At 66.5% G+C, this 54,986-nt stretch carries 57 protein-coding genes (2 of these 57 running past the window's edge); 26 read left to right on the top strand and 31 right to left on the bottom strand.

What is annotated here, in order from left to right; translation table 11 throughout:
* The 3 genes from DCM80_RS25910 to DCM80_RS25920 form a co-directional block, all read left to right on the top strand.
* Window positions 1–316 carry the 3' end of a hypothetical protein gene (locus tag DCM80_RS25910; RefSeq protein ID WP_257194313.1) on the top strand. It extends 614 nt beyond the left edge of the window, so only the last 316 of its 930 coding nucleotides appear in the window; the start codon falls outside the window, past its left edge; the stop codon is at window positions 314–316.
* Window positions 317–426: 110 nt separating this feature from the next.
* Window positions 427–1,023 carry a TetR/AcrR family transcriptional regulator gene (locus tag DCM80_RS25915; RefSeq protein ID WP_257194314.1) on the top strand — a complete coding sequence of 199 codons (597 nt, stop codon included), beginning with the start codon at window positions 427–429 and terminating at the stop codon, window positions 1,021–1,023.
* A gap of 11 nt (window positions 1,024–1,034) precedes the next feature.
* Complete coding sequence (locus DCM80_RS25920; RefSeq protein WP_257194315.1) at window positions 1,035–1,502, top strand: PaaI family thioesterase; 468 nt, start codon at window positions 1,035–1,037, stop codon at window positions 1,500–1,502.
* Window positions 1,503–1,539: 37 nt separating this feature from the next.
* Here the strand turns inward: DCM80_RS25920 and rplI are convergent, their stop codons facing one another.
* The 4 genes from rplI to rpsF form a co-directional block, all read right to left on the bottom strand.
* Complete coding sequence (gene rplI / locus DCM80_RS25925; RefSeq protein WP_028136849.1) at window positions 1,540–2,139, bottom strand: 50S ribosomal protein L9; 600 nt, start codon at window positions 2,137–2,139, stop codon at window positions 1,540–1,542.
* Window positions 2,140–2,191: 52 nt separating this feature from the next.
* Complete coding sequence (locus DCM80_RS25930; protein ID WP_257194316.1) at window positions 2,192–3,172, bottom strand: DUF2232 domain-containing protein; 981 nt, start codon at window positions 3,170–3,172, stop codon at window positions 2,192–2,194.
* A gap of 132 nt (window positions 3,173–3,304) precedes the next feature.
* Window positions 3,305–3,544 carry a 30S ribosomal protein S18 gene (rpsR, locus tag DCM80_RS25935; RefSeq protein ID WP_007592020.1) on the bottom strand — a complete coding sequence of 80 codons (240 nt, stop codon included), beginning with the start codon at window positions 3,542–3,544 and terminating at the stop codon, window positions 3,305–3,307.
* Between the two features lie 5 nt (window positions 3,545–3,549).
* Entirely contained in the window at window positions 3,550–4,053 is a 504-nt protein-coding gene (gene rpsF, locus DCM80_RS25940) for a 30S ribosomal protein S6 (protein WP_257194317.1), read from the bottom strand.
* A gap of 336 nt (window positions 4,054–4,389) precedes the next feature.
* Here rpsF and DCM80_RS25945 point away from each other — a divergent pair, with 336 nt between their 5' ends.
* The 9 genes from DCM80_RS25945 to gmk all read left to right on the top strand — a co-directional run bounded on the left by DCM80_RS25945 (window position 4,390) and on the right by gmk (window position 13,006).
* The gene (locus DCM80_RS25945) at window positions 4,390–5,094 is read left to right on the top strand and encodes a TetR/AcrR family transcriptional regulator C-terminal domain-containing protein (protein ID WP_257194318.1); all 705 of its coding nucleotides are present in this window, start codon (window positions 4,390–4,392) and stop codon (window positions 5,092–5,094) included.
* 3 nt (window positions 5,095–5,097) lie between these two features.
* Window positions 5,098–6,123 (top strand): fatty acid desaturase family protein, encoded by a 1,026-nt coding sequence (locus DCM80_RS25950; RefSeq protein ID WP_257194319.1) that lies wholly within the window; start codon window positions 5,098–5,100, stop codon window positions 6,121–6,123.
* 187 nt (window positions 6,124–6,310) lie between these two features.
* Entirely contained in the window at window positions 6,311–7,270 is a 960-nt protein-coding gene (gene fabD, locus DCM80_RS25955; protein WP_257194320.1) for an ACP S-malonyltransferase, read from the top strand.
* Window positions 7,271–7,284: 14 nt separating this feature from the next.
* Window positions 7,285–8,022, top strand: coding sequence for a 3-oxoacyl-[acyl-carrier-protein] reductase (gene fabG / locus DCM80_RS25960; protein WP_028136843.1), 738 nt, complete (start codon window positions 7,285–7,287; stop codon window positions 8,020–8,022).
* 314 nt (window positions 8,023–8,336) lie between these two features.
* Window positions 8,337–8,576 (top strand): acyl carrier protein, encoded by a 240-nt coding sequence (locus DCM80_RS25965; RefSeq protein ID WP_008551805.1) that lies wholly within the window; start codon window positions 8,337–8,339, stop codon window positions 8,574–8,576.
* A gap of 107 nt (window positions 8,577–8,683) precedes the next feature.
* On the top strand, window positions 8,684–9,949 hold the full coding sequence (fabF, locus tag DCM80_RS25970; RefSeq protein ID WP_257194321.1) for a beta-ketoacyl-ACP synthase II: 1,266 nt from the start codon (window positions 8,684–8,686) through the stop codon (window positions 9,947–9,949).
* Between the two features lie 123 nt (window positions 9,950–10,072).
* Window positions 10,073–11,341 (top strand): endolytic transglycosylase MltG, encoded by a 1,269-nt coding sequence (gene mltG, locus DCM80_RS25975; RefSeq protein WP_257194322.1) that lies wholly within the window; start codon window positions 10,073–10,075, stop codon window positions 11,339–11,341.
* A gap of 114 nt (window positions 11,342–11,455) precedes the next feature.
* On the top strand, window positions 11,456–12,343 hold the full coding sequence (locus tag DCM80_RS25980; RefSeq protein WP_257194323.1) for a YicC/YloC family endoribonuclease: 888 nt from the start codon (window positions 11,456–11,458) through the stop codon (window positions 12,341–12,343).
* A 3-nt stretch (window positions 12,344–12,346) separates the two neighbouring features.
* Window positions 12,347–13,006 (top strand): guanylate kinase, encoded by a 660-nt coding sequence (gmk, locus tag DCM80_RS25985; protein WP_257180386.1) that lies wholly within the window; start codon window positions 12,347–12,349, stop codon window positions 13,004–13,006.
* Here gmk and DCM80_RS25990 read toward each other — a convergent pair.
* The 3 genes from DCM80_RS25990 to DCM80_RS26000 form a co-directional block, all read right to left on the bottom strand.
* A complete protein-coding gene (locus tag DCM80_RS25990) occupies window positions 12,939–14,195 on the bottom strand; it encodes a hypothetical protein (protein WP_257194324.1) in 1,257 nt (418 codons plus the stop codon). The two genes, gmk and DCM80_RS25990, sit on opposite strands and share 68 nt — an antisense overlap.
* A gap of 129 nt (window positions 14,196–14,324) precedes the next feature.
* Window positions 14,325–14,822, bottom strand: coding sequence for a hypothetical protein (locus DCM80_RS25995; protein WP_257194325.1), 498 nt, complete (start codon window positions 14,820–14,822; stop codon window positions 14,325–14,327).
* A gap of 27 nt (window positions 14,823–14,849) precedes the next feature.
* Window positions 14,850–16,190: a caspase family protein gene (locus tag DCM80_RS26000; RefSeq protein ID WP_257194326.1), complete on the bottom strand. Its 1,341-nt coding sequence runs from the start codon at window positions 16,188–16,190 to the stop codon at window positions 14,850–14,852.
* Between the two features lie 1,281 nt (window positions 16,191–17,471).
* Here DCM80_RS26000 and DCM80_RS26005 point away from each other — a divergent pair.
* A complete protein-coding gene (locus DCM80_RS26005) occupies window positions 17,472–18,098 on the top strand; it encodes a cupin (RefSeq protein WP_257194327.1) in 627 nt (208 codons plus the stop codon).
* Between the two features lie 16 nt (window positions 18,099–18,114).
* Here the strand turns inward: DCM80_RS26005 and DCM80_RS26010 are convergent, their stop codons facing one another.
* Together DCM80_RS26010 and DCM80_RS26015 are read right to left on the bottom strand one after the other, a co-directional pair.
* The gene (locus tag DCM80_RS26010) at window positions 18,115–18,816 is read right to left on the bottom strand and encodes a Crp/Fnr family transcriptional regulator (protein WP_257194328.1); all 702 of its coding nucleotides are present in this window, start codon (window positions 18,814–18,816) and stop codon (window positions 18,115–18,117) included.
* Between the two features lie 17 nt (window positions 18,817–18,833).
* The gene (locus tag DCM80_RS26015; protein WP_257194329.1) at window positions 18,834–19,073 is read right to left on the bottom strand and encodes a hypothetical protein; all 240 of its coding nucleotides are present in this window, start codon (window positions 19,071–19,073) and stop codon (window positions 18,834–18,836) included.
* Window positions 19,074–19,224: 151 nt separating this feature from the next.
* Here DCM80_RS26015 and DCM80_RS26020 point away from each other — a divergent pair, with 151 nt between their 5' ends.
* On the top strand, window positions 19,225–19,962 hold the full coding sequence (locus DCM80_RS26020; protein WP_257194330.1) for a Crp/Fnr family transcriptional regulator: 738 nt from the start codon (window positions 19,225–19,227) through the stop codon (window positions 19,960–19,962).
* Between the two features lie 8 nt (window positions 19,963–19,970).
* Here the strand turns inward: DCM80_RS26020 and DCM80_RS26025 are convergent, their stop codons facing one another.
* The 9 genes from DCM80_RS26025 to lptF form a co-directional block, all read right to left on the bottom strand.
* Complete coding sequence (locus DCM80_RS26025) at window positions 19,971–20,687, bottom strand: Crp/Fnr family transcriptional regulator (RefSeq protein WP_257194331.1); 717 nt, start codon at window positions 20,685–20,687, stop codon at window positions 19,971–19,973.
* Window positions 20,688–20,844: 157 nt separating this feature from the next.
* Entirely contained in the window at window positions 20,845–21,081 is a 237-nt protein-coding gene (locus DCM80_RS26030; protein WP_257180376.1) for a hypothetical protein, read from the bottom strand.
* A gap of 77 nt (window positions 21,082–21,158) precedes the next feature.
* On the bottom strand, window positions 21,159–22,217 hold the full coding sequence (locus DCM80_RS26035) for an alcohol dehydrogenase (RefSeq protein ID WP_028136830.1): 1,059 nt from the start codon (window positions 22,215–22,217) through the stop codon (window positions 21,159–21,161).
* Between the two features lie 23 nt (window positions 22,218–22,240).
* Window positions 22,241–23,098, bottom strand: a complete 858-nt coding sequence (rsmA, locus tag DCM80_RS26040) for a 16S rRNA (adenine(1518)-N(6)/adenine(1519)-N(6))-dimethyltransferase RsmA (protein ID WP_257194332.1) — start codon at window positions 23,096–23,098, stop codon at window positions 22,241–22,243.
* Window positions 23,098–24,144, bottom strand: coding sequence for a 4-hydroxythreonine-4-phosphate dehydrogenase PdxA (gene pdxA, locus DCM80_RS26045; protein WP_257194333.1), 1,047 nt, complete (start codon window positions 24,142–24,144; stop codon window positions 23,098–23,100). The genes rsmA and pdxA overlap by 1 nt, the downstream gene beginning before the upstream one ends.
* A complete protein-coding gene (locus tag DCM80_RS26050; protein ID WP_257194334.1) occupies window positions 24,144–25,079 on the bottom strand; it encodes a SurA N-terminal domain-containing protein in 936 nt (311 codons plus the stop codon). The genes pdxA and DCM80_RS26050 overlap by 1 nt, the downstream gene beginning before the upstream one ends.
* Before the next feature lie 69 nt (window positions 25,080–25,148).
* Window positions 25,149–27,629 (bottom strand): LPS-assembly protein LptD, encoded by a 2,481-nt coding sequence (locus DCM80_RS26055; protein WP_028136826.1) that lies wholly within the window; start codon window positions 27,627–27,629, stop codon window positions 25,149–25,151.
* Window positions 27,629–28,726, bottom strand: coding sequence for an LPS export ABC transporter permease LptG (gene lptG, locus DCM80_RS26060; protein ID WP_257194335.1), 1,098 nt, complete (start codon window positions 28,724–28,726; stop codon window positions 27,629–27,631). Before lptG ends, DCM80_RS26055 begins: the two co-directional genes overlap by 1 nt.
* Window positions 28,723–29,892 carry an LPS export ABC transporter permease LptF gene (gene lptF, locus DCM80_RS26065; protein WP_257194336.1) on the bottom strand — a complete coding sequence of 390 codons (1,170 nt, stop codon included), beginning with the start codon at window positions 29,890–29,892 and terminating at the stop codon, window positions 28,723–28,725. The genes lptG and lptF overlap by 4 nt, the downstream gene beginning before the upstream one ends.
* A 340-nt stretch (window positions 29,893–30,232) precedes the next feature.
* Between lptF and DCM80_RS26070 the strand changes: the two genes are divergently transcribed.
* The 4 genes from DCM80_RS26070 (at window position 30,233) to DCM80_RS26085 (ending at window position 34,084) form a co-directional block, all read left to right on the top strand.
* A complete protein-coding gene (locus DCM80_RS26070) occupies window positions 30,233–31,732 on the top strand; it encodes a leucyl aminopeptidase (protein WP_257194337.1) in 1,500 nt (499 codons plus the stop codon).
* Window positions 31,733–31,738: 6 nt separating this feature from the next.
* Window positions 31,739–32,191 (top strand): DNA polymerase III subunit chi, encoded by a 453-nt coding sequence (locus tag DCM80_RS26075; protein WP_257194338.1) that lies wholly within the window; start codon window positions 31,739–31,741, stop codon window positions 32,189–32,191.
* Between the two features lie 166 nt (window positions 32,192–32,357).
* Complete coding sequence (locus tag DCM80_RS26080) at window positions 32,358–32,837, top strand: hypothetical protein (RefSeq protein WP_257198050.1); 480 nt, start codon at window positions 32,358–32,360, stop codon at window positions 32,835–32,837.
* A 278-nt stretch (window positions 32,838–33,115) separates the two neighbouring features.
* Complete coding sequence (locus tag DCM80_RS26085; RefSeq protein ID WP_257194339.1) at window positions 33,116–34,084, top strand: tripartite tricarboxylate transporter substrate binding protein BugD; 969 nt, start codon at window positions 33,116–33,118, stop codon at window positions 34,082–34,084.
* A gap of 97 nt (window positions 34,085–34,181) precedes the next feature.
* On the opposite strand, the gene DCM80_RS26090 is transcribed toward DCM80_RS26085, so the two are convergent.
* The 3 genes from DCM80_RS26090 to DCM80_RS26100 form a co-directional block, all read right to left on the bottom strand.
* Window positions 34,182–36,044 (bottom strand): ABC-F family ATP-binding cassette domain-containing protein, encoded by a 1,863-nt coding sequence (locus tag DCM80_RS26090; protein ID WP_257194340.1) that lies wholly within the window; start codon window positions 36,042–36,044, stop codon window positions 34,182–34,184.
* Between the two features lie 64 nt (window positions 36,045–36,108).
* Complete coding sequence (locus tag DCM80_RS26095; RefSeq protein ID WP_257194341.1) at window positions 36,109–36,282, bottom strand: hypothetical protein; 174 nt, start codon at window positions 36,280–36,282, stop codon at window positions 36,109–36,111.
* 225 nt (window positions 36,283–36,507) lie between these two features.
* A complete protein-coding gene (locus DCM80_RS26100; RefSeq protein ID WP_257180360.1) occupies window positions 36,508–36,762 on the bottom strand; it encodes a sulfur globule protein precursor in 255 nt (84 codons plus the stop codon).
* A 311-nt stretch (window positions 36,763–37,073) separates the two neighbouring features.
* On the opposite strand from DCM80_RS26100, the gene ndk reads away from it, so the two are divergent.
* Window positions 37,074–37,496: a nucleoside-diphosphate kinase gene (gene ndk / locus DCM80_RS26105; protein WP_257194342.1), complete on the top strand. Its 423-nt coding sequence runs from the start codon at window positions 37,074–37,076 to the stop codon at window positions 37,494–37,496.
* 57 nt (window positions 37,497–37,553) lie between these two features.
* Window positions 37,554–38,414 carry a TerC family protein gene (locus DCM80_RS26110; RefSeq protein ID WP_257194343.1) on the top strand — a complete coding sequence of 287 codons (861 nt, stop codon included), beginning with the start codon at window positions 37,554–37,556 and terminating at the stop codon, window positions 38,412–38,414.
* 9 nt (window positions 38,415–38,423) lie between these two features.
* Here the strand turns inward: DCM80_RS26110 and DCM80_RS26115 are convergent, their stop codons facing one another.
* The 5 genes from DCM80_RS26115 to DCM80_RS26135 all read right to left on the bottom strand — a co-directional run bounded on the left by DCM80_RS26115 (window position 38,424) and on the right by DCM80_RS26135 (window position 44,021).
* Complete coding sequence (locus DCM80_RS26115; RefSeq protein ID WP_257194345.1) at window positions 38,424–38,735, bottom strand: DUF3240 family protein; 312 nt, start codon at window positions 38,733–38,735, stop codon at window positions 38,424–38,426.
* Window positions 38,732–41,806, bottom strand: coding sequence for an efflux RND transporter permease subunit (locus DCM80_RS26120; RefSeq protein WP_257194346.1), 3,075 nt, complete (start codon window positions 41,804–41,806; stop codon window positions 38,732–38,734). The genes DCM80_RS26115 and DCM80_RS26120 overlap by 4 nt, the downstream gene beginning before the upstream one ends.
* Entirely contained in the window at window positions 41,807–42,841 is a 1,035-nt protein-coding gene (locus DCM80_RS26125; RefSeq protein WP_257198057.1) for an efflux RND transporter periplasmic adaptor subunit, read from the bottom strand.
* A gap of 329 nt (window positions 42,842–43,170) precedes the next feature.
* On the bottom strand, window positions 43,171–43,734 hold the full coding sequence (locus DCM80_RS26130) for a cytochrome b/b6 domain-containing protein (RefSeq protein ID WP_257194347.1): 564 nt from the start codon (window positions 43,732–43,734) through the stop codon (window positions 43,171–43,173).
* An 11-nt stretch (window positions 43,735–43,745) separates the two neighbouring features.
* Window positions 43,746–44,021, bottom strand: coding sequence for a PepSY domain-containing protein (locus DCM80_RS26135; RefSeq protein WP_257194348.1), 276 nt, complete (start codon window positions 44,019–44,021; stop codon window positions 43,746–43,748).
* Window positions 44,022–44,154: 133 nt separating this feature from the next.
* Between DCM80_RS26135 and DCM80_RS26140 the strand changes: the two genes are divergently transcribed.
* The 3 genes from DCM80_RS26140 to DCM80_RS26150 are packed head-to-tail and all read left to right on the top strand — an operon-like array spanning window position 44,155 to window position 46,531.
* Entirely contained in the window at window positions 44,155–44,481 is a 327-nt protein-coding gene (locus DCM80_RS26140; protein WP_257180353.1) for a PepSY domain-containing protein, read from the top strand.
* A complete protein-coding gene (locus tag DCM80_RS26145) occupies window positions 44,481–45,146 on the top strand; it encodes a response regulator transcription factor (RefSeq protein WP_257194349.1) in 666 nt (221 codons plus the stop codon). The genes DCM80_RS26140 and DCM80_RS26145 overlap by 1 nt, the downstream gene beginning before the upstream one ends.
* On the top strand, window positions 45,143–46,531 hold the full coding sequence (locus DCM80_RS26150) for a sensor histidine kinase (protein WP_257194350.1): 1,389 nt from the start codon (window positions 45,143–45,145) through the stop codon (window positions 46,529–46,531). The genes DCM80_RS26145 and DCM80_RS26150 overlap by 4 nt, the downstream gene beginning before the upstream one ends.
* 16 nt (window positions 46,532–46,547) lie before the next feature.
* Here DCM80_RS26150 and ppx read toward each other — a convergent pair whose 3' ends face one another.
* The 4 genes from ppx to DCM80_RS26170 form a co-directional block, all read right to left on the bottom strand.
* Window positions 46,548–48,050: an exopolyphosphatase gene (gene ppx / locus DCM80_RS26155; RefSeq protein WP_257194351.1), complete on the bottom strand. Its 1,503-nt coding sequence runs from the start codon at window positions 48,048–48,050 to the stop codon at window positions 46,548–46,550.
* Between the two features lie 15 nt (window positions 48,051–48,065).
* A complete protein-coding gene (locus DCM80_RS26160) occupies window positions 48,066–50,258 on the bottom strand; it encodes an RNA degradosome polyphosphate kinase (protein ID WP_257198059.1) in 2,193 nt (730 codons plus the stop codon).
* A gap of 150 nt (window positions 50,259–50,408) precedes the next feature.
* Entirely contained in the window at window positions 50,409–51,086 is a 678-nt protein-coding gene (locus DCM80_RS26165; RefSeq protein WP_257194352.1) for a DnaA ATPase domain-containing protein, read from the bottom strand.
* A gap of 123 nt (window positions 51,087–51,209) precedes the next feature.
* Window positions 51,210–51,752, bottom strand: a complete 543-nt coding sequence (locus DCM80_RS26170; protein ID WP_028136806.1) for a CDP-alcohol phosphatidyltransferase family protein — start codon at window positions 51,750–51,752, stop codon at window positions 51,210–51,212.
* Window positions 51,753–51,909: 157 nt separating this feature from the next.
* Between DCM80_RS26170 and purM the strand changes: the two genes are divergently transcribed.
* Together purM and purN are read left to right on the top strand one after the other, a co-directional pair.
* A complete protein-coding gene (gene purM, locus DCM80_RS26175) occupies window positions 51,910–52,983 on the top strand; it encodes a phosphoribosylformylglycinamidine cyclo-ligase (RefSeq protein WP_257194354.1) in 1,074 nt (357 codons plus the stop codon).
* Window positions 52,983–53,636 carry a phosphoribosylglycinamide formyltransferase gene (gene purN / locus DCM80_RS26180; RefSeq protein ID WP_257194356.1) on the top strand — a complete coding sequence of 218 codons (654 nt, stop codon included), beginning with the start codon at window positions 52,983–52,985 and terminating at the stop codon, window positions 53,634–53,636. The genes purM and purN overlap by 1 nt, the downstream gene beginning before the upstream one ends.
* Before the next feature lie 228 nt (window positions 53,637–53,864).
* Here the strand turns inward: purN and DCM80_RS26185 are convergent, their stop codons facing one another.
* Entirely contained in the window at window positions 53,865–54,071 is a 207-nt protein-coding gene (locus tag DCM80_RS26185; protein ID WP_008551638.1) for a cold-shock protein, read from the bottom strand.
* Window positions 54,072–54,442: 371 nt separating this feature from the next.
* Between DCM80_RS26185 and DCM80_RS26190 the strand changes: the two genes are divergently transcribed.
* Window positions 54,443–54,986, top strand: the start of a protein-coding gene (locus DCM80_RS26190) for an autotransporter outer membrane beta-barrel domain-containing protein (RefSeq protein WP_257194357.1). Its footprint extends 614 nt past the window's final position; the window shows 544 of its 1,158 coding nt (coding positions 1–544); the start codon lies at window positions 54,443–54,445; its stop codon lies off the right edge, out of view.

The following is a 54,986-nucleotide window of genomic DNA, read 5'->3' on the forward strand; positions in this document are numbered from 1 at the left end:
CAAGGTCGAGCCCGGCCGCGACGACGCCAAGCCCGACAGCGCCAAGGTCGAACCCCGCGGCAGCGAGACGCCGGCGGTACGGCCCGATCCTGTCCCGCCGGTAACGCCCGCTGCACCGGCGGCCGCGAAGCCCGCCGAGCCGGCTGCGTCCAAGTCGGCGGAAGAGGCAGCTCCCAAGCCTGCCGCGCCGGCCGCCAGCTCTGAACCGGCGGCCAAGCCGCAGGAACCGGCATCGCCCGCGCCCGCGCCCGCCGCGGCCCCGCCTGCCGCACCCGCCGGGTCCTCCGGCCCGCCAGCGCCGCCGATCTCGCGCTAAGTCAGCTCGTCTTTCGCTCGACATGCGGAGGCCGCGTTCGTCGCGGCCTTCGCATCGTATTGACGGCATTAGAGTGTCACTCTAGAGTAATGCTCTAGGAGGAGGCGCCGATGACGGCGAGCGTGCGAGACGACCTGTTGGCAGCCGGGCTGGCCGTGTTTGATCGCGTCGGTTTCGAAGCTGCGACGGTGGCCGCGATCCGCGCCCGGGCGCGGGCCTCCAATGGCAGTTTCTTTCACGCCTTCGGCTCGAAGAAAGAGCTCGCCGGTGCGCTGTTCCTGGAGGTCTTGCGGCACTATCACGCCGCGGTGCTGGCCGCGCTCGATCCTGTGCCCGCGGCGGAGCAGGGCATCGATCGGCTGATCCGGGCACATCTTGACTGGGTCGTGACCAGCCGGCGCGAGGCGCGCTACTTGTTCGAGATCTCGCGCAGCGAATGGGGCGAGGACGTCCGCGACGCCCAGCGCGCGCAGAATGCACGCCTTGCCGACGGCATCGAGCGCTGGCGCGCGCCGCTGGTTGCAGGCGGCGAGCTCTTGCCGATGACGCCGGCGATGTTCGTCAGCCAGCTCATCGGTCCGGCGCAGATTTTCTGCCGCGCCTTCCTGTCGGGACGCGACCGCGCCGATCCGCGCGCCGAGGCCGACACGCTGATCGCCTGCGCCATCCGTGCGCTACGGCCACACGATCGCATCAACAAGCACTAAGGAGAAACTGCATGCGCGCCGAAGCAGATCCGGAATTCGCGGCCGTTGCCGAGCACATTCATGCCAATGTCGGCCGGCAGGGCTTCATGAACCTGGTCGGCGCCGAGCTGTCGGAATTGACGCGCGGCACCTGCACGATTGCCGTGGATCGCCGGCCGGAGCTGCTGCAGCAGCACGGCTTCTTCCACGGCGGCGTCACCGCCTTCCTGGTCGACAACGCCACGACGATCGCAGCCGCCACCTCGCGCGGCCAGCCGGCGCTGACGGCGGAATACAAGCTCAACCTGTTGTCGCCCGCGGTCGGCGAGAAGCTGATCTGCCGGGCCCGCGTGATCAAGCCGGGCCGTCAGGTCTCGGTGGTTGCCGCCGACGTATTCTGCGTCAGCGGCGGTGTCGAGAAGCACACGGCAACGGCGCTGGCCTCGATCGCGATGTTGAGCGAGGACGTTGCCGCGAAAACGAAAAGCCCGGCCGCCTGAGGCAGCCGGGCTTCGCGGTCTCGCGCGAATGCGAGGCTTACTTCTCTTCCGCGGCCGGCGCCGGCGCGACCTCGTCGTGCTCGGCTTCCGGATCGAAGAACTCGCCGGCGGCTGCGATCGCCTCGGCGGCCGCGTCGCGGTCCTCGTTGCGGGTCGAGATGTCCTCGCCGCGGTTGATGCGCTCGGCCTCATCCTGGCTGCGCGCAACCGTGACGGTGATCTCGACCTCGACCTCGGGGTGAACGGCAACGATGACCGTGTGCTTGCCGATGGTCTTGATCGGCGCGTCGAGCTGCACCTGCGGACGGTCGAGGTGGACGCCGTCGGCCTCGAACGCCATGACGATGTCGCGCACGGTGACCGAGCCGAACAGCTGGCCGGCTTCGGAAGCCTGGCGGATCACGATGATGTTCTTGTCCTTGATCTTCTCGGCGACCTTGGACGCTTCGCCCTTCGCCTGGAGGTTGCGGGCCTCGAGCTCGGCCTTCATGCCGTCATACTTGGCACGGTTGTCGGCGGTGGCGCGCAGCGCCTTGCCGCGCTTGAGCAGGAAATTGCGGGCGTAGCCGTCGCGAACCTTCACGACTTCGCCCATCTGGCCGAGCTTGTTGACGCGTTCCAGCAAAATGACTTCCATATTCGTTCTCCTATTGAAGTGCTCTGTGGGTTTTCGGTTTTCGGGGTTGAACTCAGGGGGTCGGCAGCGGCGGCGGCTGCTGCCGGCTGCGCAGGAAGCGTTCGCGGAAGCCGAACATGGCGTCCGCAAGGCCGAGGATCACCATTGCGATCACGGGCCATCCGAACACGACCACGACGGCATAGGTCGAGCCGAGCCAGAACGTGCGGCTCTTCAGCGCCAGCGTGAGGGTGTGCAGCACGGCGAAGCCGGTCAGCGCATAGCCAATCATCAGCGCCGCCGCGGTGATCTGAGCGACGATCGCGACGAGCCCGCCGGTGAAGCAGAAGGCGAGCGCGACGCAGAGCGCCACCAGCGTCATCGGCGGCAGCTCCGCCGTCTTCAAGTCCGGCCACGGGCGCCGCAGCCGGCCCGACGTGGAGGTGATCTTGGCGCTGAGCCAGAGGTTCAGGGTCAGCGTCATCATCGCGATGACGGTGGCCCCGGCCGGTGCCATGCGCACCAGCGCGTCGACGAACTGACCGGCTTCGCCGGAGGTTTGCGGGTCGGTGGCGCGGAGGAGGCGCATCAGGCCGCGCCGCAGCGTGCCGAGGATGGTCTCGGCGTCGGTCCCGAGCGTGAGCAGGGCAGCCAACGTGGTCAGCGTGGCAAAGCCGGCGAGCCACAGCAGGATGCGGCCGACCGGATACCATTCGAGTTCAGCTGCGGCGGCGGGTTCCGCGGCAGCCTCCGGCGCGACAGCTCCCACCGGACGGCTGAGCAGGGCGAGATGGCCGAGCCACCAGGCCGGCAGCGCGACGGTGAGTGCGAATGCGATGCCATAGGGCAGGCCGAACAGGGCGCCGAGGCTGATTGCAGCAGCGATGCCGCCGAGGCTGGCGCAAAGCGGGCCCCAGCCGATCGCGGCGACCATCAGCGGCAGTGGAGCGAGATAGAACAGGACGAGCGAGATCAGCGCGCCCGAAATGATCGAGGCGAACATCAGGGCCGACGCAGCGCCGGCGATCAGGCCAATCAGTGCAAAAGCCATCATCAGCTGTCCCGCTCCCTTCGAGCGGTTAGAGGCTCGTCTGCCCCAACCATCGGCGACCGGACGACCCGGAAGCCTTATGAGATCGAAAAAGTTGCGGTCGGCGGCTCAAGGCCGCCGGCCGGATTGGTCGTGTTAGCGAATGACGTAGGGCAAGAGGCCCAGGAACCGCGCGCGCTTGATGGCGCGGGCAAGCTCACGCTGCTTCTTCGCGGACACCGCCGTGATGCGGCTCGGCACGATCTTGCCGCGCTCGGAGACGTAACGCATCAGGAGCTTGGAGTCCTTGTAGTCGATCTTCGGAGCATTGGCGCCCGTGAACGGGCAGCTCTTGCGACGACGGAAAAACGGGCGGCGTGCACCAGCTTCAGCCATTGTTCTTACTCCCCATCCGTCGTGGTGGTTTCAGCGTCTTCGCGCGGACGGCGCGGGCCGCGGTCGCCGCGGAAGCCACCACCGTCGCGATCGCCACCACGGAAACCGCCCTCGCGGTCGCCGCGGAAGCCGCCTTCACGCTCGCCGCGGAAGCCGCCGCCACGGTCGTCACGCTCGCGGTCACGGTCGGCCTTGCGCATCATCGCGGACGGGCCTTCCTCGAGCTCATCGACGCGGACGCTGAGATAGCGGATCACGTCTTCGCTGATGCGCTCCTGGCGCTCGATCTCGGCGATCGCCGCGGACGGCGCGTCGATGTTGAGCAGCACAAAGTGCGCCTTGCGGTTCTTGTTCATGCGGTAGGTGAGGGAGCGCACGCCCCAATTCTCGGTCTTGGTGACCTTGCCGCCGAGACCCTCGACGATCCCGGTCATTTGCGCAGTCAGCTCTTCGACCTGCTGCGTGCTCGCGTCCTGACGCGCGAGAAAAACATGCTCATAAAGAGCCATGGTGGTCCTTTCCTCATGTTGGCGCATCGCCCGGCGTCAAGCCCTTAAGAGGCCTTCGGAAAGGACTCTGGGATTAAGCTCAGAAGGCGGAAACACGGGACGACGGGCCGACTGGCCCTGCCACACCAAAATCACGAAGGATTTGCTGAGACCGTCCGTTCAGCTCCCGGCCGGGGTCTGCGGATGCGCGCCTTATACGGATTTTGGCCGACTTGGCAAGGTTCGAGCGTCGGGCTTTCGGCCGACACGGGGCCGCCGGGGCGGCCAATCCACCCTCCCATACCGGCTTGACCTATTTGTTTGTATAACATACAAAGAATGCGTCGGGAGGACTTGATGGCGGGTGAATCGATCGAGGCTCCGTTCGAGGCGTCGGCGGGCGATCCGAAGCACGCTGCGCGCGCGACACGGTCGGCCGGCCGCAAGATGCGCTCGCTGCTGCTGGATGCGGCCAGTCCGCTGTTCCGGGAGCGGGGGCTGTCGGGCACGGCGATCACCGACATCGCGGCCGCGGCGGACGCATTTCCCAGCCAGATCACCTATTACTTCCGCACCAAGGAGGCGCTGTTCGTCGAATGCGCCTGCCGCGAGCTGTTGTATCTGGCGCGTGCGACCGAGCAGGCGGCGGAGAAGGCGCGGACGCCGCGGGATTACACCAATGCGCTGGCACAGACCGTGACGGCGAGCGATTCCGTCGCGTTCTTCGCCGAGGCGCTGACATTGACGCGGCGCCGCCAGGATCTTGCGCCCCTCGTCGAGCGCACCATCGAGCGCCTGCACGGCGAAGGCGCGCGCGCCTATGCGAGCCAGGTGGCACGGCACGGCTGGCGTTCGCTGCGTGCGCCCGACGAAAGCTCGCGGCGGTTCTGGGCCGTCGCCATCGGCGTCATTCTCGAAGGCTATGCGATGGGCCGCTCGCCCCAGGAGCTCTGCGCCGAGATGCTGCGGGTGCTCGGCGAGCAGGCGAAATCCACCGACGCGGCGCGCCTGCGCCTTGTGGAGGCGCGTGACGCAACGACCACGCCGGACGAGGAGAGCTAGGCCATGACCGCGCTTCGCATGCGTGCCCGCGATTTCCTGACCGACGACCAACTTGCCGACGTGCGCCGGCGTGTGACCTGGAAAGGCGTTGCGCTGATCGCGCACGCCTGGGCGCTGATCATTGGTGCGATGGCCTTGGTCGCGTGGTGGCCCAATCCCGTCACCTATGTCCTCGCCGTCGCGATCATCGGCTCGCGCCAGCTGGGCCTCGCGATCCTGATGCATGACGGCGCCCATGGCTGCCTGTCCGCCGACGAGAAGACCAATCTGGCCCTGAGCCAATGGTTGTGTGCCTATCCGCTGTTTGCGGAGACGCGCAGTTACCGGCGTTACCACCTGCAGCACCATGCGCGCACGCAGCAGGAGAATGATCCCGATCTCGTGCTGTCGGCGCCGTTTCCGATCACGAAGCTGAGCTATCGCCGCAAGTTCATTCGCGACATCACCGGACAGACCGGCTACCAGCAGCGCAAGGCGCAGCTGCTCAACGCGCTCGGCGCCAAGGACTGGCCGTGGCGCCAACGCCTCACTCATTTCTGGGACAAGCTCGGTCCGCAATGTATCGTCAATGCGCTGATGTTCGCCGCGTGCGCGGCGGCGGGCGTGTGGTGGGCCTACCCGCTGTTATGGTTGGTGCCGCTCCTGACCTGGATGATGGTCATCACCCGCATCCGCAATATCGCCGAGCACGCCGTCGTTCCCGACAGCAGCGATCCCTTGCGCAACACCCGCACCACGCATGCCGGTTTTCTCGAGCGGCTGTTCATCGCGCCGTACTACGTGAACTATCACCTCGAGCATCACCTGCTGTTCTACGTGCCCTGCTACAATCTGCCGAAGGTGCATCGGCTGCTGAGCGCGAGCCGCTATGCCGGCCGCATGGAGGTGCAGCCGGGCTATGCCGCGGTGCTGCGGCTGGCGACGGCGAGGCCCGATCGGGATGACCGGCGAGGTGAGTTGGTGAACAGCGCGCGCCGTGCGCAGGCGGGGGCGAAGGTCGACGCCAACCAGACTGCCGGCGGGTTTTGAGCCTGCGTATCCCCAGTTGAATGCCGGCCGGGGTTCCCATCGCGGCTTGACAGTCCGGCCTCTGACGGTGTCTACGGCCCCCTTTGGAGCGTGATCCGGAACCATGGCCCAAGGAACCACCACCCAAGGCCGCGCGTAATCGGCTGCCGGTTCTCGAGGGATCGTGCCCGACAAGCAGGGAGCGCCGATGACGGCAGCATTCACATTTCCAGGGCAGGGGTCCCAGGCGGTCGGCATGGGCAAGGCCCTGGCCGACGCCTTTCCGGTGGCGCGCGCCGTGTTTGACGAGGTCGATGCCGCGCTGTCCGAGAAGCTGACGGCCATCATCTGGGATGGTCCGGCCGAAACGCTCCAGCTCACCGAGAACGCCCAGCCGGCGCTAATGGCGGTGTCGATTGCCACCCTGCGCGTGCTGGAGGCCGAGGCCGGTTTTTCCGTGGGACGAGACGCGGCCTTCGTCGCCGGCCATTCGCTCGGTGAATACTCTGCGCTCGCTGCGGCCGGCAGCCTGACGGTGTCGGATACCGCCCGTCTGCTTCGCACCCGCGGTCTCGCAATGCAAAAGGCCGTCCCGGTCGGGGCCGGCGCAATGGCCGCGCTGCTCGGCCTCGATTACGAGGCCGCCATGGAGGTCGCGGGCGAGGCGGCGCAGGGGCAGGTCTGCCAGGCCGCCAACGACAACGGCGGCGGGCAGGTGGTGGTCTCGGGCGACAAGGCTGCGGTCGATCGCGCCGTCGAGATCGCAAAGGCCAAGGGCGCCAAGCGCGCGATGCTGCTGCCGGTGTCCGCCCCGTTCCATTGCAGGCTGATGCAGCCCGCCGCCGACGCCATGGCGGAGGCGCTGTCGAAGGTCACGATCAAGGCGCCGGCCGCGCCGCTGGTGTCGAACGTGCTGGCGAGCGCCATCACCGACCCCGACGAGATCCGCCGCCGCCTGGTCGAGCAGGTCACCGGAACGGTGCGCTGGCGCGAGTCGGTCGCCTATATGGCGGGGCAGGGCGTCACCCGATTCTTCGAGATCGGCGCCGGCAAGGTGCTGACCGGTCTCGTCAAGCGCATCGCGGACGGTGCCGTCGGCGTTGCGGTCGGCGGTCCCAATGACATCGCCGCCGCCAAGGATGCACTGGCCGCTGCGAAGCGGGCCTAGAGGAGTTGTCATCGATGTTCGATCTGACTGGCAAGAAGGCGCTCGTCACTGGCGCCACCGGCGGCATCGGCGGCGCGATCGCGCAGGCGCTGCACGCGCAGGGCGCGACCGTCGCGATCTCAGGAACGCGCAAGGAAGTGCTGGATGAGCTTGCCGGCAAGCTCGGCGAGCGCGTCTTTGTGTTGCCCTGCAATCTCTCCAAGGCCGATGAGGTCGAGGCGTTGGTGCCCGCCGCGGAAGCCGCGATGGGCCAGGTCGACATCCTCATCGCCAATGCCGGCATCACCCGCGACAATCTCTTCGTGCAGCTCCGTGACGAGGATTGGGAGGAGGTCATCAACGTCAATCTGACCGCGACCTTCCGCCTCGCGCGTGCCGCCACCAAGCTGATGATGCGCAAGCGCTTCGGCCGCATCATCGCCATCACCTCGGTGGTCGGCGTCACCGGCAATCCCGGGCAGGGCAACTACACCGCCTCGAAGGCGGGCCTGATCGGCATGATCAAGACGCTGGGCGCCGAATACGCCAAGCGCGGCGTGACCGCGAACTGCATCGCGCCGGGCTTCATCAAGACGCCGATGACCGACGCGCTCAACGACAAGCAGCGCGAAATGATTCTGACCAAGGTTCCGGCTGCCCGTCTGGGGACGCCCGAGGACATCGCCGCGGCGGCGGTGTACCTGAGCTCGAACGAAGCAGCCTACGTCACCGGCCAGACCATCCACGTCAACGGCGGCATGGCCATGATCTGAGGTCTTCGTTCCGCGCTGCCCACACGGTCGGCGTGGAATGCGGCAAACGGCCGTTTCCGGAGTGAAATGAGGCTTGTAGTCAAGGCAATTGAAGTGTGATAACCGGACCTTCAACGGATGGGCAAAGAACGCCATTGCAGGTTTTTGAAACCCTGTATATTGGCGATGCGGAGCCTTGGCCGTCGTTCGCCGGGCCCTGTATCGGTTAGGATGGGGCCAAATCAAAGTTCGTAAGCGAAGGCAAGTAACACGACCACGACGGCTCGTATCGTCCCGGGGGGTCGGGTCTACAGGGAACAACACGAGGTTAAGCAATGAGTGACATTGGCGAGCGGGTTAAGAAGATCGTGGTCGAACACCTTGGTGTTGAACCCGAGAAGGTTGTCGACAACGCGAGCTTCATCGACGACCTCGGCGCCGACAGTCTGGACACCGTCGAGCTGGTGATGGCGTTCGAAGAGGAATTCGGTTGCGAGATTCCGGACGACGCCGCGGAGACGATTCTCACCGTCGGCGATGCCACGAAGTTTCTCGAGAAGAACGCGAAGAGCTGACGCTCTTCATTTCGCGGGGACAACATTGAAACCGGACGGGCCGCTTCGCAGCGGTCAGCCGGTTTCTTGTTATTGGCCGTGAATCTTTCGATGCGGAGTTTTCGGACATGAGGCGGGTTGTCGTCACTGGTCTCGGCATGGTGTCGCCGCTCGGCTGCGGCGTCGAACCGACCTGGAAACGCATCCTCAACGGTGAAAGCGGCGCGCGCGCGATCGAGAGCTTCGATGTCTCCGATCTTCAGACGAAATACGCCTGCACCGTCGTGCGCGGCGACGGCAGCAACGGCACTTTCAATCCCGACAAGTGGATGGAGCCGAAGGACCAGCGCAAGGTCGACGACTTCATCATTTTCGGCATGGCCGCGGCCGGCCAGGCGCTCGACGACGCCAACTGGCACCCCGAGTCCGAAGAAGACAAGTGCGCGACCGGAACCATGATCGGATCCGGCATCGGCGGCCTCAGCGGCATCGCCGAAACCGCGATCCTGTTGAAGGAGCGCGGACCGCGCCGGGTGTCGCCGTTCTTCATTCCGGGCCGCCTGATCAATCTCGCCTCCGGCTACGTCTCGATCGCGCACGGGCTGAAAGGGCCTAACCATGCCGTCGTCACGGCCTGCTCGACCGGCGCGCACGCGGTCGGCGATGCCGCCCGCCTGATCGCGCTGGGTGATGCCGACGTGATGGTCGCAGGCGGCGCCGAGTCGCCGATCAGCCGCATCGGTATCGCCGGCTTCAATGCCGCGCGCGCGCTTTCGACCGGCTTCAATGAGACGCCCGAGAAGGCCTCGCGTCCCTACGACAAGGACCGCGACGGCTTCGTGATGGGCGAGGGCGCCGGCGTCCTGGTGCTGGAGGAGCTCGAGCACGCGAGGCGCCGCGGCGCGAGGATCTATGCCGAGGTGATCGGCTACGGTCTGTCGGGTGATGCCTATCACATTACCTCGCCGTCGCCCGACGGCGATGGCGGCTTCCGCAGCATGTCGGCCGCGCTCAAGCGCGCCGGCCTGACCGCATCCGATCTCGACTACATCAACGCCCACGGCACCTCGACACCGCTCGGCGACGAGATCGAGCTCGGTGCCGTCGAGCGTCTGCTCGGCAATGCCGCCTCCAAGGTCGCGATGTCCTCGACCAAATCGTCGACCGGCCATCTGCTCGGCGCGGCCGGGGCGATCGAGGCGATCTTCGCCATCCTCGCGATTCGCGATAATGTCGTGCCGCCGACGATCAACCTCGACAATCCGTCGGTGGAAACTGCGATCGACCTCGTGCCGCACGTTGCGAAGAAGCGTGAGGTCAATGTTGCCTTGTCGAACTCGTTTGGTTTTGGCGGTACCAATGCGTCGGTGATCGTCCGACGTTTGGCCGATTAGTTTGCGTTTGAGACGAATCCACCGTTTTGCCGTATTCGGCGATAGTCATGGAAGTGGGCGTGCATTTGGCTCGGCAAGCGATGGTCGGGCCGCTATTGAACCGGCAGGATTCAGGTTGCTTCTATGAGTGAAAGGCCGCCCATCTCGCCCCGGAGTCCGCGGGCAGCGCTCGAGCCCGAGCAGCTCCCGCCGCCGCCGAAGCGTTCGGACCGTGCGCGCAATCCTTTCGTGGTCGTCGGCAACGCCATCATCACCCTCCTGCTGATCGCCATGCTCGGCGCCGGCGGCGTCTATTATTACGGCCGCCAGGTGCTCGAGGCGCCCGGGCCGCTGAAGGACGACAAGATCGTCAACATCCCGCAGCGCGCCGGCAAGCGCGACATCGCCGAGACGCTGAACCGGGAAGGCGTCACCGACATCAATCCCTGGGTGTTCATCGCCAGCGTTGCCGCGTTGAAGGCGAGCTCGGACCTCAAGCCGGGTGAATATTCGTTCCAGAAGAACGCCTCGCTCCGCGACGTCATCGCCACCATCGTCGAGGGCAAGGTGGTGCAGCATGCCGTCACGATTCCGGAGGGGCTGACCTCCGAGCAGATCGTGGCGCGCCTGTCCGACAACGACATCTTCACCGGCAGCGTGCGCGAGCTGCCGCGCGAGGGCACGCTGCTGCCGGAGACCTACAAGTTCCCGCGCGGCACGCCGCGCGAGCAGGTGGTCCAGCGCATGCAGCAGGCGCACAAACGCGTGCTCGCCGAGATCTGGGAGCGCCGTAATCAGGACATTCCGGTCAAGACGCCGGAGCAGCTGGTGACGCTGGCCTCGATCGTGGAGAAGGAGACCGGCAAGCCCGACGAGCGCAGCCGCGTCGCGGCGGTGTTCGTCAATCGCCTGAAGCAGCGGATCAAGTTGCAGTCCGATCCGACCATCATCTACGGCCTCGTCGGCGGCAAGGGCACGCTGGGTCGCCCGATCAAGCGCAGCGAGATCACGCAGCCTTCGCCCTACAACACCTATGTGATCGAAGGCCTGCCGCCGGGCCCGATCTCCAATCCCGGCCGCGCCTCGCTGGAGGCCGCCGCCAATCCGGCCCGCACCCGCGACCTCTATTTCGTCGCCGACGGCAGCGGCGGGCACGCCTTTACCGAGACCTACGACGCGCACCAGAAGAACGTGGCCAAGCTGCGCGCGATGGAAAAGCAGATCCAGAACGACACGGTCGAGCCGCCAGAGGAAGCGCCGCCGCCCGCCGCCGCTGCGCCCGGAGCCGCCGATACGCCGACGGCGACCACGCCGGCGCGGCCCAATCAGCAGAAGAAGCCGCCGGCGGCACGTCCGGCAGCTCCGGCGCGGCAGGGCGCGGTGCAGCCGTCGCCGCCGGTGGTCCAGCGCTAGATCCGTCGCAATCGCTGCTGCGGACTTTGCGGATTCCACTTTCCTGCAAAATAGTCTTAAGATTCGCGTGGCTTGATGCCTCGCGAATCCCGTGTTTCTGGAGAATTTGACCTGATGGCGCTGTCGTCCATGACCGGCTTTGCGAGATGCCACGGCGCAAGCGGGCCGTACACGTTCGAGTGGGAATTGAAGTCCGTCAACGCCAAGGGCTTCGACCTCAGGGTGCGGCTGCCGCAGGGCTTCGACGAGCTCGAGGCCTACGCCAAGAAGCGCGCCGGCGAGCTTTTGTCGCGCGGCACCATCTACGCCAATCTCAACGTCAAGCGCGCCAACGCCGCCGCAACGGTTCGCGTCAACGAGGATGTGCTCAACGCCGTCCTGAAGGCGGCCGCCATGATCGCCGGCAAGGTCGACGCGGTGGCGCCGAGCATCGACGGCCTGCTCGCCATCAAGGGCGTCGTCGAGGTCGCCGAGCCCGAGGGCGACGAGGAGGAGGACAAGGCCGCGCGTGCCGCTGCCGCCGAGGCCTTCGACAAGGCGCTCGCCGAGCTCGTCGCGATGCGCAAGCGCGAGGGCACCTCGCTCGGCCAGATCCTGACCCAGCGCGTGGACGAGATCGAGCAATTGGCGAAGAAGGCGGAAGCTTCGCCCGGTCGCAGGCCGGAGGCGATCAAGGCGAGGCTCACCGAGCAGATCGCAGCGCTGCTCGACACCTCCGACCGGTTCGATTCCGACCGTCTGATGCAGGAGGCGATCCTGATCGCCACCAAGGCCGACATCCGCGAGGAGCTCGACCGCATCGCATCCCATATCGCGCAGGCGCGCGAGCTGATCAGCAAGGGCGGCCCGATCGGCCGCAAGCTCGACTTCCTGGCGCAGGAGTTTCACCGCGAGGTCAACACCTGCTGCTCGAAGTCGAACGACATCGAGCTGACCAATACGGGGCTGGCCATGAAGAACGTGGTCGAGCAGTTCCGCGAGCAGGTCCAGAATCTGGAGTGATCGATGACGACGGGCGATCACGGAACTGACGGTGTCGAGCGGCGCGGCTTGATGTTCGTGCTGTCCTCGCCCTCTGGCGCGGGCAAGACCACGCTGTCGCGGATGTTGCTCGACCGTGAGCCCGGCCTGAAGATGTCGGTGTCGGCGACCACGCGCGCGAAGCGACCCGGGGAGGTCGAGGGTCGTGACTACTTTTTCGTCGACAAGCCGCGCTTCGAAGCCATGGTGAAGGGCGACGAACTGCTCGAATGGGCCACCGTGTTCGACAATCTCTACGGCACGCCGCGTGCTCCGGTGGAGGCGGCACTGTCTGCCGGAAAGGACGTGCTGTTCGACATCGACTGGCAGGGCACGCAGCAACTGCACCAGAAAGCCAGCGTCGACGTCGTCCGCGTCTTCATCCTGCCGCCCTCGGCGGCCGACCTCGAAAAGCGCCTGCATTCGCGCGCGCAGGATTCCGACGAGGTGATCCGCAAGCGCATGAGCCGCGCCAGCCACGAGATGAGCCACTGGGCCGAGTACGACTACATCGTCATCAACCACGACGTCGATGAGGCCTTCGCCGAGGTGCAGTCGATCCTGAAGGCCGAGCGCCTCAAGCGCGAGCGGCGGATTGGCCTCGTTGGTTTCGTGCGAGGTTTGCAAGGCCAGCTGCAGGGCTAGGCTCTGGCAGCTGCGGCCCTTGCTTCGCCAGCCGTTCCAGCATCGCGGTGATCACGTCGACGTCGACGCCATCCTCGCTCTTCACATCGTCATTGCGATCGGCCTCGTCGCGGGCAGCGGGCTCCTTGTCGTCCGTCGCCTTGTCGTCGGTCGCCTTGGCCGCGAGCCGGGGCGCGGCTTCGATCGCGAACGCGCCGTTGAAGATGTCGGCTTTGGCGAGCTCGCCAGCCTTGCTGCGGACGGAGGCGGATTGGGCCGCGATCACGGAGATCTCCCTGGTGAATGCCGCGAGCTGTGCGGTCTGCGGTCGTACTTCATCGAAGTCGACCGGGCCGCCTTGCGCGTGCGGCTGGGCCGCTGAATTCGCACCGAGCCATGGCGCGCGGCTTCCGTCGTGATCCTGCGGCGCCCAATCGTCCCAATGCCCGCGGCGATCGAAAGCAGCTTGAACGCGCACGCGCCTGCGGGCGAAACGGTAGATCACGCTGGCGAGGATGCCCGCGAGTGCCAGCGCGCCGCCGATCACCAGCAGCAGCATCTGCACCGAGCCGCCGGGTTTGTCGGTCATGCCGTCTGCTGCGGCAGGCGGGGGCGGGGCAGGGGATTTTGGCGGCTTTGTCTTCGGTTGCGCAGTTGCTGTGACCACGGTCGTTGCCGGCTGCGGCTCTGGAGCGGTGGACGCTGCCGGGACATCGGGCCATGGCGAGGCGGGCGCTTGCTGCGCGCTGCCCTCAGCCGCTTGGTTCGCGGGCTGTTGAGCCGGTGGTGGGCTCGCCGGTGCGACCTGGGTCACCGCGTTCGGCGCCTTGGGGGGCGCGCCATTCCGCGGAGTCACATATTCGGCGCGCGCGTCCTGCACCGTCTGCTGCGGCGATGCTGATGATTCCGATGGTGTGTCGGCCGCGGCCTGCGCGGTCTGCACAGCTTTCGCACCGTCCTTGTCGCCGGCCGCGCGCAGATACCAGCATTTCTGCTTGGTTGTTCGATCGAGGCGGTAGTACCAGTGCTGGCCCTGCGATGCTGCGCCCTTGGGCGAAGCGAGGCAGTCGGTAGCCGGGTTGGCCGTGCTCGGTGGGGTCGGCGCGTTCTGCGACACGGCGGCCAGTGGCAGGCCGGCAATCATGCTGCCGGCCAGCGCGGATACGAATTTTGCGGTGCGGTTGCCCATCCTGGTCTCCCGGTTACGCATGACGCAACTCTTGACCTGCCCTTTGTCATCAAAGACTTGGGTGGCAATGAGCCGCAAATCCGGAGAGGATGTGGCTTGAATCGGGCTTGCAGGGCGTTCGTTCCGCAGGAAATAGCGTCTTCCCAGGCGCTATTGTTTCGCAGAGCTCCAGGTTCCGCCGCAGCCGTCGGAGCGGCGCCAGGTTCCGGAACCGCTGCGCGCGCCGAGGCGCCCCGAGCCGGTGAAGGTCACGCCATCGCCTTGACCGAACGTCCTGACGGCGCCGCTCGGGCTGACCGTGCCGCTGACGCCCTGGCCGATCACCTTGCCCGAGGAGACCACGACCGCGCCGGACGTGGAGCCGCCGCAGCCGACGCTGGTCACCATCCAGGCGCCGTCAAAGCCGCCGCCGCCACCTCCGCCGCCGCTGCGCCGCGACGACGAGCGCGGCTCCTCGGCCGCCGGCTTGCTCCGGCGCGCCGACGGCGCGGGCTCGGTGGAGCGGTCCGAACGCGAGCCCGACAGCGACTTCTCGTCATTGCCGATCGATCCCCCGGCGCTGCCGGATTGCGCGAAGGCGGAAGGCGAGGCGAGAACGGCGGTGAGGAGGACGACGAGGATTGTCGGACCGGAGACGGAATGGAGCATGGGCAAAAAATCCAAAATGAAAAGGGATCAGCGACCGGAGCCGTCGGCACAGACGGCTCCGATAATGCGGCAAGCTTTGCCAGCCTTGCCGCATTCGTCAAGCGCAGCGTCCCGGGCCCGCTGCGCGCCCTCGCGCTGGACCAGCGACCAGGACTTGTCGGAGATTGCAAACGCACCGCAGCTTCTGCCGTAGAACGAAAGCTCGATCGGGCATTTGGCGCCGGTGCAATTGCCGCGGGCGTCCGCCACCGCTGCGCGCCGCGAGGCATGATTCCACGAGATGCCCCATTTGCTGCTGTCGGGCCCGTAGACGATCGAGCCCCAGGGCTTGAGATCCTCCATCTTGCGCAATCGCAGCAGCAGGCCCTCGGTGGCTTCGCCTGTCGGGGCCATGGCGATGCGCTGTTGCAGCTTCGTGATGGAGCGCGTCAGGCCGTCGGGCGTGTCAGGATCGAAATTGAGCTCGTAGAGTCGCTCGCTGAGCTCACTGAGCAGCGCCGCATCGCGCAACGGGACGCGGTCGGGATCGGCGCGCAAACGTTCGGCAGGCGAGGGATCGGGGTGCATCGCCGCGACCGGTGGCGGTGCAGCTTGCGTGGGCGGCACGAAGTAGAACGTGCCGTCGATCGGCGAGGACGACACCCAGGGCTGCTGCGCCCCCGCGGTGGCGCGCTTCACGGCGAGGCCGACCTGGTTGAAGGTCTGGAATACGTCGAGGCCCGCGACGCGGATCGTGGTCGCCAGCGCCTTCGTATAGGGGCTGTGACCGTCGCTGCCGTCCTGCGCGACGTTGCCGGGCTGGGTCGCATAGGAGATCAGCGTGCCCTCGGGCGCGCGCATCTGCGCCAGTCCGCCATCCGATGCGCGCAGGCCGCGCGAGCCGAACGGGTTGTTGCGGCAGGCGTCCAGGATCACGAGGTTGAGGCGGGTGCCTGAGCCCTGCATCTGGCGCAGCACGAGGTTGACGTCGGTCATCTGGAAATCGACGTCGGCCTCGCGTGTCGGATTGGCGCCGACCGGCACGAGATAGTTGGAGCCGGCCACCTGCACGCCGTGGCCGGCATAGTAGAACAGCGCGACGTCGGCGCCCTGGACCTGCCGGCCGAAAGTCTGCACCGCGAGGTCCATCGCGCCCTTGTCGAGATCGAGCTGGGCGCGTCCGCCGACCAGCGTGAAGCCGAGCGCACCGAGCGTCTCCGCCATCAGGCTCGCATCCTTGGACGGGTTGTCGAGCGGCGTGATGTTCCTGTAGGCGGAGTTGCCGACCACCAGCGCGATACGCTTTTCCGCCGCCGCGGGCCCCGCGACGACGACGAGCAGCGCCAGCGCGGCCAGCCCCGGAACGCGATTGAAAATCCTCGCGCGCATCAAAATTCCTCAAAGTAATGGCGCCAGTCTAGCAGCAAGGCGCGTTGGCGAAAAGCGGGTGAGACGGGCGCGCAACCTGCCCTCGTGTCCCGGACAAGCCGCAACGCGCATGCGTTGCGGCGCAGAGCCGGGACCCAGCAGGCCGAACTCCGCTGCGGCATGGGCCCCGGCTCTGCAGCGCAGCGTCGAAGAGACGCTGCGCTGCGTCCGGGGCACGAGAGCGCGAATGTTGCTCGCTCTCTCTACGTCGTTGCGAGCGCAGCGAAGCAATCCAGACTGCCTCTGCGGAGGGATTCCTGGATTGCTTCGCTGCGCTCGCAATGACGGAGCATGTGGCAAGCGGATCGCACTTCATCGGCGTTGGTAATTGCAGACGCGCCTTCGCATTCCCGCGGCTTCTTTCGCCCGAGGCTTGCTGTCGTTTCGCGCCTCATGAAAGACCAGAGGGCGCAGGGAAGGCCGGGCGCCGGCGGCACCCGCAGATCCGTGCACAACGAAAAATGCACACGGGGTGGATCACAGGTGTGCCGGTCGCCCGGCCTTCCCTGCGCGGATGGTTTTAACGGTGTCCTTCGTGCTCTCCTCGGGGAGCGTTGCACTATTGCCCCCGTCACCTCGCCGCCGATCGATGCACATGCCGGTTGGCTGCCGCATCACGGCGAGGTTTGACGCCAGAACCCCGGGCGTCGGGACCACACGACTTCTCCGTCCGCGGACGTCCCTGCCTCAGCATCCGGGGCCCGATGTGCGCGCCCCCGACCATCAACAAGGCCGCTGTGACCGCGCCGTGTCGTAGCGCGCCGCGCATGACCAACGGTCGCCCGTCCCTGTCACCGCCTCTCGCGCCGGCGCTACCGCGTCCACCGCACCCCGACCCGCATCTCGTGACGATCGCGAAGCGCCCCTCTGGCAGGGCCGGAATGGACGTCCTATGCCACAAATCCGAAATTCTGGAAAGTAGAATATTTTCGGGACGAGGGCTTGACCAGGGTGTTTTGCCCGACGCCTCGCGAGCGGTTGCCGCAGCCTCCGCTCGGTCATTCCGGGGCACCCTGAAAGGGCGAGCCCGGATTACATCGTGCGGCGGAGCCTGCGGCCCGATGGATTCCGGGCCTGCGTGCTTGCGCACGCATCCCGAAATGACGGTGGATGCGGTGAGAGCAGTTCATTGAAGTTCAGCCGCTGGCGTTTTGCCACGGGGCGCAGGACGCCGGCCAAGCCGTTTTCACCTCGGGAAACTTCTCGCCTCTGCCGCGGTTGAATCGGGGCTGAGGAGACGCCATGCCGATCAAGGACCAAGTCAAGAATTTCGCCAGGAAGCTGGTGGAGAATCGTCCCGATGCCGCGGCGTTGCGGGCGCTGGTGCGGGCGCGAAAGCCGGCCGCACTGCATTTTCGCGACGACGGCATCGTGCCGAACAATCCGAAATTTCCGGCGTTGCTCTATCGCGGGGCGGTGAGGCTGAACAGCCGACGCTTTCCCCCTGATGTCATCATCGACACGATGTTCGATGCGAATGGCTGGGGCCGGTCATGGCGCGACACGGTGTATGACTTCGTCCATTACCATTCGCAGATCCATGAGGTGATGGGCGTGGCACGCGGCACGGCCAGGATCGAGTGCGGCGGCATCAAGGGCCGGATCCTGCGCGTCAAGGCCGGAGACGTTCTGGTGCTTCCCGCGGGCACCGGACACCGGCTCATCGAATCCAGTCGGGACTTTCTGGTGGTCGGCGCCTATCCGCAGGACGGGACCTATGACGAGTGCACCGACACGCGTGAGCGTCCCGACGCCATCAAGCGCATCGCCAAGGTCCGCAAGCCGAAGACCGATCCGGTCCTCGGACCCGGCGGCCCGCTGTTGCGCTCGTGGCGGAAAGCGCGGTCGCGATCACGATCCGGCGGGTAGCTGTCGCGTCCGCCGCTCACGTCAGATAGTCGGGCGTGAAATCCGCAAGCTTGCGCAGCTCCCCGGGTTGCAGCAGCTCGATCTCGCTGCCCTCCCAGGCGATCAACCTGCGTTGCCTCAGCTCCTGGATGGTGCGATTGACGTGGACGATCGAGAGGCCGCAGGCATCTGCAACGTGGCGCTGCGTCATCGGCATCTGGAAGCAGCCGTCCGTGACGAGGCCGACCATCTCCAGCCGTGCGGCGAGCTCGCAGATGAGGTGCGCGACCTTGGCCAGGGCCGCCTGCGCACCGAGACGGGCGATCCATTGCCGCGAGATCGCCGCATCGATCAGCGTCTCGCGCCAGAACGCGCGCGTCAAATGCATCGAGCCGTCGAGAAGCTGCTTGAGCTGGCTGTGCGCGACGGTGCCGACGATGGTCGGTCCGAGCCCGACGAGGTCGGCATCCATCGGCGCGACCAGCAGCGTGTGCAGGCAGGGCATGTCGCCGGGAACGTGAAAGGCGAGGATCTGGCTGCGGTCGCCGACGATGCGGGCCTGGTAGAGGAAGCCGTGCACGACGAAGACGCAGCGCGAGACGGGCTCGCCCTGGCGCAACACGATCTCCCCGTCGGCGACCTGGCGCAGCGTGGAGGGCAGGGCGGCGATCTGTCGGCGTTCGTCCTCGGACAGGTCTTCGATGGCCTGCAGACGCGCGATGAACCTTGGATGCGGCATGAGCCTCGCGTGCCGGTTCAATCGTCGCGCGTCCTGGATGCCTCGACGAAGCGCCGCGAGAGCTTTGCGAGGGTCCAGTCGGAGACGGGCGCGGAGCGGAACTCGCGAATGGCGCGGGCAAGCTCCTGATCGGACATCGGCCGGACCGGATGCTTCAGCGCGCCCTGGACGAAGACATTCTTGATGCGGTCGAGGTGCTCGCTGGTATCCGCCGTGAACAGGCTGCGGATACGTTCCAGGATCGTCGTAGGGCTCATGAAAGGATGGCTCGTCGTCGAGGTGACGGTGTGGATGCGACCTGTACGGCGCAGATCGTTTAGCAACCTCTGCTTCCGAAACGCGTTCTAGTCCGCTGAACCCGAGCCGGACGTATCATTTGATAGAACCGGTGCGATTTTTGGCGGCGCCATGGAAAGAGCCCACGACGTGATGATCCGGAACCTGTCCGAGCACACCGCGCTCGCAGAGGAGGATCTAAAGGAGATTCGCGCGCTCACCTTCACGCTACGCGATATCGAGCCGAACGAGGATTTCATCCGCCAGGGCGACGAACCCGAACATTCGGTGCTGGTCGTCTCGGGCATGGTCGCGCGCTACCATCTGCTCGGCGGCGGCGGGCGACAATATCTTGCCTTCCACCTCACCGGCGACTTGCCGGACGCGCAAGGCCTGTTCATCGACGAGATGGACCACGGATTGAGCGCGCTGGGGCCGGCCACGGTTGCCTTCATCCCGCACCGCGAATTGTTCACCGCGTTCCGGCGGCGGCCGACCTTTGCGCTGGCCGTCTGGCGCGAGACGCTGCTCGATGCCGCGATCTTTCGCGAGGCCATCACCAACAACAGCGCCCGGCCGATGCAGGCGCGCATGGCTCACCTGTTCTGCGAGCTTTTCTACCGCGCCCGCGCCGCGCAGCTCGTCCGCGGCAATCGCTGCCCCTTTCCGATCAGCCTGGCGCAACTCGGCGAGACGCTGGGCATGGCGATCGCGACCGTGAACCGGACGCTGGCCGAGCTCCGGCGCAGCGGCGCCATGGATCTGCGTGAGGGCGAGCTGATCGTGCTGAAATGGCGCGACTTGCAGCGGTTCGGCGATTTCAGCCCGATCTATCTGCACCAGAAGCGGCAGTCGCCGCGGCATGGCTGAGACCGCCGCTAGCCATCGGCGGATGGCGCGCCGAGCACTTCGTCACAATGCTTCTTCACCCAATCGTTGCAGCAGCAAGCCCTGGCGTCGAGCGCCGCGGCGTCGAGGATCAGGATGGCGCCGCGCCGGGTGGCGAGGATGCGCCGGGCCTTGAACATCTGGATGACGCGACTGGCATAGCTGCGGGAGACGCCGAGCATGCCGGCGAGCTGCTCGTGGGTGAGGGGGACCTCGGCCTGGCCGATCCGCGCCTGCGTGGAGATGATCCACTTGGCGGCGCGCTGCTCGATCGGATGCGCGGCGTTGCAGGCCGCGTTCTGCAGCAATTGCGCGAACTGGCAATCGGCATAGCGCGAGAACGCCTCTTGCAGCGCGGCCGACCGCTGCTGCGCCTGCTCGAGCGCGCGCAGCGGCAGCCGAACGAGCGTGCCGCCGAGCTTCACGACGATGCGCGAATAGGCGAGCGAAGGATTGCGGCCGGCGGCAACGCCCACCGCCCCCTCGCGTCCCACCAGCAGGCTTTCGACCTCGCGGTCATCCTCGACCGGAACGGCGAACGACACCAGCGTGGGGCCGCAGGGGAAATGAACCGCCGCCACGGCGTCGCCGGCATGATGCAGGATGTGGCCCGCCTCGAGGTCGACCGGCTGGAGATGAGGTGCAAGAAGCTCGAAATCTCGGGGGGCGAGCTGCCGGAGCAGATCGTTCGCGGGCCGACCGATCACAGTTTCTTCTCTTGGCTGGCCGGGAATCGGCGCCGGTCGCAACCCTACGTTTCCGTGGCGGAACCAACGGTTCCAAAGTGCACACAAGGGGCGGCTCAGGGGCCGAAAAGTTGGCGCGCGCTGCCTTGGCCGCGGAGACCGCAGGCGGCGATGAAGATCACCCCACCCGTGCTTCGCGGTCTGCCGTGGATCGGCGCTCGGCCGCGTGCGCGCGATAGGCGTCGATCGCCCTGTTGGCGAGCATCAGCTGCCGGCGTTCGCCGGTCCTGAGCTGGGCTTCGATGGCATCGAGAAGGAAGTTCGCGCTCTCGTCCGGCGGGCCGAGCTCGCCGCTCTGCTCGAGGCAGCTCCAGGCGATGAAGAATGCGCTTTCGACGGTGCAGCGAATGGACATGCGCTGCCAACGCGGCGAGACCGAAGGCGTTCCGTGCTGCGGGCCCGACTTGCGTCGGGCCCGCAGCCAGCGATCGATCAGTTCTTCAGCACGATGCGGCCGACGACCTTGCCGGCGCGGAGCTCGTCGATCCATTTCTGGACGTCGCCCATCGGCTCCTCGCGCATCGGCGTCGGCTTGATCTTGCCGGCGCGCGCCAGCGCCATCAGCTCATGGGCCTCGGCGAGCGTGCCGACCATGAAGCCCTCGATGGTCATGCGCTTGTAGACCCATTGCACCATCGGCAGCGTGAACTGGCCGCCCATCAGGCCGGAGACCACGATCTTGCCGCCGCGCGCGGCGACCGCGACGGCAAAGGCCATCGACTTCTCGTTGCCGGCGAAATCGACGATCTCGTCGAAGCCGCCTTCGGTCTCCTTGAGGATGCGCTTGATCACGTCGGGCTCGGACGGGTCGTAGGCGACCGCGGCGCCATTCTTCAGCGCGGTGTCGCGCGCGGCCGGCGAGAGGTCGGCGACCGTGATCGGCTGCTTGAACATCGCTTGCGCGAACGACAATCCCATCATGCCGACGCCGCCGAGACCGATCAGCAGCAGGTTGCGCTGGCGCGGACGGTCGACCAGGCGCTTGAGCGCGCCATAGGCGGTGACGCCGGAGCACATCAAGGTCGCGGCCTGGTTGACGGGCAGGGGATCGTAGTCGAGCAGATATTTCGCGTCGGGCACCAGCACGTGGGTGGCAAAGCCGCCGTCGATGGAGACGCCGAGGAAGCGCTGCTTCACGCAGAGATTCTCGTCGCCATTGGCGCAATCGCGGCACTGGCCGCAGCCGATCCAGGGGAAGACGGCCTTCTTGGCGCCGACGAGACTCGGCGCGACGTCCGGGCCGACCTCGTCGACGACGCCCGCGATCTCGTGGCCAAGGGTGAACGGCAGCGTCATGCCGCGCGTGGTGTCGAGCTTCTTGCCGCCGCCGAGATCGGCATAGCCGTCCTGGATGTGCAGGTCGGAATGGCAGAGGCCGCAGCGCTCGATGCGCACCAGAACCTCGGCGCCTTTCGGCTTCGGCGTGTCGACGATGGTCTCGCACAAGGGCGCGTCGAACTTGACCAGGGACTGCCTGCGCATCAGCGCCATTTTCTTTCCTCCGGAATTCTTGGTTACTCGGTTTCGCTGCGTATATCCGCCAATTCGCGCGCCATGGCAACAAAGCCGGAGATGGGAATGGTCTCCGCGCGCCGGGTCGCATCGACGCCGGCGGCCTGCGCGAGCCGCGCCGGATCCGCTCGAAGCGCCTTCAGGCTCTGCCGCAGCATCTTGCGGCGCTGGCCGAAAGCGGCGGCTGCGACCTGTTCGAGCAGCTTGCGATCGCAGGCAAGCGGCTCCGCGCGCGGCTTGAGGCGCACCACGGAGGAGGTGACCTTGGGCGGCGGCACGAAGGCGGACGGCGCGATGTCGAACAGGATCTTGGTCTCGCAGCGCCAGTTGGCGAGCACGCCGAGCCGGCCATAGGCCTCCTCGTCCTCGTGCGCCACGATGCGCTCGGCGACCTCGCGCTGGAACATCAGCACCATCATGTCGTACCAGGGCGGCCAGGGCTCGCTGGTGAGCCAGTTGATCAGGAGCTGGGTCGCGATGTTGTAGGGCAGGTTGGCGACGATCCTGGCTCGCTCGCCATCGAGCAACGGGCGGGGATCGAATGTCATGGCGTCGCCATGCACGATCTCGAGCCTGCCGGGATAGCGCGTGGAAATATCCTGCAAGGCCGGGATCGCGCGTTCGTCGTGCTCGATGGCGATGACCCGCCGCGCGCCGAGCGCCAGCAGGGCGCGCGTCAGCCCGCCCGGGCCGGGGCCGATCTCGACGATGGTGGACTCCTCGAGCGGCGCCGCGGCGCGCGCGATGCGCGCCGTGAGATTGAGATCGAGCAGAAAGTTCTGGCCGAGCGATTTGCGCGCCGACAGCGCGTACCGGCGAATGACCTCGCGCAGCGGCGGGAGGTCGTCGATCGCGCTCATCAGCTTGGTGAGCTTGCTGAAGCCGCCATGCGGCTGGCGAGCCTCAAGGCTGCGATCAGGCTCGCCGGGTTGGCCTTGGCCGTGCCGGCGATGTCGAAGGCGGTGCCGTGATCGGGCGAGGTGCGGACGAAGGGCAGGCCGAGCGTGACATTGACCGCGTTGTCGAACGCGACCGTCTTGATCGGGATCAGAGCCTGGTCGTGATACATGCAGATGGCGCAGTCATAGGTGCTGCGCGCGGCCTCGTGGAACATGGTGTCGGCGGGCAGTGGGCCCCTGGTCTCGATGCCGTCATTGCGCAGGACCTTCAGCGCCGGGGCGATGATGGTCTGCTCCTCGTGGCCGAGCGAGCCGTCCTCGCCGGCATGCGGATTGAGGCCGGAGACCGCGATGCGCGGCCGCGCGATGCCAAAGCGGGATTTCAGCTCGGTTGCGACGATGCGCACGGTCGCGACGATCAGCTCGCTGGTGAGCTGGGCCAGGGCATCGCGGATCGAGAGGTGAATGGTCACCGGCACCACGGCGAGCTGCGGCGACCATAGCATCATCACCGGCTGCGGCACGCGCCCGCTCTCTGCGGCGAGCTCGGCGAGGAATTCGGTGTGGCCGGGATGACGGAAGCCGGCGCGGTAGAGCACGCTCTTGGCGATCGGATTGGTGACGACGGCGCTGGCGCGGCCCTCGCGCACATCCGTTACCGCCTGCCGGATCGAGGCAAGCGCGGCCGGCGCGCTCGATGCATCGGGCTTGCCGGGCTCGGCGGTCGCGCGCTCGCCGGTGGCGACCACGGGCAGCGCATCGTTGAAGGCGGAAGCCGCCTCGCCGGGGCTCACTGCCGCGGTCCGGACGCCGGCCCCCAGCGACGGGGCGAGCGCCTTGGCGCGGCGCGCGATCAGCGCCTCGTCGCCGAGCAGATAGAAGGCGGGCAGGTTCAGCTCGCGGCGCCGCAGCCAGGCTGCGATCGTGATGTCGGGACCGATGCCGGCCGGCTCTCCCAGGGTCAGGGCAAGGGGAAGGGCAGGCGGCTTTGCTGCGCGATCGGCCATCAGCGGTTGCGATATTCGATCATCGCCGCCTTGCGGAGCTCGTCGAGATAGGCCTTCTGGGTCTTCTCGTATTTCTCCTGGTACATCTTCTCGCGGACCTCGCGCTTCTTCGGCGTGTCGATCATGGTCGGCTTGCGCGAGCACAGCACCACCATCTCGATGCCGTTCTTGGTCAGCTCGGGCGCGGTCAGGTGGCCGATCGGGGTATCGTCGAGCACCTTGCGCAGCGCCTCCGGCAGCTCGGCGCTGGTCTTGGTGACGGTGTCGCGGATGGTGGCGTTCGGCGTCGAGCGGAACAGCGAATTGGCTTCCTCGCAGCTGCCGACCCGCGCGCGATAGCTCTCGGCTTCCTTCTTCCGGGTCTCCATGAACGCGGAGGACGAGCCGCGCGGCACGATCAGCACGATCGGCTGCATCTTGTACTCGGTGCCTTCGACCTGCAGCTTGTCGCCGGTCTGGGCCTGCACGGCCTGCGCGACGTCGCGCTCGCCGACGAGCAGCTTCTCCTTGAAGCGGCCGCGCACGAGGCTGCCCCAGACCATCTCGGCCCTCATGCGGCTCTTCAGCGTTTCGGGGCGGAGGCCCTTGGATTCGAGCGACTTGGCGAGCTGGTCCGAGGTAATGCGCATGCGCTGCGCCATGCCCTCGAAGGACTGGTTGATGTCGGAGGCGCTGGGATCGACCCCGTACTTCTTGCCCTCCTTGATCTTCACCTTGTCGTCGATCAGCTGGTTGATGACGTCCTGCCGGCTCGGGGTCTTCTGCGTCGTCAGCTGGTCGAGCTTGGAGCGCTGCTCGATATCGAAATCGGTGATCGGATCGCCGTTGACCATGACGACGATGTTCTGCGCGCGCGACGGCGAGGGCAGTGCGGTCAGGATCAGCCCGGCACCGATGGCAAGCAGGAGGCGGAAGACGGGCAATGGGGTCGTCATGATTGTCGCTCGCATGTCAGCCGCGTCGAGCCTGTGAGAGGGGCAAGCGCGGCCGGCAGTTCAAACCGTTCACTGGAGGCCGGCGGAACTGCTGCTCGCCGACGAGGTCGCCAGCGTGCGCAGACCGATCTGGAACATGAACGCGTGGCTCAGCGTGGGCGGCGCGGTTCCCGCGGCATAACTATACGAAGTTACATAGTTCGCCGCCAGCACGAAGCAATCGTCGACATAGCCGGCACCGAGCACATATTGGTTGATCTTGTTGGCCTCGAGATCCCACCGCGCCGAGCCCGACACCACCCAGTTGGTCGCCACCTTCAGCGAGCCCGTGGTCAGGATGCCCTCGCGGCGCGTGAGATAGCCGAGCTCCGGCTGGGCTGCGTAATTGCCGTAGATCACGCTGACCGCCCAGCGATTGAAGTTGGCGCGGCCTTCCGCCTCGAAGCGCTGCACGTTCCAGGTCTGCTCGTCCATGCGGGAGCGGACGCTGAAGGTGTAGGTGCTGTTGGGCGAGTAGCTCGTGCTCGCGACGTAATCGGAACGCGGCTTGTCCAGGCCGGAATTGAGGCCGGTGTTCATGGCGTCGTTGACCGCGAAGGAGTTCAAGCCGAACAGCTGGTAGGACTGGCCGAACAGCACCTTGACGGCGCCGCCCCGGTCGAACTGCGTGGTGGACTGCACGCCGACATTGGCGCGGCCGCCGCCCTCGACGCGGTCGTAGCCGGAGAACTTGTCGACGCTGAACAGGTTCGAGGCGTCGAACACCAGGCTCTGGGCGTCCTCGTTCGGGAGCCTGCCGGCATAGGTCTCGTTCGGCCGGATGATGATCTGCGCGATCGGCTCGACCGTGGTCGATCCCCAGGGCTGAATGTTGATGAAGGGGTAGCGGTATTCGAGGCCCACGGTCGGCATCAGGCGGAACGCCTGGGTGTCGCCGACCGGAAGATAGTTCGACACGCCCGGCTGGTTGGAGACCGAGGAGTTGATCGCGTCGGCGCGCAGGCTCGCGAACGGCGTCCAGATCTGGCCGAACGGATCGGTGAAGGACTTGCGCCACTGCGCTTCCGCCGTGAGGCGGGTGTAGGTGCCGGCGAAGCCGCGCAGCAGGCACTGCGAGGGCATGCGGGCGAGCGGATCGGCCGACGCCGTCGTGCACAGGCTGCTGGTATTGGCGGTCGTCGTGATCGGATCGAACACCGCCTGGTCACGCGACAGGTTGACGAAATTGGTCTTGTAGCTGACCTCGCCGCCGAAGACCGGATAGTTGAGCACGTTGGAATAGTCGATCACCGGATAGACGATCGGCACCTGGCTCTGGTTGCCCGAATAGCTCAGCCAGTACATCGTGCGCGCGTCGAAGAAGCTGCGGTTGCCGACGCCGGTCAGATAGAGCTGCGACAGCGCCTCCGTCGGCAGCAGCAGGAACGAGCCGAGCGGATCGCGGTACTGATAGAGGCGGTAGTCCGAGAAGAAATAATAGTCGGACATCAGGACGCCGTCCCAGCCCCAGACCCATTTGTCGTTCAGCGCGAACTGACCCTTGGTGTCGACGGCGCCGCGGAAGTCGCGGTCGCCGGGCTGGCCGGAGAACGCGCCGGGATCGAGCTGGTTGATGCCGTAAGCGCGGATCTGGTAGGCGCCGTCGATCAGGCGCTGACGGAATTCGCCCTGCAGCATCACGCCCTGCCGGGTCATGAAGCGGGGGGTGAAAGTCGCGTCCATGTCGGGCGCGATCGCCCAGTAATAAGGAACCTCCGCGCCGAATCCCGTGTTCGTCGTGCCCGGGAAATAGCCCGGCATCAGGAAGCCGCTCTTGCGCTTCACGGTCGGGTCGGGCGTCGAGAAATAGGGCATGTAGGCGAGCGGCACGCCGAAGAACTCGATCTGTGCCGTCTCGAAATACAGCATCTTCTCCTGCTGGTCGTGGATGATGCGCGCACCCTTGACCTGCCACAGCGGCGGCTTCTTCGGATCGTCCCGACACGGCGCGCAGGCCGTGTAGACGCCGTTCTCGAACACCGTGTAATTGCCGCTGGAGCGGTCGGCGCGGCTGGCGGCCATGCGGGTCTGGTCGGCGGTGTCCGCGCGCAGCGAATCGACGAAACCGTCGCGGTAATCGTCGGAGAGATCCATGATCTCGGCATAGGTGATCTTGCCGTCGGCATCCGTCATGCGGATGTTGCCTTCGGCATGCAGCCGCTTGGTCTTCTGGTCGTAGATGACCCTGTCGGCCTCGACGCTGGTGCCGTTGTAGAACAGCTGGACGTTGCCGACCGCGGAGACGCGCGAATTATTGTAGTCGTAGTCGACCTCGGTCGCCTGAACCAGCATCTGGTTGTCGTTGGGGGCCTTGGGCGGCTTCGGACGCGGCGGCAGCGGATTGTAGGTATATTGGGCGGAGGCCGGCGTCACGGCGGCAACGTCGATCAGCCCACCGAGCGAGGCCGCGGTCACGACGGCGAGCAGCAGCCTGGACAAGCCGCGCCCGTCCGCGCGCACCAAGATGCGCCGCGTCAACCGAGACACGAGCCCTCGTTGGACGGCACTCACTAACCGTCCTCCTGGTAGAGCAAGGCCAAAAAGCCGGTGAGGCCGCCCACTACAACGGGCAACCACGCCGCAGCGATCGGATGCATCAACTCAGCCTTGCTCAGATCCTCAGTTACTTTCGACAGAACGTAGAGCAGAAAGCCTGCGCCCACGCCACTCAAAACCATCTTCTGCACGCCGCCCATCCGGAAGAAGCGCAACGACACGGAGGCCGCGAGCATCACCATGGCGGCAAGCAAAAACGGCTGTGCCAGAAGCTTCTGATACTGGAGTCGGTATCCGGCTGTCGCGAAGCCCGAGCTTTCGGACGAGCGGATGTAGCTCGGTAGTTGCCAAAAGGACACAGTCTCGGGGGTGGAAAAGCTGTTGCGGACCTGCGCCTCGGTCAGCGTCGTCGGAATCTCCAGGCTGGCCTGGTCGATCGGCGGGGCGTCCAGCGAGAAGCGGCGGACCCCCTTGAACAGCCAGCGGCCGGCCTCGAGCGTCGCCTCGCGCGCCTCGACCCGTTCCTTGAAGTGCTGGTCCGGGTCGAACCGGAACAGCGTCAGCCCCGTGAGCCGGATGCCCTGCTGCTCGCTGCGCGCCGCATTGATGATGGTCTGGCCGTCGCTGGTCACCTGATTGAGCCAGAAGCCGGAAGCGTCCTGGATCCCGCCGCCCGGAGCCGAGCCGAACAGCTCGGCCTCCATGCGCTTGGAGGCCTCGCGCAAGTTCGCCGACATCGGATTGTAGGCGACGGTGGCGATCACGCCGATCAGGAGCGCGCTGCCGAGCGCCGGCGCGATGAACTGCCATGCGGAGATGCCGGCGGCGCGGGCGACCACGAGCTCGAGCCGGCGGGAGAGGGCGAGATAGCAGGTCATGGCGCCGATCAGCATGCAGAACGGCGTCAGCTTCTCCAGGAGCTGCGGCACCCGGAACAGCGAGGTCTCGGCCACCATGAGCGCCGAGGCGGAGGCAAGGCCGGAGGTCTTGCGCACCATCTCGATGTAGTCGACCAGAACCAGCAGCAGGAAGATGCTCGCGAACACGCCGAGCGCCGCGACCACGAAGCGGCCGGCGAAATAGCGCCCGAGTGTGTTGGTGAGCATGCTCATGCGGTGGCCGGACGTCCGAACAGCCGCGCGATGCGCGCGTTCGACCTGTTGATGGCCTCCATCAGGCCGGGGGGCGGCTCGACCACGACGCCGCTGATGATCATCCACAACCCGAGGCCGATGGCGCCGAACACCATCGCGTATTGCACCAGCACCGGGCCCGACGACTTCACCGCCATCACCGAGCAGGCAAAGCCCGCCATGCGCAGCCCGAACACCGCGATGATCGACGAGCCGATCGAGAAGTTGCGGCTCTGGCGGGTGGTGCGCGGCGCGCCGAGGAAGGCGAAGGTCAGCACGGCAAAGGCGAAGGGATAGATCGGCGCGAGCAGGCTGTCATGCAGGGCCGAGCGGAATTGCCCTGGAATCTGCTTGTAGACGGGGTCGTCCTCGGACGGCGAGAACAGCTCCCAGAGATAGCGCTCGCGGATGCCGAGGGTGACGTCGCGGCCCTGGTTGGAGAATTTCGACATGTCGAAGCCGTAGCGGCCGAAAGCCACCAGCGCCGGATCGCGCTTGCCCGCCTCGAAGCGCTGCAGATTGCCGGTCTCCAGCACCAGGAACGAGCCGGTGTCGTTCTTCACGATCTCGCCGCGTTCGGCGACGATCGAGACGCGCTCGTTCGGATCGCGGCGGTCGTCGATGAAGATGCCGGCAAGAACGCCGCCGGGCAGGCGTTCGCGAATCCGGATCGTGAGGTTCTTGTCGAGCTGGGCGAAGCGGCCGGGCTGCAGGATGTTGGTGAGCACGTCGGCGGTGATCTCGGCGTCCCACTGCTTGATTCGCCGCATGCCGTCGGGGGCGAGATAGGCCGCGATGAAGGCGACCAGCAGCGCCACCACGCAGGTGGCGTAGAAGAACGGATAGAACAGCCGGAACGGCGAGAAGCCGGCGGCATTCATCACGATGATCTCGGAATCGGTCGCGAGCTTGTTCAGCGTGTGCGAGATCGCGATCATCAGCGCGATCGGCGAGATGATCAGCACCAGGGCCGGGACGACGAGGCTGGTGATGCCGAGGAAGGTGAGGATGGTCTGACCCTGGCTCGTCATCAGGTCGATGCCGCGCAACGCCTGCGTAATCCAGATCACGCCGGTGAGGCTGACCAGGACCAGCGCAAACGACGCCAGCGTCGTGCGGAAGATATACCTATCGATCGACCCCATGCGCTACCGCACGAACCCCACCACGTCCCCAATGTCGGCCGAAAATTCCGCTTGCCCAACCAATCCCCGATCAGGGGATCCCCAAGGTTGGCCACAGGGCTCTTCCGCCAGCTCACTCTCTCACTACCATCCCTTTGATCCGTCAACAAAATGGCTGGCCCGTGGCACCCTCAATATATGGTTAATATTTCGCTCGTTGTGGCCTTGAGGCCACGGGGGCGCTTGGCATTGGCCCGGCCGCTGGCCCATAGTGCGCAAGGCTCAGTGAATCGTCGTTCAGGGCTCGCCCCGGCGGATCGCCGCGAATGAGAAAAGATCAAGGCTTTTAAAGGAGTTACCCATGTCCGATGCCATCAAGGTCGGCTTCGTCCCGTTGTCATCAGCCGCCCGTGGCATCCTGGTCGTGTTCTGCGACGACAGCCTCAAGGTCGGTCCCGCGACGGCCAAGGCGCTGGGCGGCGCTGTCGATCTCGTGAAGCGTGCGGCGGCTGCCGCCGCCTTCAAAGGGAAAAGCGGGGCCGCGCTGGACATCCTGGCGCCGGAGGGCGTGAAGGCCACCCGCCTGCTCGTGATCGGCGCCGGCAAGGCGACCGACCTGAAGACGAACGATTTCCTCAAATTCGGCGGTGTGGCCGCGAGCAAGCTTCCCAGCGGCACTGCCGCCATGACCGTCATGGCGGAACTGCCGGCGGGAGCAATGACGAGCGAGCAGGCGGTTGCGGTCGCCTCCGGCCTGCGCCTACGCGCCTACAAGTTCGACCGTTATAAGACAAAGAAGAAGGACGGCGAGGAGGGCGGCTCGCGCGCCGACATCTCGCTGGCGGTCGGCGATGCCGCTGCCGCGAAGAAGGCGTTCGTCGCGGCCGGCCATGTCATCGACGGCGTGATGATCGCGCGCGACCTCGTCAACGAGCCGCCGAACGTGCTCTTCCCCGAGGAGTTCGCGCGCCGCGCCAGTCAGCTCCGCAAGCTCGGCGTCAAGGTCGAGGTGCTCGACGTCAAGGCGATGCAGAAGCTCGGCATGGGCGCGCTGCTCGGTGTCGGCCAGGGCTCGGCGCGGCCGAGCCGGGCCGTGATCATGCGCTGGGACGGCGGCAGGAAGGGCGAGGCGCCGGTCGCCTTCGTCGGCAAGGGCGTCTGCTTCGACACCGGCGGCATCTCGATCAAGCCGGCCGGCAGCATGGAGGACATGAAGGGCGACATGGGCGGCGCGGCCTGCGTCGTCGGCCTGATGCACGCGCTGGCGGCGCGCAAGGCCAAGGCCAACGTCGTCGGCGCCATTGGCCTCGTCGAGAACATGCCCGACGGCAATGCGCAGCGGCCGGGCGACATCGTCACCTCGATGTCGGGCCAGACCATCGAGATCATCAATACCGACGCCGAGGGCCGTCTCGTGCTGGCCGACGTGCTCTGGTACGTCGCCAAGAAGGTGAAGCCGAAATTCATGGTCGATCTGGCGACCCTGACCGGCGCGATCGTGGTCGCGCTCGGCACCCACCATGCCGGCATGTTCTCCAACAACGACGAGCTGGCCGAACGTCTGCTGACGGCCGGCATCGAAACCGGGGACAAGGTCTGGCGCATGCCGCTCGGTCCGGAATACGACAAGCTGATCGACTCCCAGTTCGCCGACATGAAGAACACCGGCGGCCGTCATGGCGGCTCGATCACCGCGGCGCAGTTCCTGCAGCGCTTCGTCGACGGCACGCCATGGGCCCATCTCGACATCGCCGGCACCGCCATGGGCGCGCCCAAGACCGACATCAACCAGAGCTGGGGCAGCGGCTATGGCGTCCGCCTGCTCGACCGCCTGGTCGCCGACCATTACGAACGCAAATGACCCGAGATGACTGAAGTCCTGTTCTATCATCTGCAAAACATGACGGTGGAGAACGTGTTGCCGCCGCTTCTCGAGAAATCGCTCGAGCGCGGCTGGCGCGTCGTGGTGCAGTCGACCTCGGAAGAACGCGCCGACGCGCTCGATGCGCATTTGTGGACCTATCGCGACGATTCCTTCCTGCCGCATGCGACCTGGCGCGTGAGCGATGCCGCCGATCAGCCGATCGTGCTGGCGATCGAGCAGGGCAATCCGAACGGCGCCCATGTCCGCTTCCTGGTCGACAATGCCGCCCTGCCGGAGGACGCGCAGGGCTATGCGCGCATGGTGTTGCTGTTCAACGGCGACGATCCGGATGCGCTGGCGCTCGCCCGCAGCGCCTGGACGGATTGCAAGGCGCGGGGATTTGATGTCACCTATTGGCAGGCCGACGAGCGGGGCCGGTGGCAGAAGCGGAATTAGGGGCCCTTCGCAATTAATGATAATTTGCACTTTTCGGGCGACGCTGGCTTTGGTCACCTTCGTGCCGCAAAGTGATGTTGGGACAATCGCTTAGGGCTGACCCTTCACGCGGGGAATTTGGTTTATCGTGCGACATCAAAAGCTTCCCAAGTCGCTCCTGTTTGCGTTGGCTGCAATAGCACCGCTGGTCGCGGGCTGTTCGGGCGGGAGCGATCTGCTGTCGAAGGATGCGGAATGGTTCCGGAAACCGGGCCGTCTCTTCATCAAGAACATCTCGATCGAATCGCCGCCGCTGACCCCCGACAAGCCGGTCGGAGCTGAGGATCTCGTCAGCGCCGACGGCGGCTGTCCCGGCATGGCGCCGCCCGGGCCGGCCGATGCCAACGCATCGACGACGCCGGCGCCGATGGGTGGCACGGTCGCGCTCGGCCATACCGAATGCGACGTGGTGCGCGGCATCGGCGCGCCCTCGAGCGTCAACCTCTCCAACGATGCCGCCGGCCGCCGCGTTGCGGTGGTGATGTGGGCCACCGGCCCGCGCGCCGGCATCTACACCTTCACCGCCGGACGGCTGTCCTCGATCGAAGGCAATCCGGACCCGCAGCCGGTACCAAGGGCGGCCAAGCCGAAGAAGAAGCACACGTAAGTTGATATCGCCGCTGCTGATGCATGCCGTGTCCCGGACGCAGCGCAGCGCGTAAAGCGATGCGCTGCTGAGCCGGGGCCCAGGAGCCGAGCGCTGTGAAGCGCGGGTCCCGGCTCTGCGTCGCCTCATTTCATGCCGCGCCGCGTCCGGGACACGAGAACTCGTCTACCCCGCCGTCTCGTTCGCACTGATCGTCGCACACCTGATGCGTCGCTTTGCTGATGGCCCCACGCTCCGGAATGCGCTTTGATGGCGCCAACAACAATCCGGAGGAAACTATGCGGTTCGTCACTGTCCTCGTATCGGCTCTGCTTCTGCCGCTTAGCGCGGCGCTGGCCCAGGACTATCCGACGAAAACCATCACCATGCTGGTGCCGTTCGCCGCCGGCGGGCCGACCGACACCATCGCGCGGCTGACCGCGGCAGGCATGGCCAAATCGCTGGGCCAGCAGGTCATCGTCGAGAACGCGACCGGAGCCGGCGGCACCATCGGCTCGACCCGCGCCGCGCGCGCCCAGCCGGACGGCTACACGCTGCTGATCCATCACGTCGGTATCTCGACCGCGGCGACGCTGTACCGCAACCTCAGCTACGACACCAAGACGGCCTTTGCGCCGATCGGGCTGGTGACCAACGCGCCGATGACCATCATCGCGCGTGCGGATTTTCCGGCCAACACGCTCAAGGAATTGGTCGCCTACGCCCAGCAGCAGGGCGACAAGCTGACCTACGCGAATGCCGGGTTGGGTGCGGCATCGCATCTCTGCGGCATGCTGTTCATGACGGCGATCCAGAAGCAGCTCACCACGGTGCCGTACAAGGGCAACGGCCCGATCATGAACGATCTGCTCGGCAAGCAGATCGATCTCACCTGCGACCAGGCGACCAACACCACCGGTCCGATCACGGCCAAGCAGGTCAAGGCCTACGCGATCACCACCAAGGAGCGGCTGAAGAGCCTTCCCGACCTGCCGACTGCGGACGAGGCCGGCCTCAAGGGGTTCGAGCTCGGCGTCTGGCACGGCATCTATGCGCCCAAGGGCACACCGCCGGCGGTGATTCAGAAGCTGACGGCGGCGCTGCAGGCCGCACTCAGGGATCCCGCCTTGATCGCACGGTTCAACGACATCAACACCGAGCCGGTGCCGCAGGACAAGGCGACGCCCGAGGCGCTGGGCGCGATGCTGACGAGCGAGATCGACCGCTGGGCGCCGATCATCAAGGCGGCGGGGCAGTACGCGGACTGAGCCGGGGTCCAGGAGCCGCGTGCCGCGCTGACGCATGGGTCCCGGCTCTGCGTCGCGTCATTTCATGCCGCGCCGCGTCCGGGACACGAGAGCTCGCTTACCCCGCCGCCTCGTCGAACTGCGTGCTCGCCTCCAGCCATTGCTCCTCCGCCCGCGCCAGCGCGTCGGCCGCGTTGGCGCGCGCCTTCGATAGCTGCGCGGCCTGCTTTGGATCGCGCGTGAAAATGTCGGGCAGGGCCAGCGCCGTGTCGATCTTGGCGATGATCTCGCTGACGCGGGCGATCTCGGCTTCGGCTTCGGCGATGCGCTTCTTCAAGCCTCCGCGATTGTCCGACCTTGCGCGCTGCGGCTTTTCGCTTGGTGCGCTGCGCTCGCGCGGGGCGGGCTCGCCGTTGCGGGTCGACAGCACCAGGCGGCGATATTCGTCGAGGTCGCCCTCGTAATTGGTGACGGTGCGATCGGCGACGATCCAGAGCCGGTCGGCGCAGGCCTCGATCAGATAGCGGTCGTGCGAGACCATGATCACCGCGCCGGGAAATTCATTGATCGCCTCCGCAAGCGCGCCGCGGCTGTCGATGTCGAGATGGTTGGTCGGCTCGTCCAGGATGATCATGTTGGGGCCGAAGAAGGTGGCAAGGCCGAGCAGCAGCCGAGCCTTCTCGCCGCCGGACAATTTGCCGGCCTTGGTGTCGGCCGCTTTGCCGGAGAAGCCGATCGCACCGGCGCGCGCCCGCACTTTCGCTTCGGGCGCATCGCCCATCAGCTTGCGCACGTGGTCGTACGCCGAGGCGTCCTCGTTGAGCTCGTCGAGCTGGTGCTGCGCGAAATAGGCGATCGACAGCTTGTCGGCGCGCGTCACCTTGCCGGAGAACGGCGCGAGGCGTCCGGCCAGCAGCTTGACCAGCGTCGACTTGCCGTTGCCGTTGGCACCGAGCAGCGCGATGCGGTCGTCGTTGTCGATGCGCAAGGTGACGCGATTGAGCACGGGCGCGGCCGGATCGTAGCCGACCGAGGCGTTGTCGACCGCGATGATCGGCGGCGAGAGGATCTTCTCCGGCGCCGGGAAGCTGATCTCGCGCACGTCCTCGGTGACCAGCGCGGTGATCGGCTTCAGCCGCTCCAGCATCTTGACGCGCGACTGCGCCTGCCGGGCCTTCGAGGCCTTGGCCTTGAAGCGGTCGACGAAGGCCTGCAGGCGCGCGCGTTCGGCCTCCTGGCGCTTGACGGCCTTGGCATCGAGCAGTTCGCGCGCGGCGCGCTGCTCCTCGAACGAGGAATAGCTGCCCTTGTAGAGCGTGAGCTTGCCGCGCTCCAGATGCAGGATCTGGTCGACCGAGCTTTCGAGCAGGTCGCGGTCGTGGCTGATCACGATCACCGTGCGCGGATAATGCGCGAGGTGATCCTCCAGCCACAACGTGCCTTCGAGGTCGAGATAGTTGGTGGGCTCGTCGAGCAGCAACAGATCGGGCGCCGCGAACAGGGTGGCGGCCAGCGCGACGCGCATGCGCCAGCCGCCGGAAAATTCGGCGCAGGGGCGGAGCTGATCGGCGGCGGAGAAGCCGAGGCCGGAGAGAATCGCGGCGGCGCGGCTCGGCGCCGAATGCGCGTCGATGTCGACGAGGCGGGTCTGGATCTCGGCGATCCGATGCGGATCGGTCGCGCTCTCGGCTTCAGTGAGCAGCGCGTCGCGTTCGAGGTCGGCCTTGAGCACGACGGAGATCAGGCTTTCCGGTCCGTTCGGGGCTTCCTGGGCCAGGCTGCCGATCCGCCAGCGCGGCGGCAAGGTCACCGAGCCATGCTCGGCGGCCAGCTCGCCGCGGATCACCTTGAACAGCGTCGACTTGCCGGTGCCGTTGCGTCCGACCAGGCCGACGCGCGAGCCCGGCGTGATCTGCACGGAGCTCTGGTCAATCAGAAGGCGTCCGGCGAGGCGGATGGAGAGGTCGGTAATGGATAGCATGCGGCCTTGTCACCGCAGCCGCCGTCAAACGCAACCCGTTTCTGCAGCGGCTTTGACGCGCCGCTCAATGCGCGTCGCGGTCGCGGCGATCCAGCTCGTTGAGGAGCTGCTCCAGATGTGTCGGGAGCCGGGGCTCGGGACGCAGGCTCTGCTGGAGCCGTTCGCCCACGGCATCGCAAATCGATCGGCTGGTGCGCCGATCGATTTGTTCGCTGTCATTGGCAAAATGCCCAGCCATCACCAGGTTCCGTGTTCTCAAAGTCAAGACACGGTACCAAGTCATTGACCCCCAAAATGGTTTCGCCAATCCTTGGGGATCGCTGCCATTCTCGTCAAAATTGCATGGAGCCCGCCACATCCGCCCAAAATGCGGAGCCCCGGCGGGGGGATCGCCGGGGCTCCTCTTGGAAGGTACCTGTGGGGGGCGCAGATACCTCGGGGTTTTAGGAAGGTGCTGTCGGGCTCAGTAGCAGCGGTTGATCAGCCGCCAGCGGGGTCCCCAGGGGGTCGGGACCAGCCGGCGCACATAGCAACCGCCATAGCCGTAGGAGACGGGGGCATAGAAGCGCGGTCCGCCCCAGCGATGGCCGCCGTGCCAGCCGCCACCGCCATGCCAGCCCGGACCGCCGCCATGCCAGTGAGCGGAGGCCGAGGTCGGCGCCAGCGCGGCACCGAGCGCAACCGCAGCGACAGCGGCAAGCGAAAGTTTCCTCAACATGGTGATCTCCTCAAAACTGCCGGCGCGGGGCATCCGCGTCGATCAAAAGGCCGCCGAAACGGTCCGCCTGATGGTCAGGCATTGGGTTTCGATGGAAGGAGCATAAGCCGGCAGGCCGAACCAAAGCCTGAATGGAGGCTTCAGATTTGGTTCATCTGGGTGAAATGTCGGTAATTCATGTCCGCATCCGGCCGGGCCGCCGGTGGCGAGGCGCCGGCGAGGCCGTCCGGACGCTCGCTTGCCGTCCGGCGAAGGCGCCGATATAAGCCCCCCAACCTGGCAACCACCGCTTTTCTTCCCAAGGACAGATCATGGCCCTCGAACGCACTTTCTCGATCATCAAGCCCGACGCGACCGCGCGTAACCTGACCGGCGCCGTCAATGCCGTGATCGAAAAGGCGGGCCTGCGGGTCGTCGCGCAGAAGCGCATCCGCATGACCAAGGAGCAGGCCGAGACCTTCTATTCCGTCCACAAGGCGCGCCCGTTCTTCGGCGAGCTCGTCGAGTTCATGACCTCCGGTCCGGTCGTGGTGCAGGTGCTGGAAGGCGAGGGCGCCATTGCCAAGTACCGCGAGGTGATGGGCGCGACCGATCCGGCCAAGGCCGCCGAGGGCACCGTCCGCAAGCTCTACGCCAAGTCGATCGGCGAGAATTCGGTGCACGGGTCTGACGCTCCGGAGACGGCCGCGATCGAGATCGCGCAGTTCTTCTCGGGCAACGAGATCGTCGGCTGATCGATCGGCCGTAAGTCGAATCGGCCGTAAGTTAAAGACTGGGCGAAAGGACTCATTGTGGACTGGCTCTGGCAGATCTTCGATCCCGCTACGATCGGGGCATTCTTCACCCAGTTTCGCAACGAGATGGCTGCGCCGACCTTCTGGCTTGCGGTCGGCAAGATCATCTGGATCAACATCCTGCTCTCCGGCGACAACGCGCTGGTGATTGCGCTGGCGTGCCGCGGCCTCTCGCCGCGACACCGGCTGTGGGGCATGATCTTCGGCGCCGGCGCGGCGGTGATGCTGCGGATCATCTTCACCGGCATCGTTGCCACGCTGATGGGCCTGCCGTACCTCAAGCTGATCGGCGGTCTTGCGCTGATCGTGATCGCGGCCAAGCTGCTGGTGCCGGAGCACGAGGACGAGGACGACGTCGACGCCGCCGCGCATCTGTGGCACGCCATCCAGATCGTCGTGGTCGCCGACATCGTCATGAGTCTCGACAACGTCATTGCGGTGGCCGCCGCTGCCAATGGCAGCGTGCCGCTCCTGATCCTCGGCCTTGCCATCAGCGTGCCGCTGATCGTCGCCGGCGCGGCGCTGATCATGGCGCTGCTCGAAAAGCTGCCGGTGCTGGTCTGGGCCGGCGCGGCGCTGCTCGGCTGGATCGCGGGCGAGGTGATCGCGACCGATCCCGGCGTCGCGCCCGGGCTGCATGCGCTGTTCGACGGTCCGTTCGGCGCCTCGCTCGACGCCATGCTCGGTGCCCTGCGCATCCCGCCGCAATTCGGCCATGGCGGGGCCGGCGGCGAATATTTCTGCGCCGCGCTCGGCGTCCTCGTCGTGCTGGTGGTCGGCACCATCTGGCGCCGGCGCAAGCTGATGGCCGCCGCGCTGGAATCCTCCGAGCGCCACGCCAGGGCGTCGGCCGAGTAGGCCGGCCGCTCAGTCGATGGTGCCGAGCTCCGTCACCGGCGTCGTCCAGTAGACCATCTTGGTTCCGGCGAACGAAGCCCGCAGCCGCTCGACCAGCCGGCCGGCATCTTGCCCTGCCAACACCACTTGCACGACGGTCTGGTCGGCATGGCCCTTCACGCGTTCGGCCGCGGTATGCAACAAGACCTCCGCGCCGTGACCGGCGGCCGCAAGGGCCGTGAATCCCGAAACCAGATCGCCCTGTTCGGCGAGATAGTCGAACACCTCGTCGCGGAGCCGATGCGGCACGATCAGCGTGAGGCAGACGGGTTGGTCGATCATTTCGCCACCTTCGACGTTCCGCCGTAGCGGCGATACAGGATCGGCAGGAGAATCAGGGTGAGCAGGGTGGAGGACAGCAATCCTCCAATCACGACGATTGCGAGCGGCCGCTGCACCTCGGATCCCGGCCCGGAAGCGAACAGCAGCGGGATCAGGCCCAGCGCCGTGATGCTGGCGGTCATCAGCACGGGCCGAAGCCTGCGCATGGCGCCTTCGACGACGATGCGGTCCTCGGGCGGGCCGTGGGTGCGCAGCTGATTGAAGTAGGACACCAGGACGACGCCGTTGAGCACGGCGATGCCGAGCAGCGCGATGAATCCGACCGAGGCCGGCACCGACAGGTATTCACCCGTCGCCACCAGGGCGAAGACGCCGCCGATCAGGGCAAAGGGAATGTTGACGAGCACCAGCAAGGCCTGGCGGATGGCGCCGAACGTGGTGAACAGCAGCACGAAGATCAGGCCGATCGCGACGGGGACCACGATCGACAGGCGTGCGGCGGCGCGCTGCTGGTTCTCGAACTGTCCGCCCCAGGTCAGCCGGTAGCCGCTCGGAAGCGGCAGCTCGGTGGCTACCTTCTCGCGCGCCGCTTCGACGAATCCGACCATGTCGCGACCGCGCACGTTGGCGCGCACCACGCTCATGCGGGCGCCGTCCTCGCGGTCGATCTTCACCGGGCCGTCGACGCGCTGGATGCGAGCGACCTGCGACAACGCCACATGCTGTCCCGAGGCCAGCGTCAGCGGCAGGCTCGCCAGCAAGGTCGGTGCTTCCCGCGTCGTCTCGCTGCCCCGGATCAGGATCGGCGTGCGGCGTCCCACCTCGAGTGCGGTCCCGATGGTCCGGCCCTCGATCTGGGTCCGCAGCGCGTTGACGATCGAATCCACGGTCAGGCCGAGGCGGCCGGCCTCCATGCGATTGACCGCAACCGTGTAATATTGGGCGCCTTCGTTCAGCGTGGTGTAGACGTCCTCGGCCCCGTCGATGCTGGAGAGGATCGCCGACAATCTTGCCGCGGTCTCGTTCAGCCTGGCGATGTCGGGGCCGAAGATCTTGACGGCGACGTCGCCGCGCACACCGCTGATCATCTCCTGCACGCGCATGTCGATGGGCTGGGTGAAGCTGAGCGAGATGCCGGGAAAGCCGCTCAGCACCTCGCGAAGCTTCTGCAGCAGGTCCTCGCGGTTGTCGCTGGCGCGCTCGGCGGCGGGCTTGAGCACGAGGAACGTGTCGGTCTGGTTCGGGCCCATCGGATCGAGGCCGAGCTCGTCCGACCCGGTGCGGGCGACGATGCCGGCAATATCAGGCACGGCCAGCAGCGCAGTCTGGAGCCGCGCGTTCATCGCAAGCGATTCATCGAGGTTGACGGAGGGAAGCGTCTCCACGCTGACGATGACGTCGCCTTCGTCCATCGTCGGCATGAAGGTCTTGCCGAGCTTGGTGTAGGCGAAGCCCGCCGCGACCAGGCCGATCAGCGCCGCCGCCATCACCTTGCGCTCGTTGTTCAAGGCCCAGTCCAATGCCGGCGCGTAGACCCGTTGGGCCGCACGCACCAGCAGGGGATCGCGATGCGAGGCAGACTTGAGCACGAAGGAGGTCGCGACCGGGATCACTGTGAGCGCCAGCAGCAGCGAGCCGGCCAGCGCGAAAATGATCGCCAGCGCGACCGGGATGAACAGCTTGCCCTCCAGCCCCTGCAGCGTCAGCAGGGGGACGAACACGATGATGATGATGAGCACGCCCGAGGCGACCGGCTCCAGGACTTCGCAAACCGAACGGTAGATCAGGTGGATCAACGGCAGAGCTTTGCCCGGTTCGTGCTTGCCGAGGTTGCCGACGATGTTCTCGACCACGACGACCAGGGCGTCGATCAGCATGCCGATCGCGATCGCAAGTCCGCCGAGGCTCATCAGGTTGGCCGACATTCCCACCACGCGCATGATGATCAACGAGATCACGATGGCGAGCGGCAGGCTGAGCGCGATCACGAGCGAAGCCCGCCAATTGCCGAGGAACAGCAGCAGCAGAACGATGACGAGAACGGTGGCCTCGCCGAGCGCCCGCACCACGGTGCCGACGGCGCGGTTGACGAGGCGGCTGCGGTCGTAGAACACGTTGATCGAGACGCTCTTGGGCAGCGTGCCTTGCAGCTCGGCGAGCCGGGCGCGCACGTCGCGGATGAGCTGACCCGCATTGGCGCCGCGCAAGCCGAGCACGAGCCCCTCGACGGTTTCGCCGCGGCCGTTCGCCGTGACGGCGCCATAGCGCGTCAGCGTCCCGACTTTGACGGTCGCGACGTCGTTGACCAGGATCGGCACGCCCTCGCGGGTGTCGACCACGATGGCCTTGATGTCCTCGATCGAACGGATGCTGCCTTCGATCCGGACCAGCGCGCTGTCCTCGCCCTGGTTCACACGTCCGGCGCCGTCGTTGCGGCTGTTGGCCTCGATGGCGCGGCGAAACAGGTCGTAGGAGATGCCGCGCGCGGCCAGCGCATCGTTGCGCGGCACGATCTCGAAGGCGCGGACATAGCCGCCGAGCGCATTGACGTCGGCAACGCCGGGCACCGTCCGCAGCGCGGGGCGGATCACCCAGTCGAGCAGGGTGCGGCGCTCGGCGAGCGAAAGCTCGGGGCTGTCGATGGTGAACATGAACATCTCGCCGAGGGGGCTCGTGATCGGCGCCAGACCGCCGATCACGCCTTCCGGGAAGTCGCGCGAGATGTTCGACAGGCGCTCCGAGACCTGGTTGCGCGCCCAGTAGATGTCGGTGCCGTCCTCGAAATCGACGGTGATGTCGGCCAGCGCGTATTTCGTGGTCGAACGAAGCACCTTCTTGTTCGGCAAGCCGAGCAGCTCCAGCTCGATGGGGACGGTGATGCGCTGCTCGACCTCTTCGGGGGTGAGACCCGGCGCCTTCATGATGATCTTCACCTGAACCGGCGAGACGTCGGGGAAGGCGTCGATCGGCAGGCCGGGCAGGAGGACGGCGCCGGCGCCGATCACCAGCAGCACGCTCAGCATCACGAACAGCCGCTGCGACAACGCGAACGCAACCAGGCGGCGCAGCATCTATTGTCCCAGTCCCGACAGAATGCCGCGAAGCGCCGAGATGCCGCCGATCGCGATGGCATCGCGGTCCGTGATCAGGCCCGACACGACGACGTGATCCTGATCCTCCGCGAGCAGCTTGACCGGGACCAGGCGGAAGCCGCCGTCGAAGGCGACGAAGACCGAGGTCTGCTCGCCCCGCCGGATCAGCCCGCCATAGGGAATCTCAAAGGCGCTTTCGCCGGCGGAGAGAAAGCCGATGCGGGCAACGGTGGTCTGACCGGGATGCAGCTCGCCGTCGTTGGGAACTTCGGCGCGAACCAGAATGGTCTGGGTGGCGTGATCGATGGTATCGGAGACCAGCACGACCCTGCCGGGCGTGGAATAGCCCTCGACCTCGACTTTCGCGCCGGTGCGGATCGCCCGAATATTGGCGGCGGGGACTGCGATCTCGGCCCACAGCGGCGAGAGGCGCGCCAGCTTGACCAGCGGCGCGGATTGTTCGAGCCGCTGCCCCGGCGACACCGTGACCTCGACCACGGACGCGGTCTGCGGCGCGTTGACCGTGAGCGTGCCGCTGATCGCCGCTTCCTGGGCCAGTCGGGAAATGGCATCGTCCGACATCCCGCTCAGGCGCAGCACCTGGCGCCGCTCGGCGACGACGAGAGCGGCCTGGCGCGCTTCGGCCTGGCTCGCCTCCAGCACGCGTTGCGGCACGGCCTTGCCTTCGAACAGATCGACGTTCCGCTTGAGCTGCTGGCTGGCGAGATGCTCCTGCGCGATCGCGTGCAGATAGTCGCGTTGCTGGGAGACGAAGCTCGGGCTCTCCAGGGTGACCAGCGGCTGGCCGGCCGTGGCGCGATCGCCGCGCCCGACCAGGAGATTGGCGACCATGCCCGCCACCGGTGCGCTGACCACCCACAATTGCGGCGTGGGGATCATGATCTGGACGGGGTAGGGCAGCGTCAGATCGGTCCGGCTGGCAACCGGATGGGTCACGCGGACGCCGAGATTGCGCGCCTGCGCATCGCTCAGCTTCACCTCGTCCTGCGCCATCGATACGGAGCTCGGCAGGCACAATGCAATGGCGAAGAGCGCACGAACGAGCACGCCTCCGGAAGAGGTGAGAGGCAGAGTTTTGCGACGGACTCGCATCAGGAATAACCCACGCCCGGAGGCGAACGAAGCGCTGATCGGTGGCGGCTTTGGATTACTCCGCCGCCGCGTTGATGGGTTGATTTGCCTCAAGCGGGCCAGCCATCGTTGACGGCTGCTCGCGGTTCGCAGCGCGTTTCGCTTGATCTCGGTTGATTGCTTCATGGCCGTAGAGGTCAAGCTGTCTTCATGCCGTTCGGAAAGGGGGCCATCAGGCCAACCGACCTCGCTCACGATGGACGCTTCCTTCCCGTAATCATCGCCGTCACCAAGCTTTCGCGGTGCTCGAAGCTTGCCAGCAGCACACCAAGCACATGGACGACCACGAGGCCGATCGTGAGGTTGGCGAACGTCTCATGGACCTCCTCCACCCATTTCGCTCCCCAAAAGCTGTCGGTCGTCATCATGTAACCGGTGGTGCAGGTGCCGATCAGCATGACGATCAGCGCCACGACCATCGCGCCGCCGGCAGGATTGTGGCCGAGATAGCGTGACGCCCTGAGCAGGGCCACGTCGCGCATATAGGCGAGCACCGCGCGCGGCGAGCGCACGAAGTCGCTGAAGCGCGCATGGCGCGGTCCCACGAAGCCCCACACGATCCGGAGCGCAAGCAACCCGGCAATGGTGTAGCCGGCGGCGATGTGGATTTTTTCGATCTCGTCCCCGGTCGCATAAGCGAGCAGAAACAGCCCGGCCAGAGACCAATGGAACACGCGCACGAAAAGGTCCCAGACCTTCACGGTAGCCGGCGGCTTGGCGCCGCCGGCTACGACCGTATCATGCATGGCGGTCATGGTGCGGCCCCTTACAGCCGACCGACGATCTGGCCGCTGGTCGGATCGACGAACAATTCGACCCGGCTGCCGGACTTGTCGATCGTGTAGAGCTCGCCACAGGCATTCTTGAGCTTGGCCTTCTGGACCTTGTAGCCCTGGCCTTCGATCTTGGCCTGCAATTGCTCGATCGACAGCCAGCTGGCCTGCGGCGCCGCGGTGCAGGGGCGTCCGAGGCTGCCGGCGTGAGCGGTCGTGGCGGCTGCGAGCATGGCGGCGGCGGTGCCGATCATGGTGATCTTGCGCATGGTTCTCTCCGGTTTGTGGCGCCCGGCCGCGTCATGCGGCGAGGCGATGAGCGGACATTGCCCGAACAGCCCTGACGGCCGCCTGTTGATCCACGTCAGCGATTTGTCAGGTTGATTGGGGCATTCTCTGCCAATGCAATCCTCGCGCTTCCTGGAATCTCTCGCGGTGCCGCTGCTGGCAGGATTCCTGCTGGCGCCGTTGCCTGCGGCCGCAGGCGACCACGACAAAGTCGCGCCCGAGGCGGTTCGCCGCGCAGTCGAGGCGGGCGAGATCAAGTCACTCGCCGACATTCTCGCCGCGCTCCGTGGCAAGCTGCCCGGCGAGGTAGCCGGGGTCGAGATAGAGCGTCAGCGCGGCCGCTGGATCTACGAGTTTCGCCTCGTCGACGACAAGGGCCGGCTCTACGAAGCGTACGTGGACGCGCGCAGCGGCGAGATCGAACGCATCAAGGAGAAGTGATGCGCCTGCTGCTCGTGGAGGACGACCGACGGATCGCGGCCGATGTTGGAAGGGCGCTCCGCGCGGCCGGTTACGTGGTCGAGACCGTCGGCAACGGCGAGGAGGCCTGGTTTCGCGGTGACACCGAGGATTACGGCGCGATCGTGCTTGATCTCGGCCTGCCCGGCATGGACGGTCTGGCGGTGCTCAAGCGCTGGCGCGCGAATGGGCGGTCGATGCCGGTGCTGATCCTGACGGCGCGCGGCAGCTGGGCCGAGCGCGTCGATGGCATCGACGCGGGCGCCGACGACTACCTGCCGAAGCCGTTCCGGATGGAGGAATTGCTGGCGCGGCTGCGCTCGATCGTGCGCCGCTCGGCAGGGCATGCCTCCCCACGGATTGTCGCCGGCGAGGTCGAGCTCGACGAGCGTCAAATGAAGGTGACGCTGCGCGGCGCACCCGTCGCGTTGTCGCCGCTGGAATACCGCCTGATCGCCTTTCTGCTGCACCATCGCGGCCGCGTGGTGTCGCAGCAGGAGCTCGAGGAAAACGTCTATGGCCACAACGAGGACCACGAGTCGAATGCGCTCGAAGTGCTGATCGGCCGCGTGCGCAAGAAGCTCGGAGCCGACCTGATCGAGACCCGGCGCGGCTTCGGCTACCTGGTACCGGAGACCACGCCATGAGCTGGGGTTCGCTGCGGCTGCGACTGGTCGCGGGCGGACTCGTCGCCATCCTGATCGCGCTGACGATAGCCGGCGCCGGGCTGACGTTGCTGTTCGAACGCCATGTGGCGCGCACCATCGGCGACGACCTCGACGTCTATCTGAAGCAACTCGTCGCCGGTATCGACGCCGACGCGCAGGGCAGGCTGGTGGTGGGCCGGCCGCCCGCCGATCCTCGTTTTGACGACCCTCTTTCGGGCTTGTACTGGCAGGTATCGGACGATGGCGGACAGGTGCTGCGTTCACGTTCGCTGTGGGACACGGCGTTGGACCTGCCGCGGGATGAGCCGTCGCCTGGCGAATTGCACCGTCACGTCATCCCCGGACCTGCAAACGCACAGCTCCTGGTCAGTGAACGCCGCGTGCTGCTCACCTTGGGCGACCGCCGTGCGCCGGTGCGCGTCGCGGTGGCGGTCGATCTCGCCCGCGTCTCGGCCGCCGCCTCGCATTTCGCCAAGGACCTGACGCTGGCGCTTGGCGTGCTCGGGCTGGTGCTGGCGGCGGCCACCTCGATCCAGGTCGGCCTCGGCCTTCGTCCGCTCGACGCACTTCGCCGCGGCGTCGCGGACGTTCGCTCCGGGCAGCGCAAGCATCTCCCCGTCGAGGTCCCGACTGAGGTGAAGCCGCTGGTGGAGGAGGTCAACAGCCTGATCGACGCCCAGGAAGGCGAAATCGAGCGGTCGCGCCGCCGCGCCGCCGACCTGGCGCACGGGCTGAAGACGCCACTTGCCGCGCTCGCTGCCGATGTCGCGCTCTTGCGTCAGCGCGGTGAGCAGGAGGTCGCGCAGGCGATCGAAGCCGTCGGCGAGACAATGAGCCGTCACGTCGACCGCGAGCTGGCGCGTGCGCGGGCGAGGGGAACGGCACGCCTGCGCGGCGGCATTTCCACGCCGCTCAGGCCGCTGGTCCAGTCTCTGATCCTGACGCTGGCGCGGACGCCTGCGGCACAGCGGCTCCACTTCAAGACCTGCATCACGGGCGAGCCGAGCGTGCCGCTCGATCGCACGGATCTGGCGGAAGTGCTGGGCAATCTCCTGGAAAACGCCGCGCGACACGCCAAGAGCGAGGTGCGCATCGGCGCGGATGCGGCCAATGCGGCGATCACGGTCGAGGATGATGGTCCGGGCATCGCACTCGCCGAACGTTCACGCGTGCTCGAACGCGGGGTCAGGCTGGACGAGCGAGGCGAAGGGGCCGGCCTCGGCCTCGCCATCGTTCAGGACGTGCTCAGTGCCTACGGATGGCAGCTGATTCTTGCGGAGTCCGAGCTCGGTGGATTGAAAGCCGTCGTTGCGCCGGAGGGCAGCCGCGCTGCTGCTGATCGAAGTCCCCAGCCGCTCGCTTGACGCGCTCTTGCGGTCGTCAGCGCCGCACGATCGATCCGGTGCGGCCGATCAGGCGGGCGAGCTGGCGGAAGCGGCTGCCGACGCGGTCGGCGACGAGGTCGCCGAGGCGGTGCTCGAACACCAGCATCAATTTACGTCCCTGGCTGCGGAAATGCGTGGCGGGCAAGACACCCGGGCGCGCCGCCGAGATCAGATGCGCGACGCGGAACGCAGCGCCCAACAGACGCGCGCGTTCGAGCTGCGCCGGCGTCAGCAGTTCCTGCGTGGTGACCGGCGGCTGATTTTCTTCGCTGAGCCCCGCATAGCGATAGAAAACCGACAGGCCGACGAAGGCGCGCTCGGTGTGGGTGATGGCGCCGAAATTGCCGTTGACGACGAGGCTCAGCGTCTGCTCGCCGCGGTGATCCGGATGCACGCGCCAGCCGATGTCGGACAAGAGGCAGGCGGTGTGGCGCAGCCGCCGGTCCTCCTCGGTCTCGCGCAGCTTGACCACGCGCACGAGGCGATCGGTCCAGGCGATCAGCTCGTGGGCGTGCTTGGCCGAGCGCGACAGCAGCTGATTCAGCTCCTCCGCGGCGCAGATCAGGCCGTCCTTGTTGCGTTCCGCCTCCGCCAGCTTCTCGTGCAGCAGGCCCTCGCGCACGCCGAAGGTCGAGAACACGATGGTCTTGGGCTTCGCCACCCGGATGATGTGCTCGAGCACGAGCGCCGCATAGGTGAGGAGCGGGCGGCGGGCGTCGGCGACGCTCTCGATGTCGGCGAGCATGTTCGCGGCCGCGAGGCGCCGCAGCCTGCGAGAGAAGTCGAGCGCTTCCGCCGCGGACAGCGAATAGCCGTGCATCACCTGGAGCGGATAGCCGCTCTGGATGATGTGAATGCGCGCGAGCGCGCGCCAGGTGCCGCCGACCGCGTAGAAGGTGCGGCCGCGGCCCGCCGTGAGCTGCTGCACCTCGTCGAGCTCCTCGCGCACGATGCGGTCGGCACGCTTGAGCGATTTGTGCGCGAGATCCTGCAGCGCGAGTCCGCCCAGCGGCAGCGTCACGCCGCTGCGCACGCTGTTCTTGCGCACGTCGATCAATTCGAGCGAGCCGCCGCCGAGGTCGCCGACGATGCCGTCGGGATGATGGATACCGGAGATCACGCCGAGCGCCGACAGCCGCGCCTCGCGCGGGCCCGACAGGATCTCGATGTCCACGGCGCAGATGCGTTCGGCCTTGGCGATGAAATCAGCGCCGTTGGAGGCGTCGCGGCAGGCTGCGGTCGCGATCGCGAACACGCGCCCGACCTGCATCACGCGGCACAAGGCGCGAAAGCGCTTGAGCGAGGTCAGCGCCTTGTCGACGGCGTCGGGGGCGAGCAGGCCCGTACTCTGCACCTCGCGCCCGAGACCGCACAGCGTCTTCTCGTTGAAGATCGGAATGAGGCTCCGCGCCAGCGCCTCGTAGACGACGAGACGGACCGAGTTGGAGCCGATGTCGATGACCGCGACGCTCGAGCCGCGCTTGCGCGGCCGCTTCACGTCGGAAATCCCCGATCAGGATGGATGGCGTTCGTTCCGGCGCGTGAGACGACGCGGCGAGGATTCCTTGAGCGACTTTCCACGGCCAGACAGACTCGGATTTGTCATGAAGTAGTTGTGGACGTTGAAAGGCTCCTCGCCTTTCGCGGTCTTCATACGCGTTGAGGACCCATCCGGCAACAACTGCCAGCTCTGCTCGTTGTCTTTCAGGTTGGCGACCATGATCTGTTCGAGAACCTGCTGATGAACCGTCGGATTTTGCAGCGGGCACAGCACCTCGACGCGGCGGTCGAGGTTGCGCGGCATCATGTCGGCGGAGGAGATATACACAGCCGCCTTGGCGCTCGGCAGGCCCTGGCCCATGCCGAAGCAGTAGATTCGGCCGTGTTCCAGGAAGCGGCCGATGATCGACTTGACGCGGATGTTCTCGGACAGGCCGGGAATGCCGGGGCGCAGGCAGCAGATGCCGCGCACCACCAGCTCGACCTGCACGCCCGCCTGCGAGGCCTCGTACAGCGCGTCGATGATGTCGGGGTCGACCAGCGCATTCATCTTCATCCAGACCGCGCCGTGCCGGCCGTGCCGCGCATGCGCGGTCTCGCCCTGGATGTGCTCGATGATGCGCTTGCGCAGAGTGAGCGGCGACACCGCCATTTTTTCCAGATCGCTCGGCGCGGCGTAGCCGGTGATGAAATTGAACACGCGGGCGGCATCGCGGCCGATGGTCGGATCGGAGGTGAAGTAGGAGAGGTCGGTGTAGATGCGCGCGGTGACCGGGTGATAATTGCCGGTGCCGGTATGAACATAGGTGGTGAGGCTGCCGCCCTCGCGGCGCACCACCATCGAGAGCTTCGCGTGCGTCTTCAGCTCGAGGAAGCCGTAGACGACCTGCACGCCGGCGCGTTCGAGGTCGCGGGCCCAGCGGATGTTGGCTTCCTCGTCGAAGCGCGCCTTCAGCTCGATCAGTGCCGTGACGGACTTGCCGGCCTCGGCGGCTTCGGCGAGCGCGCGCACGATCGGCGAGTTGTTGGAGGTGCGGTAGAGCGTCTGCTTGATCGCGACGACGTCGGGATCGCGCGCGGCCTGCTGCAGGAACTGCACCACGACGTCGAAGGATTCGTAGGGGTGATGGACGACGAGGTCCTTTTGCCGGATCGCGGCAAAGATGTCGCCGCCGTGCTCGCGCACGCGCTCGGGGTGGCGCGGCACGTAAGGGGTGAATTCGAGATCGGGGCGGTCGAGGCGGGTGAGCTGCGAGAGCTCGTTCATCGCCTGCACGCCGTCGACCAGGAAGACCTCGTCGTCGGCGGCCGAGAGCGCGTGCTGAACGAAGCTGCGCAGCTGCTCCGGCATCTTGGCGTCGATCTCGAGCCGGATCACCGACCCGCGGCGGCGGCGCTTCAGCGCCGTCTCGAACAGGCGGACGAGGTCTTCCGCCTCTTCCTCGATTTCGAGCTCGGAGTCGCGGATGATCCGGAAGGCGCCCTGGCCGTGCACATTGTAGCCGGGGAACAGGCGGTTGATGAACAGGCCGGTTGCCTGTTCCAGCGAGATCAGCCGGACGATCTTGCTCTCGGCCGGCAGGCGGATGAAGCGGTCGATCTTGCCGGGCATGCGGATCAGGGCGTTCATCTGTCTGCCGTCGGCGGCGCGCGTGAGCTGGAGCGCGATGGTGAAGCCGAGGCTCGGAATGAACGGGAAGGGGTGGGCAGGATCGATCGCCAGCGGCGTCAGCAGCGGGAACACGTTGTTGAGGAAGTAGTCTTCGATCCAGGTCCGTTCCGCCTTGGTGACGTCCTTGCCGTCGACCAGCACGATGCCGACGTCGGCCAGCGTGCCGCGCAGGTCGCGCCAGATCGCCTGCTGGTCGGAGGCAAGTTCGGACACGGTGCGGTTGATCAGCGCGAGCTGCTCGGATGGCGTCAGGCCGTCGGGGCTGCGTTCGGCAATGCCCTCGCGCACCTGGGCCTTGATACCGGCGACGCGGACCATGAAGAATTCGTCGAGGTTATTTGCCGAAATTGACAGGAATCGCACCCGCTCCAGCACGGGGTGGCTGGAATTGACGGATTCCTCCAGGACGCGGCGGTTGAAATGCAGCCAGGACAGCTCGCGATTGATGAATCGTTCGGGACTGGCCGCAATCGCCGGCAGGCCCTCGGCTTCCGCGACTTTCTCTTTTGTTTCAACGGCTTGCGCAGAGTCCATCAGAAGTCGGTCCATCCTGTCTCGCCTCACTTTGCGATCTATGCGCAAAACCCGCGGGAGCATGTGTTACAGCGATGACGTTTCGATGACATTGATGTTCCGCGGCTTGGCGGCGTCAAGCGGGCTCCGCGGCTCCCGGGCGGGCGAGCCTCAGGCGTCCCGCAGCAGCTCGGCGGCCAGCGCCCGGGTCACGGGACGGCCGAGCCGCAGGGCCTCGCTGTCGAGCAGTTCCACGGCCTGGCGGGCGGCGGCCGAGGACCGCTCCAGGCGCGTGGCGAGATAGCCGACCACGCTCTCGTCCACATTGAGCTGGCGGTCGGCACAGAATTTCAAAATCAGACCGCGGAAGAGCTGGTCGTCCGGGGGCAGCAGCGTGACGACAGGCACGGCGCGCATGCGCGAGCGCAGGTCGCGAAGCTCGATCTCGAGCGCGGCCGGCACCTCGCGCCCGGTGAAGAGCACGTAGGCGCCGTCCTCGCGGGCAAGGTTCATCAGGTGGAAGAGGGCGCGTTCGTCGAAATCGCCCGCCCGGACATCCTCGACCACCAGGGCGCCGGTGGCGAGCGCGCCCGGAACGCCGGCGGCCGTCAGCACGTTGGCGGCAGCCGAGCGGGCGCCCGATATGTCGGCCCAGATCGCGGCGAGGTGGCTCTTGCCGCTGCCTTCGGGGCCGGCGAGCCACATGATCCGGTTCGGCCATTCCGGCCAGCTGTCAATCAGGGCCACGCCGGCCGCGTTGGCGGGCCCTTCGAGGAAATTGTCCCGGCTGAGGCTCTCCGCATGCGGAAGCGCAAACGCCAATTGTCGGGGATGGACGCGGCCTGCCACGCTTGCTTTGCTCCTGCCGGCGCGCCGGCCCGTTTGAAGAGAATGCGACTTGATGGAGCGGAATTGGCCTTTTGCGGGGCCGCTTCCGCTCTCGCCCGGTCCGCTCTCACTTGTCATCCGCTCTCACTTGGCCTCGATCGTGCTCATGTGCCGCAGCCACCCGACGAGATAGAGCGACACCGACGAGAGCGTGAAGACAGTGACGAGGCCCATCAGGATGATATCATAAGGAGCCGGCTTGAAGCCGAAGGCAAGCGCCGCCAGCACCAGCGCCGCGAACGCCACCTGTGCCACCGTGTTGAGCTTCGACACTTTCGACGGCTTCATCTCGACCGGCCGGTCGAACAGCCAGGATATGATCACGGCGGCGACGATCATGATGTCGCGCGAGACCACCAGGATCACGATCCAGCGCGGGATCGCGCCCCAGATGCCCAGCGCCATGTAGATCGAGACCAGCAGGGCCTTGTCCGCGAGCGGGTCGAGCAGGGCCCCAAGCTCGCTCGTCATGTTGAAACGCTTGGCCAGGAAGCCGTCCACGGCGTCGCTGATACCGGCGATCAGGAAGACGGCGAACGCGACCTCCATTTGGCTCGACACGATGGCCCAGACGATGATCGGGACCAGCATGATGCGGCCCAGCGTAATGATGTTCGGAATACTCACGAAAGCGCTTCCCGGCACCCGGTCTACCTCGAAATCCGGCCCCTCGGGAGGCTGAACCGGTTGATATCTCTACATAGTATATGGCGGTGCGCCACGCGAGCCATTGCGTGTCCCCGGAATTCGACGTAACCAGCCGCAACCCCACTGGAAATCGGGCATGACCGACCGCAAAAACGGCCTCACTTACGCCGATTCAGGCGTCGATATCGATGCGGGCAACCGCCTGGTCGATCTGATCAAGCCGATGGTGCGCGCCACGGCGCGGCCGGGGGCCGATGCCGAGATCGGCGGCTTCGGCGGCCTGTTCGACCTCAAGGCGGCCGGCTTTAAGGATCCCGTCCTCGTCGCCGCGACCGACGGCGTCGGCACCAAGGTCAAGATCGCGATCGAGACCGGGCTGCACGGCGGGATCGGCATCGACCTCGTCGCCATGAGCGTCAACGACCTGGTGGTGCAGGGCGCCGAACCGCTGTTCTTCCTGGACTATTTTGCCTGCGGCAAGCTCGACCCGGAGGCCACGGCTTCGATCGTCGCGGGCGTCGCGGAAGGCTGCCGCGAATCCGGCTGCGCGCTGATCGGGGGTGAGACCGCCGAGATGCCGGGCCTCTACAAGGACGGCGATTACGATCTCGGCGGCTTTGCCGTCGGCGCCGCGGAGCGGGGCACGCTGCTGCCGCGCAAGGATATCGCGGCGGGCGACGCCGTGATCGGCCTTGCCTCGTCGGGCGTGCATTCCAACGGCTTTTCGCTGGTCCGCAAGATCGTGGAACAATCCGGCCTCGGCTTCGCCGCGCAGGCCCCGTTCGCACCCGTGATGACGCTCGGCGGCGCGCTGCTGACGCCCACACGGCTTTACGTCAAGTCCTGCCTGCGCGCGATCCGCGAGACCGGCGCGGTGAAGGGGCTTGCCCACATCACCGGCGGCGGCTTTACCGACAACATTCCGCGCGTGCTGCCGAAGGACCTTGGGGTCGGCATCGACCTCGCGCGCCTGCCGGTGCTGCCGGTGTTCAAATGGCTGGCGGCGCAGGCCGGCATCGCCGAGCTGGAGATGCTGCGCACCTTCAATTGCGGCATCGGCATGATCGCGATCGTCGAGCCCGACAAGGTCGATCGGGTGATCGAGGTCTTCACCGACGCCGGCGAGACCGTGGCGCAGCTTGGCACCGTGATCCCGGCCGAGGGCGAGCACCGCGTCGTCTATAACGGCCATCTCGATCTGGCGCTGTGATGAAGCGTCGCGTCGCCATCCTGATCTCCGGCCGCGGCTCCAACATGGCCGCACTGATCAGGGCCGCGAGCTCGGCCGATTTCCCGGCGGAGATCTCGCTCGTCATCTCCAACAAGGCCGATGCGCCCGGGCTCGAACGGGCCAAGGCGGCGGGTGTGAACACGCTGGTGATCGAGAGCAAGCCGTTCGGCAAGAACCGCGCCGGCTTCGAGAAGGTGCTGCAGGCTGCGCTCGATGAGCACGGCATCGAGCTGATTTGTCTCGGCGGCTTCATGCGCCTGTTCACGGCCGAGTTCACCAAAGCCTGGTACGGGCGGATGCTGAACATCCATCCCTCGCTGCTGCCTTCGTTCCCCGGCCTCGATCCGCACGGCCAGGCCTTGCGCGCCGGCGTCAAGCTGTCGGGCGCGACGGTGCACTTCGTGATCCCCGAGACCGATGCCGGCCCGATCGTGATGCAGGGCGCGGTTCCGGTCAGCGATCACGACACCGGAGATACCCTGTCGGAGCGCATCCTCGAGGTCGAGCACCGCATCTATCCCGAGGCACTGCGGCTGCTTGCGACCGGCAAGGTCCGGATCGAGGGCGATGTCTGCAAGACCGATGGAAGCGGGCCGTCGGAGAACTTTCTAGTGGCGCCGGTGGTGAGCTGAAACGATGCCCCGTCATTGCGAGGAGCTCTCGCGACGAAGCAATCCAGAATCGATCCGCTGAGAGATTCTGGATTGCTTCGCTTCGCTCGCAATGACGGAACTTGTGGCGGGCGCGCCGTACGATGAGCCCAGGCCACGAGCGAGCCCTTCACTTCGCGGCCCCCCAAACAAAATCCCCCGGCAGAGCCGGGGGCAACGTCATGATCTCTCGGCGTACCGCGAGAACGATCAGGAGACCTTGAGGTTCTCCGCGGAGGATTTGCCGCGGTTCTCCACGAGGTCGTATTCAACCACCTGGTTTTCGTTGAGGGTCGAGAGTCCGGCGCGCTCGACGGCGGAGATGTGAACGAAGACATCCTTGTCGCCACCGTTCGGCTTGATGAACCCATAGCCCTTGGTCGGGTTGAACCATTTGACGGTGCCCTTTTGCGGCATCGCTAGTCTCCTCCACTAGATACAAAAAAGACGCGGCCGCTTTTCGCGTGCCACGCCACAAACGGGCTTCCGGAAGTCTGTTCGAGTCTTGAGGCGCAATGTCGCGAAACGCACAGTCGAGCGGCCAATTCCGATTGTGTCCGATATTGCAACATGAAAATCGCGCGTTAGCAAGCAGAGCGCGAATTTCAAGGGCAGGCAGGCCGGGCCGATCTGCAATTTCCGACCTGTGGCGGCGGAACCACAATCGAGGCAATAGCCTGCGTGCCGGCATGCTAAGCGGTTGACCCTCCCCAGCAGTTCGGCCCAAATCGCGGCTTGCGTGCGCGTTGCATCTTGCGCGTCGCCATTGGCTTTCGGGATTTGTCGTCATGTGCTGCACATCGCAGCCCTCCGGGACACGGCAGACGATCGGGCGTGGCCGCGTCGGCAGGGTCGCGGCAGCGATCGCGATGGCGTTTGCGATCGTCGTGATGATGTCGGCCATATCGCCCGTCCTGGCGCAAAGCCCGACGCCCACGCCGACCCCGACACCCACGCCGTCACCGACCCCGATCCCGACGCCGACATCGACCAATTACGACCAGTCGGTCCGCAACGGCGCGCTCAATCTCGGCTCCAGCTTCCTCGAGCGGCTCGGCAACCAGGCCTCGGGTGGTTTCAACCGGGCGTTCCGGACCAATCCCGGCGGCGGCGGCGCATCGGCGAGCACGGAAGATCCGCGCTACCGCACCTGGGTCGAGGGCTACGGCATCTCGGTCCGCACCGACGCGCAGGGCGACTTCGTCGGCGACAAGCGCAAGACGGTTGGCGGCGTCGCCGGCTTTGGCGCGCGCGTTGCGCCGGGCGTCAACCTCGGCTTCTCCGTCGACCAGAGCCACACCGACGTCGACGTGCCACTGGCGCTGCAATCGG

Origin of the sequence: Bradyrhizobium sp. WBOS08, assembly GCF_024585125.1 — a bacterium.
In the GTDB taxonomy this organism is placed as follows: Bacteria; Pseudomonadota; Alphaproteobacteria; order Rhizobiales; family Xanthobacteraceae; genus Bradyrhizobium; species Bradyrhizobium japonicum_B.

What these genes read in the sequence shown, in the direction of transcription:
- DCM80_RS25915 (WP_257194314.1), top strand. Translation starts at nt 427, where the DNA reads ATGACGGCGAGCGTGCGAGACGACCTGTTGGCAGCCGGGCTGGCCGTG.
- DCM80_RS25920 (WP_257194315.1), top strand. Translation starts at nt 1,035, where the DNA reads ATGCGCGCCGAAGCAGATCCGGAATTCGCGGCCGTTGCCGAGCACATT.
- rplI (WP_028136849.1), bottom strand. Translation starts at nt 2,139, where the DNA reads ATGGAAGTCATTTTGCTGGAACGCGTCAACAAGCTCGGCCAGATGGGC.
- DCM80_RS25930 (WP_257194316.1), bottom strand. Translation starts at nt 3,172, where the DNA reads ATGATGGCTTTTGCACTGATTGGCCTGATCGCCGGCGCTGCGTCGGCC.
- rpsR (WP_007592020.1), bottom strand. Translation starts at nt 3,544, where the DNA reads ATGGCTGAAGCTGGTGCACGCCGCCCGTTTTTCCGTCGTCGCAAGAGC.
- rpsF (WP_257194317.1), bottom strand. Translation starts at nt 4,053, where the DNA reads ATGGCTCTTTATGAGCATGTTTTTCTCGCGCGTCAGGACGCGAGCACG.
- DCM80_RS25945 (WP_257194318.1), top strand. Translation starts at nt 4,390, where the DNA reads ATGGCGGGTGAATCGATCGAGGCTCCGTTCGAGGCGTCGGCGGGCGAT.
- DCM80_RS25950 (WP_257194319.1), top strand. Translation starts at nt 5,098, where the DNA reads ATGACCGCGCTTCGCATGCGTGCCCGCGATTTCCTGACCGACGACCAA.
- fabD (WP_257194320.1), top strand. Translation starts at nt 6,311, where the DNA reads ATGACGGCAGCATTCACATTTCCAGGGCAGGGGTCCCAGGCGGTCGGC.
- fabG (WP_028136843.1), top strand. Translation starts at nt 7,285, where the DNA reads ATGTTCGATCTGACTGGCAAGAAGGCGCTCGTCACTGGCGCCACCGGC.
- DCM80_RS25965 (WP_008551805.1), top strand. Translation starts at nt 8,337, where the DNA reads ATGAGTGACATTGGCGAGCGGGTTAAGAAGATCGTGGTCGAACACCTT.
- fabF (WP_257194321.1), top strand. Translation starts at nt 8,684, where the DNA reads ATGAGGCGGGTTGTCGTCACTGGTCTCGGCATGGTGTCGCCGCTCGGC.
- mltG (WP_257194322.1), top strand. Translation starts at nt 10,073, where the DNA reads ATGAGTGAAAGGCCGCCCATCTCGCCCCGGAGTCCGCGGGCAGCGCTC.
- DCM80_RS25980 (WP_257194323.1), top strand. Translation starts at nt 11,456, where the DNA reads ATGGCGCTGTCGTCCATGACCGGCTTTGCGAGATGCCACGGCGCAAGC.
- gmk (WP_257180386.1), top strand. Translation starts at nt 12,347, where the DNA reads ATGACGACGGGCGATCACGGAACTGACGGTGTCGAGCGGCGCGGCTTG.
- DCM80_RS25990 (WP_257194324.1), bottom strand. Translation starts at nt 14,195, where the DNA reads ATGCGTAACCGGGAGACCAGGATGGGCAACCGCACCGCAAAATTCGTA.
- DCM80_RS25995 (WP_257194325.1), bottom strand. Translation starts at nt 14,822, where the DNA reads ATGCTCCATTCCGTCTCCGGTCCGACAATCCTCGTCGTCCTCCTCACC.
- DCM80_RS26000 (WP_257194326.1), bottom strand. Translation starts at nt 16,190, where the DNA reads ATGCGCGCGAGGATTTTCAATCGCGTTCCGGGGCTGGCCGCGCTGGCG.
- DCM80_RS26005 (WP_257194327.1), top strand. Translation starts at nt 17,472, where the DNA reads ATGCCGATCAAGGACCAAGTCAAGAATTTCGCCAGGAAGCTGGTGGAG.
- DCM80_RS26010 (WP_257194328.1), bottom strand. Translation starts at nt 18,816, where the DNA reads ATGCCGCATCCAAGGTTCATCGCGCGTCTGCAGGCCATCGAAGACCTG.
- DCM80_RS26015 (WP_257194329.1), bottom strand. Translation starts at nt 19,073, where the DNA reads ATGAGCCCTACGACGATCCTGGAACGTATCCGCAGCCTGTTCACGGCG.
- DCM80_RS26020 (WP_257194330.1), top strand. Translation starts at nt 19,225, where the DNA reads ATGGAAAGAGCCCACGACGTGATGATCCGGAACCTGTCCGAGCACACC.
- DCM80_RS26030 (WP_257180376.1), bottom strand. Translation starts at nt 21,081, where the DNA reads ATGTCCATTCGCTGCACCGTCGAAAGCGCATTCTTCATCGCCTGGAGC.
- DCM80_RS26035 (WP_028136830.1), bottom strand. Translation starts at nt 22,217, where the DNA reads ATGGCGCTGATGCGCAGGCAGTCCCTGGTCAAGTTCGACGCGCCCTTG.
- rsmA (WP_257194332.1), bottom strand. Translation starts at nt 23,098, where the DNA reads ATGAGCGCGATCGACGACCTCCCGCCGCTGCGCGAGGTCATTCGCCGG.
- pdxA (WP_257194333.1), bottom strand. Translation starts at nt 24,144, where the DNA reads ATGGCCGATCGCGCAGCAAAGCCGCCTGCCCTTCCCCTTGCCCTGACC.
- DCM80_RS26050 (WP_257194334.1), bottom strand. Translation starts at nt 25,079, where the DNA reads ATGACGACCCCATTGCCCGTCTTCCGCCTCCTGCTTGCCATCGGTGCC.
- lptG (WP_257194335.1), bottom strand. Translation starts at nt 28,726, where the DNA reads ATGAGCATGCTCACCAACACACTCGGGCGCTATTTCGCCGGCCGCTTC.
- lptF (WP_257194336.1), bottom strand. Translation starts at nt 29,892, where the DNA reads ATGGGGTCGATCGATAGGTATATCTTCCGCACGACGCTGGCGTCGTTT.
- DCM80_RS26070 (WP_257194337.1), top strand. Translation starts at nt 30,233, where the DNA reads ATGTCCGATGCCATCAAGGTCGGCTTCGTCCCGTTGTCATCAGCCGCC.
- DCM80_RS26075 (WP_257194338.1), top strand. Translation starts at nt 31,739, where the DNA reads ATGACTGAAGTCCTGTTCTATCATCTGCAAAACATGACGGTGGAGAAC.
- DCM80_RS26085 (WP_257194339.1), top strand. Translation starts at nt 33,116, where the DNA reads ATGCGGTTCGTCACTGTCCTCGTATCGGCTCTGCTTCTGCCGCTTAGC.
- DCM80_RS26090 (WP_257194340.1), bottom strand. Translation starts at nt 36,044, where the DNA reads ATGCTATCCATTACCGACCTCTCCATCCGCCTCGCCGGACGCCTTCTG.
- DCM80_RS26095 (WP_257194341.1), bottom strand. Translation starts at nt 36,282, where the DNA reads ATGGCTGGGCATTTTGCCAATGACAGCGAACAAATCGATCGGCGCACC.
- DCM80_RS26100 (WP_257180360.1), bottom strand. Translation starts at nt 36,762, where the DNA reads ATGTTGAGGAAACTTTCGCTTGCCGCTGTCGCTGCGGTTGCGCTCGGT.
- ndk (WP_257194342.1), top strand. Translation starts at nt 37,074, where the DNA reads ATGGCCCTCGAACGCACTTTCTCGATCATCAAGCCCGACGCGACCGCG.
- DCM80_RS26115 (WP_257194345.1), bottom strand. Translation starts at nt 38,735, where the DNA reads ATGATCGACCAACCCGTCTGCCTCACGCTGATCGTGCCGCATCGGCTC.
- DCM80_RS26120 (WP_257194346.1), bottom strand. Translation starts at nt 41,806, where the DNA reads ATGCTGCGCCGCCTGGTTGCGTTCGCGTTGTCGCAGCGGCTGTTCGTG.
- DCM80_RS26125 (WP_257198057.1), bottom strand. Translation starts at nt 42,841, where the DNA reads ATGGCGCAGGACGAGGTGAAGCTGAGCGATGCGCAGGCGCGCAATCTC.
- DCM80_RS26130 (WP_257194347.1), bottom strand. Translation starts at nt 43,734, where the DNA reads ATGACCGCCATGCATGATACGGTCGTAGCCGGCGGCGCCAAGCCGCCG.
- DCM80_RS26135 (WP_257194348.1), bottom strand. Translation starts at nt 44,021, where the DNA reads ATGCGCAAGATCACCATGATCGGCACCGCCGCCGCCATGCTCGCAGCC.
- DCM80_RS26140 (WP_257180353.1), top strand. Translation starts at nt 44,155, where the DNA reads ATGCAATCCTCGCGCTTCCTGGAATCTCTCGCGGTGCCGCTGCTGGCA.
- DCM80_RS26145 (WP_257194349.1), top strand. Translation starts at nt 44,481, where the DNA reads ATGCGCCTGCTGCTCGTGGAGGACGACCGACGGATCGCGGCCGATGTT.
- DCM80_RS26150 (WP_257194350.1), top strand. Translation starts at nt 45,143, where the DNA reads ATGAGCTGGGGTTCGCTGCGGCTGCGACTGGTCGCGGGCGGACTCGTC.
- DCM80_RS26160 (WP_257198059.1), bottom strand. Translation starts at nt 50,258, where the DNA reads ATGGACTCTGCGCAAGCCGTTGAAACAAAAGAGAAAGTCGCGGAAGCC.
- purM (WP_257194354.1), top strand. Translation starts at nt 51,910, where the DNA reads ATGACCGACCGCAAAAACGGCCTCACTTACGCCGATTCAGGCGTCGAT.
- purN (WP_257194356.1), top strand. Translation starts at nt 52,983, where the DNA reads ATGAAGCGTCGCGTCGCCATCCTGATCTCCGGCCGCGGCTCCAACATG.
- DCM80_RS26185 (WP_008551638.1), bottom strand. Translation starts at nt 54,071, where the DNA reads ATGCCGCAAAAGGGCACCGTCAAATGGTTCAACCCGACCAAGGGCTAT.